At 74.9% G+C, this 54,492-nt stretch carries 55 protein-coding genes and 2 tRNA genes (1 of these 57 only partly in view); 30 read left to right on the top strand and 27 right to left on the bottom strand.

Annotated features, from left to right (window positions below; all coding sequences use genetic code 11):
* Positions 1-14: 14 nt before the first annotated feature.
* On the bottom strand, positions 15-1,067 hold the full coding sequence (locus tag LPU61_RS08390; protein ID WP_043965848.1) for a ThiF family adenylyltransferase: 1,053 nt from the start codon (positions 1,065-1,067) through the stop codon (positions 15-17).
* A gap of 205 nt (positions 1,068-1,272) precedes the next feature.
* On the bottom strand, positions 1,273-1,440 hold the full coding sequence (locus tag LPU61_RS08385) for a DUF5679 domain-containing protein (RefSeq protein WP_007464795.1): 168 nt from the start codon (positions 1,438-1,440) through the stop codon (positions 1,273-1,275).
* A 514-nt stretch (positions 1,441-1,954) separates the two neighbouring features.
* On the opposite strand from LPU61_RS08385, the gene LPU61_RS08380 reads away from it, so the two are divergent.
* Together LPU61_RS08380 and LPU61_RS08375 are read left to right on the top strand one after the other, a co-directional pair.
* Positions 1,955-2,485 (top strand): M48 family metallopeptidase, encoded by a 531-nt coding sequence (locus tag LPU61_RS08380; protein WP_043965850.1) that lies wholly within the window; start codon positions 1,955-1,957, stop codon positions 2,483-2,485.
* Between the two features lie 207 nt (positions 2,486-2,692).
* The gene (locus LPU61_RS08375) at positions 2,693-3,301 is read left to right on the top strand and encodes a hypothetical protein (protein WP_229404646.1); all 609 of its coding nucleotides are present in this window, start codon (positions 2,693-2,695) and stop codon (positions 3,299-3,301) included.
* A 188-nt stretch (positions 3,302-3,489) separates the two neighbouring features.
* Here the strand turns inward: LPU61_RS08375 and LPU61_RS08370 are convergent, their stop codons facing one another.
* A complete protein-coding gene (locus tag LPU61_RS08370; RefSeq protein WP_052503872.1) occupies positions 3,490-4,725 on the bottom strand; it encodes a zinc-dependent metalloprotease in 1,236 nt (411 codons plus the stop codon).
* A 181-nt stretch (positions 4,726-4,906) separates the two neighbouring features.
* Here LPU61_RS08370 and LPU61_RS08365 point away from each other — a divergent pair, with 181 nt between their 5' ends.
* The 5 genes from LPU61_RS08365 to LPU61_RS08345 all read left to right on the top strand — a co-directional run bounded on the left by LPU61_RS08365 (position 4,907) and on the right by LPU61_RS08345 (position 9,941).
* On the top strand, positions 4,907-5,920 hold the full coding sequence (locus tag LPU61_RS08365) for a PDZ domain-containing protein (RefSeq protein ID WP_229404645.1): 1,014 nt from the start codon (positions 4,907-4,909) through the stop codon (positions 5,918-5,920).
* Between the two features lie 122 nt (positions 5,921-6,042).
* Positions 6,043-9,033, top strand: a complete 2,991-nt coding sequence (locus LPU61_RS08360) for a UPF0182 family protein (RefSeq protein ID WP_229404644.1) — start codon at positions 6,043-6,045, stop codon at positions 9,031-9,033.
* Between the two features lie 72 nt (positions 9,034-9,105).
* Positions 9,106-9,179 (top strand) — tRNA-Met (locus LPU61_RS08355).
* 215 nt (positions 9,180-9,394) lie between these two features.
* Positions 9,395-9,468: transfer RNA gene (locus LPU61_RS08350), tRNA-Met, on the top strand.
* Between the two features lie 221 nt (positions 9,469-9,689).
* Positions 9,690-9,941 (top strand): hypothetical protein, encoded by a 252-nt coding sequence (locus tag LPU61_RS08345; protein WP_043965858.1) that lies wholly within the window; start codon positions 9,690-9,692, stop codon positions 9,939-9,941.
* Positions 9,942-10,215: 274 nt separating this feature from the next.
* On the opposite strand, the gene LPU61_RS08340 is transcribed toward LPU61_RS08345, so the two are convergent.
* On the bottom strand, positions 10,216-11,547 hold the full coding sequence (locus LPU61_RS08340; protein ID WP_043965860.1) for an ABC transporter substrate-binding protein: 1,332 nt from the start codon (positions 11,545-11,547) through the stop codon (positions 10,216-10,218).
* A gap of 129 nt (positions 11,548-11,676) precedes the next feature.
* On the opposite strand from LPU61_RS08340, the gene LPU61_RS08335 reads away from it, so the two are divergent.
* Positions 11,677-12,510 (top strand): phosphoribosylaminoimidazolesuccinocarboxamide synthase, encoded by an 834-nt coding sequence (locus tag LPU61_RS08335; protein ID WP_043965862.1) that lies wholly within the window; start codon positions 11,677-11,679, stop codon positions 12,508-12,510.
* Between the two features lie 37 nt (positions 12,511-12,547).
* On the opposite strand, the gene glpK is transcribed toward LPU61_RS08335, so the two are convergent.
* Positions 12,548-14,035 carry a glycerol kinase GlpK gene (gene glpK, locus LPU61_RS08330; protein ID WP_229404643.1) on the bottom strand — a complete coding sequence of 496 codons (1,488 nt, stop codon included), beginning with the start codon at positions 14,033-14,035 and terminating at the stop codon, positions 12,548-12,550.
* 64 nt (positions 14,036-14,099) lie between these two features.
* Complete coding sequence (locus LPU61_RS08325) at positions 14,100-14,558, bottom strand: ATP-binding protein (RefSeq protein ID WP_043965866.1); 459 nt, start codon at positions 14,556-14,558, stop codon at positions 14,100-14,102.
* Positions 14,559-14,637: 79 nt separating this feature from the next.
* Between LPU61_RS08325 and macS the strand changes: the two genes are divergently transcribed.
* Positions 14,638-15,789 carry a MacS family sensor histidine kinase gene (gene macS / locus LPU61_RS08320; RefSeq protein ID WP_374199630.1) on the top strand — a complete coding sequence of 384 codons (1,152 nt, stop codon included), beginning with the start codon at positions 14,638-14,640 and terminating at the stop codon, positions 15,787-15,789.
* Positions 15,790-15,884: 95 nt separating this feature from the next.
* Positions 15,885-16,550, top strand: a complete 666-nt coding sequence (locus LPU61_RS08315) for a response regulator transcription factor (protein ID WP_043966561.1) — start codon at positions 15,885-15,887, stop codon at positions 16,548-16,550.
* Between the two features lie 48 nt (positions 16,551-16,598).
* Here LPU61_RS08315 and LPU61_RS08310 read toward each other — a convergent pair whose 3' ends face one another.
* The 3 genes from LPU61_RS08310 to LPU61_RS08300 form a co-directional block, all read right to left on the bottom strand.
* Complete coding sequence (locus tag LPU61_RS08310; protein WP_229404641.1) at positions 16,599-17,171, bottom strand: DUF5709 domain-containing protein; 573 nt, start codon at positions 17,169-17,171, stop codon at positions 16,599-16,601.
* Positions 17,172-17,266: 95 nt separating this feature from the next.
* Positions 17,267-18,046 carry an ATP-binding protein gene (locus LPU61_RS08305; RefSeq protein ID WP_229404640.1) on the bottom strand — a complete coding sequence of 260 codons (780 nt, stop codon included), beginning with the start codon at positions 18,044-18,046 and terminating at the stop codon, positions 17,267-17,269.
* Entirely contained in the window at positions 18,043-19,044 is a 1,002-nt protein-coding gene (locus LPU61_RS08300) for an SDR family oxidoreductase (protein WP_229404639.1), read from the bottom strand. The genes LPU61_RS08305 and LPU61_RS08300 overlap by 4 nt, the downstream gene beginning before the upstream one ends.
* A 173-nt stretch (positions 19,045-19,217) precedes the next feature.
* Between LPU61_RS08300 and LPU61_RS08295 the strand changes: the two genes are divergently transcribed.
* Positions 19,218-20,420, top strand: a complete 1,203-nt coding sequence (locus LPU61_RS08295; protein WP_229404638.1) for a glycosyltransferase — start codon at positions 19,218-19,220, stop codon at positions 20,418-20,420.
* A gap of 58 nt (positions 20,421-20,478) precedes the next feature.
* Here the strand turns inward: LPU61_RS08295 and LPU61_RS08290 are convergent, their stop codons facing one another.
* The 4 genes from LPU61_RS08290 to aroA form a co-directional block, all read right to left on the bottom strand.
* On the bottom strand, positions 20,479-21,348 hold the full coding sequence (locus tag LPU61_RS08290) for a hypothetical protein (protein WP_229404905.1): 870 nt from the start codon (positions 21,346-21,348) through the stop codon (positions 20,479-20,481).
* 59 nt (positions 21,349-21,407) lie between these two features.
* Complete coding sequence (gene hisN, locus LPU61_RS08285; protein ID WP_043965876.1) at positions 21,408-22,226, bottom strand: histidinol-phosphatase; 819 nt, start codon at positions 22,224-22,226, stop codon at positions 21,408-21,410.
* A gap of 51 nt (positions 22,227-22,277) precedes the next feature.
* The gene (gene rsgA / locus LPU61_RS08280) at positions 22,278-23,216 is read right to left on the bottom strand and encodes a ribosome small subunit-dependent GTPase A (RefSeq protein WP_043966562.1); all 939 of its coding nucleotides are present in this window, start codon (positions 23,214-23,216) and stop codon (positions 22,278-22,280) included.
* A 163-nt stretch (positions 23,217-23,379) separates the two neighbouring features.
* Positions 23,380-24,681, bottom strand: a complete 1,302-nt coding sequence (gene aroA, locus LPU61_RS08275) for a 3-phosphoshikimate 1-carboxyvinyltransferase (RefSeq protein WP_043966563.1) — start codon at positions 24,679-24,681, stop codon at positions 23,380-23,382.
* A gap of 148 nt (positions 24,682-24,829) precedes the next feature.
* On the opposite strand from aroA, the gene LPU61_RS08270 reads away from it, so the two are divergent.
* The 5 genes from LPU61_RS08270 (at position 24,830) to rsrA (ending at position 28,239) form a co-directional block, all read left to right on the top strand.
* The gene (locus LPU61_RS08270; RefSeq protein ID WP_043965877.1) at positions 24,830-25,537 is read left to right on the top strand and encodes an SOS response-associated peptidase; all 708 of its coding nucleotides are present in this window, start codon (positions 24,830-24,832) and stop codon (positions 25,535-25,537) included.
* A gap of 199 nt (positions 25,538-25,736) precedes the next feature.
* Positions 25,737-26,129 (top strand): WhiB family transcriptional regulator, encoded by a 393-nt coding sequence (locus LPU61_RS08265; RefSeq protein ID WP_043965878.1) that lies wholly within the window; start codon positions 25,737-25,739, stop codon positions 26,127-26,129.
* A 141-nt stretch (positions 26,130-26,270) separates the two neighbouring features.
* Complete coding sequence (locus LPU61_RS08260; protein WP_229404637.1) at positions 26,271-26,888, top strand: alpha/beta family hydrolase; 618 nt, start codon at positions 26,271-26,273, stop codon at positions 26,886-26,888.
* A 228-nt stretch (positions 26,889-27,116) separates the two neighbouring features.
* A complete protein-coding gene (locus LPU61_RS08255) occupies positions 27,117-27,950 on the top strand; it encodes a sigma-70 family RNA polymerase sigma factor (RefSeq protein WP_043965881.1) in 834 nt (277 codons plus the stop codon).
* Between the two features lies 1 nt (position 27,951).
* On the top strand, positions 27,952-28,239 hold the full coding sequence (gene rsrA, locus LPU61_RS08250) for a mycothiol system anti-sigma-R factor (protein ID WP_043965884.1): 288 nt from the start codon (positions 27,952-27,954) through the stop codon (positions 28,237-28,239).
* A 116-nt stretch (positions 28,240-28,355) separates the two neighbouring features.
* Here rsrA and LPU61_RS31830 read toward each other — a convergent pair whose 3' ends face one another.
* Positions 28,356-28,430: a 50S ribosomal protein bL37 gene (locus tag LPU61_RS31830; protein ID WP_369752275.1), complete on the bottom strand. Its 75-nt coding sequence runs from the start codon at positions 28,428-28,430 to the stop codon at positions 28,356-28,358.
* A gap of 284 nt (positions 28,431-28,714) precedes the next feature.
* Here LPU61_RS31830 and LPU61_RS08245 point away from each other — a divergent pair, with 284 nt between their 5' ends.
* Positions 28,715-28,930: a biotin/lipoyl-binding carrier protein gene (locus tag LPU61_RS08245; RefSeq protein WP_077938454.1), complete on the top strand. Its 216-nt coding sequence runs from the start codon at positions 28,715-28,717 to the stop codon at positions 28,928-28,930.
* Positions 28,927-29,439, top strand: coding sequence for a GNAT family N-acetyltransferase (locus LPU61_RS08240; RefSeq protein ID WP_043965889.1), 513 nt, complete (start codon positions 28,927-28,929; stop codon positions 29,437-29,439). Before LPU61_RS08245 ends, LPU61_RS08240 begins: the two co-directional genes overlap by 4 nt.
* 126 nt (positions 29,440-29,565) lie before the next feature.
* Here LPU61_RS08240 and LPU61_RS08235 read toward each other — a convergent pair whose 3' ends face one another.
* Complete coding sequence (locus LPU61_RS08235; RefSeq protein WP_043965891.1) at positions 29,566-30,129, bottom strand: TetR/AcrR family transcriptional regulator; 564 nt, start codon at positions 30,127-30,129, stop codon at positions 29,566-29,568.
* A 112-nt stretch (positions 30,130-30,241) separates the two neighbouring features.
* Between LPU61_RS08235 and LPU61_RS08230 the strand changes: the two genes are divergently transcribed.
* On the top strand, positions 30,242-31,831 hold the full coding sequence (locus tag LPU61_RS08230) for an MDR family MFS transporter (protein WP_043965893.1): 1,590 nt from the start codon (positions 30,242-30,244) through the stop codon (positions 31,829-31,831).
* 69 nt (positions 31,832-31,900) lie between these two features.
* Here LPU61_RS08230 and LPU61_RS08225 read toward each other — a convergent pair whose 3' ends face one another.
* A complete protein-coding gene (locus tag LPU61_RS08225; protein WP_229404636.1) occupies positions 31,901-33,730 on the bottom strand; it encodes a tetratricopeptide repeat protein in 1,830 nt (609 codons plus the stop codon).
* A gap of 225 nt (positions 33,731-33,955) precedes the next feature.
* Between LPU61_RS08225 and LPU61_RS08220 the strand changes: the two genes are divergently transcribed.
* The gene (locus LPU61_RS08220; RefSeq protein WP_043965897.1) at positions 33,956-34,987 is read left to right on the top strand and encodes an SIS domain-containing protein; all 1,032 of its coding nucleotides are present in this window, start codon (positions 33,956-33,958) and stop codon (positions 34,985-34,987) included.
* Positions 34,988-35,119: 132 nt separating this feature from the next.
* Positions 35,120-36,970 carry a histidine kinase N-terminal domain-containing protein gene (locus LPU61_RS08215; RefSeq protein WP_229404635.1) on the top strand — a complete coding sequence of 617 codons (1,851 nt, stop codon included), beginning with the start codon at positions 35,120-35,122 and terminating at the stop codon, positions 36,968-36,970.
* 151 nt (positions 36,971-37,121) lie between these two features.
* Here LPU61_RS08215 and LPU61_RS08210 read toward each other — a convergent pair whose 3' ends face one another.
* The gene (locus LPU61_RS08210; RefSeq protein WP_043965899.1) at positions 37,122-38,702 is read right to left on the bottom strand and encodes a glycosyltransferase family 39 protein; all 1,581 of its coding nucleotides are present in this window, start codon (positions 38,700-38,702) and stop codon (positions 37,122-37,124) included.
* Between the two features lie 454 nt (positions 38,703-39,156).
* Here LPU61_RS08210 and LPU61_RS08205 point away from each other — a divergent pair, with 454 nt between their 5' ends.
* The 4 genes from LPU61_RS08205 to LPU61_RS08190 are packed head-to-tail and all read left to right on the top strand — an operon-like array spanning position 39,157 to position 42,549.
* Positions 39,157-40,869 carry a nitrite/sulfite reductase gene (locus LPU61_RS08205; protein WP_043965902.1) on the top strand — a complete coding sequence of 571 codons (1,713 nt, stop codon included), beginning with the start codon at positions 39,157-39,159 and terminating at the stop codon, positions 40,867-40,869.
* Positions 40,866-41,024 (top strand): hypothetical protein, encoded by a 159-nt coding sequence (locus LPU61_RS08200; RefSeq protein ID WP_176734126.1) that lies wholly within the window; start codon positions 40,866-40,868, stop codon positions 41,022-41,024. The genes LPU61_RS08205 and LPU61_RS08200 overlap by 4 nt, the downstream gene beginning before the upstream one ends.
* Positions 41,021-41,785: a phosphoadenylyl-sulfate reductase gene (locus LPU61_RS08195; RefSeq protein WP_043965904.1), complete on the top strand. Its 765-nt coding sequence runs from the start codon at positions 41,021-41,023 to the stop codon at positions 41,783-41,785. Before LPU61_RS08200 ends, LPU61_RS08195 begins: the two co-directional genes overlap by 4 nt.
* A gap of 2 nt (positions 41,786-41,787) precedes the next feature.
* The gene (locus LPU61_RS08190) at positions 41,788-42,549 is read left to right on the top strand and encodes a sirohydrochlorin chelatase (protein WP_043965906.1); all 762 of its coding nucleotides are present in this window, start codon (positions 41,788-41,790) and stop codon (positions 42,547-42,549) included.
* A 163-nt stretch (positions 42,550-42,712) separates the two neighbouring features.
* Here LPU61_RS08190 and LPU61_RS08185 read toward each other — a convergent pair whose 3' ends face one another.
* Positions 42,713-42,970 (bottom strand): WhiB family transcriptional regulator, encoded by a 258-nt coding sequence (locus tag LPU61_RS08185; protein WP_007072794.1) that lies wholly within the window; start codon positions 42,968-42,970, stop codon positions 42,713-42,715.
* A 449-nt stretch (positions 42,971-43,419) separates the two neighbouring features.
* Positions 43,420-44,370, bottom strand: a complete 951-nt coding sequence (locus LPU61_RS08180; RefSeq protein ID WP_229404634.1) for a diacylglycerol kinase family protein — start codon at positions 44,368-44,370, stop codon at positions 43,420-43,422.
* On the opposite strand from LPU61_RS08180, the gene LPU61_RS08175 reads away from it, so the two are divergent.
* Positions 44,369-44,803, top strand: coding sequence for a hypothetical protein (locus tag LPU61_RS08175; RefSeq protein WP_374199629.1), 435 nt, complete (start codon positions 44,369-44,371; stop codon positions 44,801-44,803). The two genes, LPU61_RS08180 and LPU61_RS08175, sit on opposite strands and share 2 nt — an antisense overlap.
* 63 nt (positions 44,804-44,866) lie before the next feature.
* Here the strand turns inward: LPU61_RS08175 and LPU61_RS08170 are convergent, their stop codons facing one another.
* From LPU61_RS08170 to sodN, 3 genes are read right to left on the bottom strand one after another with little or no spacing between them, the layout of a single operon-like run.
* Positions 44,867-45,271, bottom strand: coding sequence for an ATP-binding protein (locus LPU61_RS08170; protein ID WP_043965908.1), 405 nt, complete (start codon positions 45,269-45,271; stop codon positions 44,867-44,869).
* A gap of 32 nt (positions 45,272-45,303) precedes the next feature.
* A complete protein-coding gene (locus LPU61_RS08165; RefSeq protein ID WP_043965910.1) occupies positions 45,304-45,837 on the bottom strand; it encodes a GNAT family N-acetyltransferase in 534 nt (177 codons plus the stop codon).
* Positions 45,834-46,238, bottom strand: coding sequence for a superoxide dismutase, Ni (gene sodN, locus LPU61_RS08160; protein ID WP_043965912.1), 405 nt, complete (start codon positions 46,236-46,238; stop codon positions 45,834-45,836). Before sodN ends, LPU61_RS08165 begins: the two co-directional genes overlap by 4 nt.
* Positions 46,239-46,291: 53 nt before the next feature.
* Between sodN and LPU61_RS08155 the strand changes: the two genes are divergently transcribed.
* The 3 genes from LPU61_RS08155 (at position 46,292) to LPU61_RS08145 (ending at position 49,040) form a co-directional block, all read left to right on the top strand.
* A complete protein-coding gene (locus LPU61_RS08155) occupies positions 46,292-46,681 on the top strand; it encodes a S24/S26 family peptidase (protein WP_144420337.1) in 390 nt (129 codons plus the stop codon).
* Positions 46,682-46,823: 142 nt separating this feature from the next.
* Positions 46,824-48,002, top strand: a complete 1,179-nt coding sequence (locus LPU61_RS08150; RefSeq protein ID WP_043965914.1) for an NADP-dependent malic enzyme — start codon at positions 46,824-46,826, stop codon at positions 48,000-48,002.
* A 75-nt stretch (positions 48,003-48,077) separates the two neighbouring features.
* A complete protein-coding gene (locus LPU61_RS08145; RefSeq protein ID WP_199486102.1) occupies positions 48,078-49,040 on the top strand; it encodes a zinc-binding dehydrogenase in 963 nt (320 codons plus the stop codon).
* A gap of 12 nt (positions 49,041-49,052) precedes the next feature.
* Here the strand turns inward: LPU61_RS08145 and LPU61_RS08140 are convergent, their stop codons facing one another.
* The 3 genes from LPU61_RS08140 to LPU61_RS08130 form a co-directional block, all read right to left on the bottom strand.
* Positions 49,053-50,024 carry a chlorophyllase gene (locus LPU61_RS08140; protein WP_229404633.1) on the bottom strand — a complete coding sequence of 324 codons (972 nt, stop codon included), beginning with the start codon at positions 50,022-50,024 and terminating at the stop codon, positions 49,053-49,055.
* Positions 50,025-50,089: 65 nt separating this feature from the next.
* On the bottom strand, positions 50,090-50,653 hold the full coding sequence (locus LPU61_RS08135) for a nucleotidyltransferase domain-containing protein (RefSeq protein WP_229404632.1): 564 nt from the start codon (positions 50,651-50,653) through the stop codon (positions 50,090-50,092).
* A gap of 40 nt (positions 50,654-50,693) precedes the next feature.
* A complete protein-coding gene (locus tag LPU61_RS08130) occupies positions 50,694-51,587 on the bottom strand; it encodes an alpha/beta hydrolase family protein (RefSeq protein WP_374199643.1) in 894 nt (297 codons plus the stop codon).
* 187 nt (positions 51,588-51,774) lie between these two features.
* Here LPU61_RS08130 and LPU61_RS08125 point away from each other — a divergent pair, with 187 nt between their 5' ends.
* Complete coding sequence (locus LPU61_RS08125) at positions 51,775-51,948, top strand: hypothetical protein (protein ID WP_199486103.1); 174 nt, start codon at positions 51,775-51,777, stop codon at positions 51,946-51,948.
* A 58-nt stretch (positions 51,949-52,006) separates the two neighbouring features.
* Here the strand turns inward: LPU61_RS08125 and LPU61_RS08120 are convergent, their stop codons facing one another.
* Both LPU61_RS08120 and pta read right to left on the bottom strand, forming a co-directional pair.
* A complete protein-coding gene (locus LPU61_RS08120) occupies positions 52,007-53,134 on the bottom strand; it encodes an acetate/propionate family kinase (RefSeq protein ID WP_229404630.1) in 1,128 nt (375 codons plus the stop codon).
* Positions 53,131-54,492, bottom strand: partial view of a phosphate acetyltransferase gene (pta, locus tag LPU61_RS08115; protein ID WP_229404629.1) — the 3' portion only. Its footprint extends 708 nt past the window's final position; 1,362 of the gene's 2,070 nt are visible here — the last part of the coding sequence; its start codon lies off the right edge, out of view; its stop codon occupies positions 53,131-53,133. The genes LPU61_RS08120 and pta overlap by 4 nt, the downstream gene beginning before the upstream one ends.

The raw sequence follows: 54,492 nt of genomic DNA, 5'->3' as shown, positions 1-54,492 counted from the left end.
GGGGGGGGCGGGAGTCAGCGGCTCGGCCCGGCGCAGCGGCAGGACGGGTGGGGCGGCCAGGTCCGCCGGCGTAGCCGGCCCGGTCCGGCGACCTGCACGGCGCAGCCGAGGGTCTCCGGGGTGCCGCCGTCGAGGTGGGCCAGCGCCTCGGCGGCGGCGTACCCGGCTGCGGCGAGCAGGGTCGCCGCGCCGCAGGCCTGGTCCGGGGCGTCGGTGGCGAGCTGGGCGGCGAGCGTCGGCCAGCCCGGGTCCCGGTCCGTCCGGTGCAGGTCGACGCAGCGCAGGCAGGGCCCGATCGGCGGACGGACCAGCGGCCCGACCGTGGGCACCCCCTCGCGGAGGCCGAGCAGCAGGTGCGGCTGACGACGCTGGGCGAAACCGGCCGCGACGAGGGCCGCCGGCCGGTCGACGCCGAGCTGGAGCACGAGATCGGGTCGACCGCCGCGCAGCGGGCGGGTGGCGGTTCCGGGGGCGACCCGGTCCACCGCGTCGCGTACGGCGGCGGCGAGCGGCCGGCCCAGGTCGGCGGCGGCGAGACCCGTGCCCACCAGGTCGGCCGGGCACACCGGCCCGGCAAGGTCCGGGCGTACGTGCCCGACCCCGGCCTGGGCGAGCGCGACGGCGACCGGTGCGCCGAGCCGTCCGGCGCCGGTGACCAGCACCCGCGCGGCGCGGCGCCGCCGCAGCACCTGGGCCGGTGTGCCGGGCAGCGCGGGCGCGGCGAACGCCAGCGCCCCGGCCTCCGCGCTGAGCCGCCGCCGCGCCGGGCCCGCGAGGTCGCGGGGCAGCAACGTGTGCGCGGGTACGACCAGCCCGGCGGCGCACAGCGCGTCGACGAGCCCGCGCGCCTCGTCCCGTGGCACGTCGGCCCCGGCGGCGTGGGCGAGGACGAGGCGCTCGCTGCGGGTGCCGTCGAGCAGGTCGAGCACCCGGACGGCGCGGGGGTTGGCCACCTCGACGAGGACGGCCCGGCCCGGCTCCAGCCCGAGCTGGAGGGTGTGCCGGTCCCGCCAGAGGCGGGTCAGGCCGGGCAGCAGGGTGGGGCGGGGCAGCGGTTCGCGGTCCATGACGACGAATCGTGACCGAGTCCCTGCTTTCCGTCGATCGTTGTCCACAGGTGCGCACCCGCCTACGCAGGGTTATCCACAGCGAACGGCGGGTTATCCACAACCGGCCGGTAGCTGTGTCGGGTGACCGACACGGGCGCGCGCCGGGAACGTGACGGGGGAGGGCGACCGGTGGCCGCCCTCCCCCGTGCTGGACCCGAACGGGTCAGACCTTCGCCTTGCCCAGGATGCGGTTCACTGTTGTGCCGCACACCGGACACTTGCCCTTGGCCATGTTCATCCCGGTCTTCGAGACCTCGACGTGCCCCTCGAAGTCCCGCTTCTCCTTGCACTTGACGCAGTAACCGTTGTAGGTCTGGGCCTGGTCGGCCACGGTTGTCCTCCTCGTCTCGTCCGCCGGTCAATCCGGTTCCGGCGGGTTGCCCGGCGGCGGGCCACGGGGGGCGCCGACGCTGGGACTTCTCCGCGGCCACGCTCGTGACCGCTGGTCCGCGGACCCTACCCAGGTGCGGGTGGTTCCATGTCAGCTGTGCTTCGACACTGTGAGCAAGTCGACGTCGAGAGTGTGCATGCCGAATTACGTCGGATAAGTCAGTTTCGCGGGGACACGCCGGGTGAACCCCCTCAGATCGCCCGAGAGGCGGCCCCCGGCGGGCGGCCGGCGGCGTGATCACATACCGTGGGGCGGAGGCGCGCGGCTTCCCGACGCGGCGACCACGAACCGTGACGGAGCCCCTCCGTGACGGTCCGCAAGGATTTTTTTCGGGACTCCTGGTCACCAACCATGACTTTCCGGGCGCGTGTCGTGGTGTTGACTCTTGCGGACCCCTGGTCAGTACCCATTAGCTTTCCTTCGTGACAGCAATCCAAGGCTGCGCGGCCCGCTGATGGCAGGGGCGCGGAAGCCGGTCGTCGAAGTACGGCGCAGCCAGCGCCGGCGACGCACGGTGTCCGCCTACCGCGACGGCGAACGGGTCGTGGTGCTGATCCCCGACCAGTTCTCCCGGGCCGAGGAGACCGAGTGGGTCGACCGGATGCTGGCCCGGCTGGCGGCCCGCGAGGGGCGCCTGGTCCGCACCGACGACGAGCTGTTCGGCCGCGCCACCCGGCTGCGCGGCCTCTACCTCGCCGAGTACGGCGACCAGGCCGTCCCGGTGAGCGTCCGCTGGGTGACCAACCAGAACGGCCGGTGGGGCTCCTGCACCCCCGCCGACCGCACCATCCGCATCTCGCACCGCATCCAGGACATGCCCGACTGGGTGATCGACTACGTCCTGCTGCACGAGCTGGCCCACCTCATCGTGCCCAGCCACAACGCCCGGTTCTGGGCGCTGGTCGGGCGTTACCCCAAGGCCGAGCGCGCCCGCGGTTACCTGGAGGGCGTGGCCGCCGCCTCCGGCACCCCCCTGACCGACTGACCCACCCACCCACCTGCGCCACCCGCCCGCAGCCCGCGCCACCCGCCCGCAGCCCGCGCTCCCTGCCCGCGCCGATCTTGCAGTTGGGGCCCGGGCAGAAGGTGTGAAACGGGCTTTCGAGGGGCCGAAAGTGCAAGATCGGCGAGTTTGACGGGGCTGGTGGGGCGGGGAGGCGGGTCTCCGGTGGGGCTCGTCTAGGGTCGGGGCGTGGCCCGACGTGTGGTGGTGGCGTTGCTCGGACCGGTGGCGTGGACGCCCCCGGGGATCGACCCGGCGGCCTGGCGGGCCGCGCTCGCCGAGGACGTGGTGGACCTGCTCGCCACCCTCCAGGAGGTCGAGACCGCGATCGCGGCCGTCCCGGCCGACCGTGCCCTGGCCGAGTCCGTCACCTGGCCCGGCATGGCCGTGTACGAGGTGCCCGCCGCCACCGGCACCGCCGTCCTCGCCGCGCTGGCCGGGGCCGGGTACGACGAGGCTGCCGTCGTCGCCGCCGACGCCCCGGACCTGCCCGGCCTGACCGTCGGCAAGCTGCTCCGCCCGCTGACCACGCGGCCGGTGGCCCTCGCCCCGGTCGAGGGCTCCGGCACCGGCCTGCTCGGCGTCGCGTCCCGGCTGCCCGTGCCTGCGTGGCTGCCCGAAGTCGACCTGGACGTCGCCCACCCCGCCGAGGTGCGCCGGGCCGCCCCGAGCCCCGGGGACGTGGCCGTCACTGCCGCCTGGCGGCGGATGCGCGGCCCAGCCGACCTGGCCGCCCTGAATCCCGCCGTGGAGGGCTGGGAAACCACCCGCGCCCTCCTCTCATCACCCCACCCCTGACGCCCCACCCCTGACGCCCCACCCACCCAACACCCGGCCCGCCCGCCCCACCCACCCAGCCCGCCCAGCCCGCGGTGATCAAGAGGTTTGCGTCACCGTGAAGATCGACTTTGACGCTTTTCTCTTGATCACCGGGCCGAGGTGGGGCGGGGCCGAGGTGGGGTGGGGCCGAGGTGGGGTGGGGTGGGTTAGGGGCGGGGTGGGGAGTCGGGGGAGTCCGGGGGTTCCGGGGTGCCGGGGGTGGGCGGGGGTTGCTCCTGGGGGCCGCCCGGGGCGGTGAAGTCGAAGGTGGCCAGCTCGTCGTCGAGGTCGAGCCGGGCCGTGGCGAACGCCACCGGGTCGGTGAAGTCGTCGTCGGAGGGGAGCAGGTCGGGGTGGCCCCAGACGGCGTCCCGGCCGGCGATGCCCCGGTGCTCGGTCAGCGCCGCCCACAGGGTCGCCGCCTCGCGCAGCCGGCGCGGGCGCAGCTCCAACCCGACCAGCGCCGCGAACGTCTGCTCGGCCGGCCCGCCGGCCGCCCGTCGACGGCGGAACGCCTCGCCGAGGCGTACGACGTTGGGCAGGCGCTCACCGGCGGCGTCGTCCACCACGTGGCAGACCCAGCCCTCCACCAGGGCGAGCGCGGTCTCCAGCCGGGCCAGCGACGCCTTCTGCGCCGGCGTGTCCTCCGGGGTGAAGATGCCCTCCAGGGCGATCGCCTGCATCGACTCCGGGTCGGTCGGGTCGACCCGGCCCATCGCCTCCTCGATCGCCTCCCGGTTGACCCGGATCCCCGAGGCGTACGTCTCGACGGCGGTGAGCACGTGCCCGCGCAGCCACGGCACGTGCTCGAAGAGCCGCTGGTGGGCCGCCTCGCGCAGGGCCACGTACAGCCGGACCTCGTCCTCGGGCAGCTCCAGGCCCTGGCCGTACACCCGGATGTTGGCCGGGATCAGCGCGGCCGTGCCGGCCGGGCCGAGCGGCAGGCCGATGTCGCCGGCGGAGAGCACCTCGGCGGCGAGCGAGCCGAGGGCCTGGCCGAGCTGCCCGCCGAAGAGCGCGCCGCCCAGCGTCGCCACCATCGACTGCATCGGGCCGAGCTGGGCGCGGGCCTCCGGCGGCACCAGGTCGCCCATCGCGCCGACCATCCGGCTGGCCACCGGGTCGCACAGCTTGCGCCAGACGTCGAGCGTCTTGTAGATCCACTCGTTGCGGTTCCAGGCCAGCGAGGTGCGGATGCCCGTCGGCCAGGCGGTGGCCGGCTCCAGCCAGAGGTCGGCCAGGCGCAGCGCCTCCTCGACGGCGTGACGCTCGTAGGGTGAGGCCGCCGGGTCCCCGGTGGCGGCGAGCTGACTGGCGGCCACCTGCCGGGCCAGGTCCCAGTTGACCGGTCCGCCGCCCTGCGCCGAGAGCAGGTGCTGCAACTGCGACATGAACTGCTGCATCGCCGCGGGATCGTTGGGGTCTGGTGGTTGCCCACCCGGGAGCGCGAAACCGAACGGAATATCAGGCACGACCTCTACGGTACGCGGGCTGCGCCCCAGGCAGCGGCCACCGGCGTTGCGCTGAGGGCGAAGTCCCCGTCACCCTCGGGCATCCCGCCGCGACCTCGGTACGCTCACCGCCATGAGACGTCGCGGCGTGACCGTCCTCCTGGGTGCCCTGCTGACCGCCCTGCTCAGCTTCGGCGTGCTCAACGCGCCCATCCCGTACGTGGTGCTCGGCCCCGGCCCGACGGTCAACACGCTCGGCACCGTGGACGGCAAGGAGGTCATCCAGGTGACCGGGCGGGCGACGTCCACCTCCGCCGGACAGCTGCGGCTGACCACGGTCGGCGTGCAGCCCACGGTGCGGCTGCGGTCCGCGCTGGCCGGCTGGTTCTCCGCCGACGAGGCGGTGGTGCCCCGCGAGCTGGTCTACCCGCCGGGGGAGACCCAGCAGGAGGTCGAGCAGCGCAACGAGGAGGACTTCCGCAACTCCCAGACCAGCGCCGAGACCGCCGCGCTGCGGGAGCTGGGGTTCGGTGTCCAGGTGCTGGTCAAGACCGTGACGGCGGGCGGCCCGTCGGAGGGGGTGCTCAAGCCGGGCGACGTCGTCACCTCGGTCGACGGCACGCCGGTCACCAGCGCGGGCAAGCTCACCGAGCTGATCCGCGCCAAGCCGGCCGGCACCGGCCTGACCGTCGGCTACACCCGCGCCGGTGCCGCCGCCACGGCCCGGATCACCAGCCGGGAGTCCGACGGCCGGCCGCGCATCGGGGTCGAGATCGACCAGCAGCAGCCGCACCCGTTCACCCTCTCCATCGACCTCGGCGACATCGGCGGGCCGAGCGCCGGCCTGATGTTCGCCCTCGGGATCGTGGACAAGCTGGAACCGGCCGACCTCACCGGCGGGATGATCATCGCGGGCACCGGCACCATCGACGACGAGGGCCGGGTGGGCCCGATCGGCGGGATCGCCCAGAAGCTGGTCGGCGCGAAGGACTCCGGGGCGAAGGTCTTCCTGGTGCCGGAGGCGAACTGCGCGGAGGCGGTGCGTAACCCGCAGCCCGACCTGCCGTTGCTCAGGGTGGGGTCGCTGGCCGACGCGCTCACCGCCCTGGAGACCCTCCGCGCCGGGGGCCAGCCCACCCGCTGCTGACCGATGCGCCCGCCCGACCCGCCGCCCGGCGTGACCGTGGGCCGACACTCTCAGGAACACCCCGTACTCTGGGTGCCTGGTCGGAGCCGATCACATCGAGCGTGCGGAGCCAAACAGTGGTCATGCGTAGCAGCCCCCTGCCGAGGATGAGCCGGCGCGGACGCGTCACCATCGGCGTTCTGGTCGGGGTGTTCGTCCTCTTCACCCTCCTCGGTTGGGGGGTGCAGGCGTGGACGGACTGGCTGTGGTTCGACGAGGTGCGATACACACAGGTCTTCACCGGCGTGCTGGCCACCCGGCTGCTGCTCTTCCTCGTCGTCGGCCTCGCGATGGCGCTGGTCGTCGGCGGCAACCTCTGGCTGGCGCACCGGCTGCGCCCCAAGCTGCGGCCCCACTCGCTGGAGCAGGCCACCCTGGAACGCTACCGGATGGTGCTCGGCCCCCGGCTCGGCCTCTGGATCAGCCTGGTCGCCCTGGTGGTCGGCCTCTTCGCCGGGTTGTCGGCGCAGAGCCGGTGGAACCAGTGGCTGCTGTTCCGCAACGGCGGCGACTTCGGCGTCAAGGACCCGGAGTTCGGCGTCGACGTCGGCTTCTACGTCTTCCAGCTGCCGTTCTGGCGCTACGTGCTGGGCGTCGGCTTCACGGCGGTGGTGCTGGCCCTGCTCGGCGCGCTGGCCGTGCACTACATCTTCGGCGGCGTGCGCCTGCAGGGCGTCGGGGACCGGATGACCAACGCCGCGCGGGCCCACCTGAGCACGCTCGTCGCGGTCTTCGTCCTGCTCAAGGCCGTGGCGTACGTGTTGGACCGGCGCAGCATGCTGCTGGAGTACAACGAGGGCGCGAAGCTCTACGGCGCCGGGTACGCCGACATCAACGCGCTGCTGCCGGCCAAGGAGATCCTCGCCTACATCTCGGTCGTGGTCGCCATCGCGATCATCGTGTTCTCCAACGCGGTGATGCGGAACCTGGTGTGGCCGGGCATCTCGCTGGCCCTGCTCGGCGTCTCCGCCGTCGCCATCGGCGGCATCTACCCGTGGGCCGTGCAGACCTTCGAGGTCAAGCCGAGCGCCAAGGACAAGGAAGCGCCGTACATCGAGCGGAGCATCGACGCCACCCGGGCCGCGTTCGGGCTGGCCGACACGAAGATCCAGCCGTACGCGGCGAGCAACCTGGTGCCACCGGCGAGCCTGGGCACCGACGCCTCCGTGGTGCCGAACGTCCGGCTGCTCGACCCGCAGCTCGTCTCCGAGACGTACACCCAGCTCCAGCAGGTCCGGGGCTTCTACGACTTCGGCCCGAAGCTGGACATCGACCGGTACGCGGTGGGCGGCAAGACCTCCGACTACGTGGTCGGCGTCCGGGAGGTCAACTACGGCGAGTTGACCGACCAGCAGAACACCTGGATCAACCGGCACACCGTCTACACCCACGGCTACGGGCTGGTGGCAGCGCCGGCCAACCAGGTGGTGTGCGGCGGCCAGCCGTACTTCGTCTCGGGCTTCCTCGGCGAGAAGACCCAGGAGGCGTGCTCCGCGCAGACCGAGCAGATCCCGGCCACCCAGCCGCGCATCTACTACGGCGAGCGGATGGAGCCCGAGGACTACGCGATCGTCGGGCAGGCCAACCCGGAGCGCAACGCCGAGTTCGACCGGCCGACCCAGACCGGCGGCGAGCAGTACTACACGTACACGGGCGAGGGCGGCGTCGAGATCGGCTCGTTCAGCCGCCGGCTGCTCTACGCCATCAAGGAGCAGGAGTCCAACTTCCTGCTCTCCGAGGCCGTCAACGAGAACTCGAAGCTGCTGTACGTGCGTAACCCCCGGGACCGGGTGGAGAAGGTCGCGCCGTTCCTCACCCTCGACGGTGACCCGTACCCGGCGGTGGTCGGCGGCCGGGTGCAGTGGATCGTCGACGGCTACACCACGGCCGCGACCTACCCGTACGCCGAGCGGGTCAACCTCCAGTCGGAGACCACCGACGAGCTGACCGGCCGGGGCACGTTCCAGCTCGCCCGGGAGAACGTCAACTACATCCGCAACTCGGTCAAGGCCACGGTCGACGCGTACGACGGCACGGTCCGGCTGTACGAGTTCGACCAGACCGACCCGGTGCTCAAGGCGTGGAACAAGGCGTTCGGCGGGGACCTGGTGCTGCCGAACGACAAGATCCCGGCCGAGCTGCGGGAGCACTTCCGGTACCCGGCCGACCTGTTCAAGGTGCAGCGCAACCTGCTGACCAAGTTCCACGTCACCGACCCGGGCGACTTCTACTCGGCGCAGGACTTCTGGCAGGTGCCGAACGTGCCGGACAACCCCGACGGTGGGCAGAAGCAGCCGCCGTACTACCTGTGGACGCAGTTCCCGGGGCAGACCGCGCCGCGCTTCCAGCTCACCTCCGCCGTCACCCCGAACGGCCGGCAGAACCTCGCCGCGTTGATCTCCGGTTCGTACGTCGACGGCAAACCGCAGCTGGAGGTGCTGGAGCTGCCCGACCAGACCCGGATCTCCGGGCCGGTGCAGGTGCACCAGCAGATGACCAACAACGCCAACATCCGGCAGCAGCTGAACCTGCTCTCCTCCAACCAGGCCCAGGTGCAGTACGGCAACCTGCTGTCGCTGCCGTTCGGCGACGGGATGCTGTACGTCGAGCCGGTCTACGTCAAGAGCAACCAGCAGGACGCGTACCCGCTGCTGCAGAAGGTGCTGCTCTCCTACGGCGACGGCGGCTCGTACGTGGTGCTGGCCAACAACCTGACCGACGGCATCAAGCAGCTCGTCGAGCAGGGCAAGCAGGCCGCCCAGGGCGGGACCCCGCCACCGACGGGCGGCACCCCGCCCCCGGGCGACGGCAGCAACGCCCCGCCGCTGACCGGCGAGCTGGCCGAGGCGGCGGCCAAGGTGCAGTCGGCCATCGCCGAGGTCAAGGCCGCGCAGACCTCCGGTGACTTCGAGCGGTACGGCCGGGCGCTCAAGGCCCTGGACGAGGCGATGACGGCGTTCCAGCAGGCCCAGCAGGCGGCCAGCCCGGCCGCCCCGGCCGCGCCCTCGGCGTCGCCGTCCGCCTCGCCCAGCGGTGGCTCCGCCCCGTCGCCGTCGGCGCCGGCAGGGGGATGACCAGCGGTTACGCCCCGCCCCGTGGGCCGTTTTGCGGCCCGCGGGGGCGGTGGGTTAGGGTTAACGAGCCGACGCGGGGTGGAGCAGCTCGGTAGCTCGCTGGGCTCATAACCCAGAGGTCGCAGGTTCAAATCCTGTCCCCGCTACTCGTTCGGAAAGGCCCCGGAGTTCGCTCCGGGGCCTTTCGCGTGACAGCCTTCCACGTGAGAGCCTTTTGCGTGCTGGCCCTTCGCACGCTGGTCCTCGCGTGCTGGCGTTTCGCGTGCTGGCTTCTCGGATGCTGGCTTCTCGGATGGGGCGGGCGGCTTTCGGGGGGCCCGCTGATCTCCGCCGCGGGGATGGGCTAAGCTATGAAAGCCGACGCGGGGTGGAGCAGCTCGGTAGCTCGCTGGGCTCATAACCCAGAGGTCGCAGGTTCAAATCCTGTCCCCGCTACTCGTTCGCAAGGGCCCCGGAGTTCGCTCCGGGGCCCTTCGCCTTTTCCTGCGCGCGAAAAGCTCCGTGTCGCCTCCTCGCGCGAGGTCCTGTCCAGCTCTCGGCCGCGAAGCTGGGGCGCGCTGTCCGTCGCGCCGTCGGGCGATGCCGTCCTCGCGCCGTCGGGCGCATCCCCGGCCGTCCCGCGTGCCCCACTTGCGTTCCTCGGCGAGGATGGGGGCATGTCTTCGTGGAACAAGTGGTGGGGCCGGCTCAGCACGGTCCTCGGTGCGGTCGTGCTGTCGGTCTTCGTCCCGGTCGCGGCCTGGGCGTCCACCGGCACGGGAGAGCTTGTGGTGGAGGCCGCCAAGCGGCGGTCCCGGGGCGGCGGCGTCGGCTTCCTCGGGCTGCTGTGCTGCCTGGTCGTCGTCGGCGGGATCGTGCTGCTGGTGCTGCTGCTCATGCGCAACCGGCGAAACCGCCCGCCGCGCTGACCCGGCGGCCCACGCCCCGCCCCGCCCCTGCCCGGGCCCGCGTCCGCGTGCCCAACATCGCGCTCGAACCGGTAAGGAGTGGCCTCCGGCCGCTCGGAGGCCACTCGATCCGCGATTGAGCACGATCTTGCCGGCGGTCACCCAGGGGCCGGCGGTCACCCGGGGGCCGGCGGGCACCTGCGGGCGGGCGCCCGAGGGCGCGCACCGAAAGCGGGCACCCGAGAACGGGTACCCGCGGGCGGGTCCGGACGGGTGGCGGGTCCCGGACGGGTGGTCAGGACGCCAGGGCGGCCTCGGCCTGGGCGACGAACCGGGTGGTGGCCGCGCGGATCCCGGCCCGGCCGGAGCGGACGCCCTCCGCCGTCTCGACGAGCAGGGTCCGGACCCGGGCGTGCCCCTTCGGCGGCGGGCCGGGGGCCGGGCCGAGCTGGGCGGCCACGGCCTCCGCGAGGGCGGCGGCGGCCTGCTGCCCCGGGTCGGTCAGGCTCTCCCGCACGTACCGGCGGATGGCGAGGTTGGGGCTCACCCCGCGTTCGTGGCCGAGGGCCAGGCCGGCCTCCATGTTGTTGGTGAGGAACTGGATGACGTCGGCCACCAGTGCGGGGTGCCGGGTGCCCCGGAAGCCCGCCCAGTACATCGAGGCGCGCGGCCACTGCGCCGCCGGTGGCCCGGGGAACGCGGCCAGGGCCAGCTCGTCCCGGGTCTGCCGCCGGAACTCGGGGAACTGGTGGGCCCAGGCGAACGACGCGGCAGTATGGCCGGTCACCACCAGTTGCCGGGTCGGCTCGCCGCCGTCGGCCTGGTCCACGAGGGCGGCGCTCGGGGTGGCGCGCCGGGCCCGCGCGTTCTGCCACAGCTCGAACCAGTCGACCAGCTCGTTCGCGCCGAAGCCGAGCTGCCGGCCCTGGTACAACTCGGCGCCCCGGGACCGCAGCCACAGCCACAGCGCCCGGTGGTCCCCGGACGGGTCCATCGTGCCGGCCACCCGGCCGTCGGCGGCCCGGGTGACCCGCGCGGCCCAGTCGACGTACGCGGGCCAGGACATGCCGGTGCGGGGCTCGGCGACGCCGAGCCGGCGCAGCAGGCTGCGGTTGTAGACGAGGGCGGCGGTCGTCTGGGCGGCGGCGACCGCCACGGTGCGGCCGTCCACCTCGCCGTAGCGCGCCAGGTCCGGCGGGAGCCCGCGCAGGTCGAGCCGGTGGTCGGCGACGTATCCGCCGAGGTCGAGCAGGATCTCCCGCCGGGCGTACTCGGCGAGGACGGTGTCGTCGAGCTGGATCAGGTCGGGCACGTTGCCGCCGGCGGCCTGGGTGGCCAGCCGGTCGTAGTAGCCGGGCAGGCCCTGCCAGGTGACCCGGAAGCTGACCAGGTTGTTGCGGGAGGAGTAGAGCCGCAGCGCCTTCTCGGTCAGCTCGGCCCGGGCGGCCGTGCCGTACCAGAAGACCGACAGCTCGACCGGCCCGTCCTCGACCGGCCGGTCCTCCTCCCGGCTGCCGCAGCCCGCGAGGCCGGTCGCCGCGAACGGCGCCCCGAGCAGCGCACCGAGCAGCCGCCGCCGGCCCGGGTCCGGGCCGGTGCGGGTCGGTGGGGTACGGGCGTCGGGCACGGGCGCTCCTGATCTTTCCAACGTGGGGTCGGACCATTTACACAGCCGGCGCGGGCGGGTGTCAACGGCCGTGCGGCCCGACGGGTGGCCGTCCCGGGGCGTCTGCCGGCCCGTGGTGTACTAGGGCGCGTGGAACTTCTGCACTCGGGCAAGGTCCGGGACGTCTACGCCGACGGCGACGACCTGATCCTGGTCGCCTCCGACCGGATCTCGATCTACGACGTGGTGCTGCCGACCCCGGTGCCGGACAAGGGTCGCCTGCTCACCGCGCTGTCCCTGTGGTGGTTCGAGCAGCTCGCCGACCTGGTGCCGAACCACGTCGTCTCCGCCACGGACGTGCCGGCGGAGTTCGCCGGCCGGGCGATCCGCTGCCGGCGGCTGGAGATGGTCCCGGTCGAGTGCGTCGCGCGGGGCTACCTCACCGGCGGCGGCCTCGCCGAGTACGAGCGCACCGGCGCGGTCTCCGGCGTGCGGCTGCCCCGGGGCCTGGTCGAGGCGTCGATCCTGCCCGAGCCGATCTTCACCCCGTCGACGAAGGCCCCCAAGGGCGAGCACGACGAGCCGATCTCCTACGAGCAGGTGGTGGACAAGGTCGGCGCGGAGACCGCCGCGCGGCTGCGGCAGATCACCCTCGACATCTACTGCCGGGGCGCGGAGCTGGCCGCCGACCGGGGCATCCTGGTCGCCGACACCAAGATCGAGCTGGGCTGGGCGGCGGACGGCACCCTCGTCCTCGGCGACGAGGTGCTCACCTCCGACTCGTCGCGGTTCTGGCCGGCCGAGTCGTACCAGCCGGGCCGGGCCCAGTTCTCCTACGACAAGCAGTACGTCCGCGACTGGGCGACCGGCGGCGGCTGGGACAAGCGGCCCCCGGCCCCCGAGGTGCCCGCCGAGGTGATCGAGGCGACCCGGGCCCGCTACGTCGAGGTCTACGAGAAGCTCACCGGCCGCACCTGGTCCTGACGCCCGCCGGCCCGGTGCCGGGCCGACCGGTGCCGGGTCAGTCCACCCAGTCGAGGGTGCGCTGCACGGCCTTGCGCCACTGGCGCAGCTCCCGGTCCCGCTCGTCCGGGTCCATCGCGGCGGTCCACTGCGCGTCGGAGCGCCACTGGGCGCGCAGGGTGGCCAGGTCCGGCCAGAAGCCCACGGCGAGGCCCGCCGCGTACGCCGCGCCGAGGCAGGTCGTCTCCGTGATCCGGGAGCGGACCACCGGCACGTCCAGCACGTCGGCGAGGAACTGCATGAGCAGGCCGTTGGCGGTCATCCCGCCGTCGACCCGCAGCCGGCGCAGCGCCACGTCGGAGTCGGCGTTCATCGCGTCGACCACCTCGCGGGTCTGCCAGGCCGACGCCTCCAGCGCCGCCCGGGCCAGGTGCCCCTTGGTGATGTAGCCGGTGAGCCCGGCGATCACCCCGCGCGCGTCGCTGCGCCAGTGCGGGGCGAACAGCCCGGAGAACGCCGGCACCACGTAGCAGCCGCCGTTGTCGTCGACCGTGCGGGCCAGCTCCTCCACCTCGGCGGCGGTGGAGATCAGGCCGAGGTTGTCCCGCAGCCACTGCACCAGCGACCCGGTGACCGCGATCGCGCCCTCCAGCGCGTACACGGCGGGCTGCCCCTCGATCCGGTACGCGAGGGTGGTCAGCAGCCCGTGCGAGGAGATCACCGGGCTCGCGCCGGTGTTGAGCAGCAGGAAGCTGCCGGTGCCGTACGTGCACTTGGCCTCGCCCGGCTGGAAGCAGGTCTGCCCGAACAGGGCGGCCTGCTGGTCGCCGAGGGCGCTGGCCACCGGCACCCCGGCGAGCGGCCCGTCGGTGGCGGTGCCGTAGACCTCGGCCGAGCTGCGGATCTCGGGGAGCATCGCGGCCGGCACGCCGAGCGCGTCGAGCAGCTCCGGATCCCAGTCGAGGGTGTCCAGGCCCATCAGCATGGTGCGGCTCGCGTTCGTCACGTCGGTGACGTGTCGACCGGTCAGCTTCCAGATCAGCCAGCTGTCCATGGTGCCGAACAGCACCTCGCCCCGCTCGGCCCGGCCGCGCAGCCCGTCGACGTTGTCGAGCAGCCAGCGCAGCTTCGGGCCCGCGAAGTAGGTGGCCAGCCGCAGCCCGGTGCGCTCGCACACCCGCTGCTCGCCGTACGCCTCGTCGAGCGCGCGCAGCTGCGGCCCGGTGCGGGTGTCCTGCCAGACGATGGCGTTGGCGACCGGGCGGCCCGTGGCGCGGTCCCAGACGACGGTGGTCTCCCGCTGGTTGGTGATGCCGACGGCGGCGAGCCCCTCCGCGCCGGTGCCGGCCGCGTCGAGCGCCTCGCGGACGACGAGCCGCACGTTGTCCCAGATCTCCTCGGCGTCGTGCTCGACCCAGCCCGGCCGGGGGAAGATCTGCCGGTGCTCGCGCTGGGCCACGGAGACGATCTCCCCGGCCCGGTCGAAGACGAGGCACCGGGACGAGGTGGTGCCCTGGTCGATGGCGGCGACGTACTCTCCGGTCACCGCAGCACCGTACCCGCCCCGCCGCCGGTCCGCCGCCCACCGCCGCCCGGCCGGGCCCGGCGGGTCAGTCCGGGGCGCGTTCGCCGGCGTCGAGGGCCGGGGCGAGGGGCATGCCGATGCGGACCGTGGTGCCGGCCGGGCCGGTCTCGACGTCCATCGCGTCGCTCAGCTCCCGGGCCAGCCAGAGGCCCCAGCCGCCCGCGGTGTCGGGCGCGGGGCGGCTCCGGTCGTCGAGCCGCCGGGAGCTGATCCCCCGGCCGTGGTCGGCGACCTCGCAGACCAGCCGCCCCGGCTGGCGCCACAGCCGCAGCCACCCCCGCCCGCCGCCGTGCCGCACCGCGTTGGTGAGCAGCTCGTTGACGGCCAGCACGAAGTCGTCCAGCCGTTGCCCGCGCAGCCCGACGGCGTGCGCGCAGGAGGTGACCGAGTGCCGGAGCTCGGTCACCTGGGCCTGGTCGAAGGCTTCGGCGATCAGGAGGGTGGTGTCGATGGGCACAACCGTACGCCGTGTCGGTCGGGGCAGCCATGATCGTCCGCCGTTCCCGGGGCAGGTGGCGGCGGGTCGCCTCCCGTCCGACGGACGACATGGCTGGGGAGGGGGCGTGTGGCATCGTGTCGGGGTGCCGTCGACGCCCGGTGGATTCGAGGTCCCGCTCTGGCGGGCCGTCGCGGTGTTCCGGTTCGCCGCCCTGGCGTACGTCGGCCTGATCGTCGCGCGCGACGCCCGCGGGTACGCCCACCCCGTGGTCGCCGGCGCCGTCCTGCTGGTGATGCTCGGCTGGACGGTGACCACGGCCCTCGGCTACGCCCGCCCCGCCCGACGGGGCTGGCCGCTGCTGGTCGCCGACCTCGCCGTCGTGGTCGGGGTGCTGCAGGTCAGCCCCTGGGCGGTCGGCCGGGCGGCCCTCGCGGCCGGCGCGCCCAGCCTCGCCGTGGTGTGGCTGGCCGGGCCGGTGCTCGCCTGGGCCGTCTCCGGCGGCCGGCGGCGCGGCACCGTGGCCGCGCTGGCGGTGTGCGCGGCCGACCTGGCGGCCCGGGAGCGGATCGGCCAGTCCGCCCTCACCGGCTGGATCCTGCTGCTGATGGCGGGGGCGGTGGTCGGCCACGTCGCCCGGCTGGCGGTGACCGCCGAGCAGCGGCTGCACCGGGCGGTGGAGCTGGAGGCGGCGACCCGGGAGCGGGAGCGGCTGGCCCGGGACATCCACGACTCGGTGCTCCAGGTGCTCGCGCTGGTGCAGCGGCGCGGCGCCCACCTGGACGGGGAGGCCGGCGAGCTGGCCCGGCTGGCGGGGGAGCAGGAGGCCGCCCTGCGCGCCCTGATCGCCGGGGCGGCACCCCCCGGCGACGCCGACCCGGCGGGGCAGGACACCCTCGACCTGCGTGCCCTGCTCGGCCGGTACGCCTCGGCTACGGTCTCGCTGTCGGCGCCGGCCACCGGCGTCCCGCTGCCCGCGCCGGTGGCCCGGGAACTGGCCGACGCGACCAGGGCGACGCTGGACAACGTGCGCCGGCACGCGGGTGGCCGGGCCTGGGTGCTCATCGAGGACGAGGGGGAGACGGTGACGGTCTCGGTACGCGACGAGGGCCCGGGCATCCCGGCGGGCCGGCTCGACGAGGCCGCCCGGCAGGGCCGGCTCGGGGTGGCGCAGTCGATCCGGGGCCGCGTCGCCGACCTGGGCGGCACGGTCACCATCACCTCCACGCCCGGCGCCGGCACCGAGGTCGAGCTGACCGTGCCGAGGACGCCCCGGTGAGCGCCGCCGACGCCCCGCCCCCGCCGACCGGCCCACGGTCGCCGGCCACCGGCCCGGACGCGCCCGCCGCGAACGCCCCGGCCGGCGTGCGGGTGATGGTGGTGGACGACCACCCGATGTGGCGGGAGGGGGTGGCCCGCGACCTCACCGAGGCCGGGCACCTCGTGGTCGCCACCAGCGGGGAGGGCCGCCAGGCCGTGCGGGTCGCCCCCGCCGCCCGGCCCGACCTGGTGGTGCTCGACCTGCAACTGCCGGACATCTCCGGGGTGGAGGTCATCCGGGGGCTGCGCGCGGCGCTGCCCGAGGTGCGGGTGCTGATGCTCTCGGCCAGCGGCGAACAGCAGAGCGTCCTGGACGCGGTGAAGGCCGGCGCGACCGGCTACCTGGTGAAGTCGGCGGCCCCGGCCGAGTTCCTGGACGCGGTGCGCCGCACCGCCGCCGGCGAGCCGGTCTTCACCCCCGGCCTGGCCGGCCTCGTGCTCGGGGAGTTCCGCCGGCTCGCGGCGGGCGCGGGCGGTCCCGCCGCGAGCCGGGGCACCGCCGCGGTGGGCCGCCCCGCAGACGCGCCCCGGCTCACCGACCGCGAGACCGAGGTGCTGCGCCTGGTCGCCAAGGGGATGTCGTACAAGCAGATCGCCGAGCGGCTCGGGCTGTCCCACCGGACGGTGCAGAACCACGTGCAGAACACGCTCGGCAAGCTCCAGCTGCACAACCGGGTCGAGCTGACCCGCTACGCGATCGAGCGGGGCCTCGACGACTGACCCGCCCGGCCGGGCGCGCTGACCGCCGGGCCGGGCGCGGCGGGCCGGTCAGTGCGCGCCGGGCGGCCGGGTCTCGTGGATCGCCAGCTCCTCGGCGCTCGCCCCGCCGCCGGCGGACCCCGCGTCGTACGTGACGTTGTCGGTCTCCAGGTCGCTGTGCGCCCCCTCGTCCGGTTCCACCAGCCGGCCCACCTCGGCGTCGGCGACGCTGCCGAGCTGGCCGTGGTCGTAGATGGAGACGGGGGAGTGCGGGTCGGAGGTGGGGCCCGGGTCGATCACGTCGGCGTCGAGCTGTGCCTGGGCGGCGGCCTCCTCGCTGTCCGCCTCGGCCGCGATGTCCGGGTCGACCGGTCCGGCCAGCGGGTCGTCGGCGGGGCGCTCGAAGCTCTCCCGCTGGAGCTTGTAGTCCAGCGACTCGCCGTCGAGCTGCTCCTCGGCGGTGGTGCCGTACCGGTCCACCGCCACGGGCGTGCGGTCGCCGGGCAGCTGGGCCGGCGCCGGGCCGTCCGCCTCGCGACCGGTCTCGACGTCGTCGTTGGCCGTCGAGTCGTCGTCGGCGGTGTCGGGCAGGCCGTCGGCCTCCGGGTCGGAGACGGGGGTCGGGTACTCGTCGTCGCGCATGGCTGATCACTACCCACTGCCCACCGCCCGTAACCGATCCGCCCGCCGGTGTCCGGGCCGGCACGTGGGGACCGCTGGGGCGGCGGTGACAGGAGTCAGCCCGGGGTGCGCGCGAGGTCCAACACGGCCCAGACGAGCTTGCCGTCGGGCAGGAGGGTGCTGCCCCAGCGGCGGGCCACCGTGTCGATCAGCAGCAGTCCCCGACCGCCGGCCAGGTGCGGTGGGGTGACCCCGGTGTAGCGCGGCTGCCGCCGCGACTGGTCGCGTACGCCGAGGTGCAGCGTGCCGTCGCCGGGGGCCATCCGCAGGGTCATCGGGGTGCGCGCGTGCGCCACCACGTTGTTGACCATCTCGGTCACCGCGATGCAGCCCGCCTCGGCCAGAGCGCCGATCCCCCACCGGGCGCAGCCGTCGGTGACCAGCGCCCGGGCCTGCCGGGCCGCGCCGACGACCGGCGGCAGCGCGGTGGTGGTCGCCGCGGCCATCGGGGCGCGGGTCAGCGCCGCCTCCGCCTCCGCCAGGTTCGCGCAGACCGGCAGCCCCGGGCCGGCTGCCGCCCCGGTCGGGTCGACGACCAGCAGCCCCGCCGCCGGCCAGTCGGCGATCTCGCGGCGCACCTCGGCGAACAGCCCCCGGGCGGGGTCCGTCAGCCGCAGCCGGGTCAGGTCGACCACCACCGGGCCGGGGCGGTCGCAGAGCCGCACGAGCAGCGCGTCCCGGACGGCGGCGGTGCCGGCGGCGTCGAGCACCCCCGTCAGCCGGAGCACTCCGGACGACTCGTCCGTCTCCACCACGCAGCGCAGGTCGGTCGGCATGATCGTCCCATTGTGCGCCGTGGCGACGAACCGCGCATCCTGCCGGTCGGGGGAGTTCATCGGCGTTCCGTCCGGGATCGCCTGGCCCGGGCCGCCAGCGTGCCGACCGCCGTGCCGGCCGCGGCGAGCCCGAAGGCCGTGGTCATCCGGACCAGTTGCCGCCGCCGGCCGTGCCACCCGCCGTCCCGCCGGGCGGCCGCGTCGGCGGCGAAGACGTTCCCGGCGCTGTCCGGCCGACCGGCGGGCCCGAACTGGGTGCGGTGGACATACCAGCCGAGGGCCCGTTCGGCCAGCGCGGGGGCCAGCCGCCACTGCGCGCCGAGCAGCCGGGCGGCGCCGCCGGCGTACGCCTCGCGGCGCGGCCGGCGCAGCACCCGGACGATGGTCTCGGCCACCAGCTCCGGCGGGTACACCGGCGGGGGCGGCACCAGCTCCCGCCCGGTGTGGTTGGCGGCGTGCCGGAAGAACGGGGTGTCGATGCTGGCCGGCAGCACCGTGCACACGGAGACGTTCCCCCGCCCGGTGAGCCGCAGCTCCTGCCGCACCGTGTCGGCCAGCCCCCGGATGCCGTGCTTGGTGGCGTTGTAGGCCGACTGGTAGGGCATCGCCACCTCGGCCAGCACGGAGGCGTTGTTGACCAGGACCCCGCCGCCGGCCGCCGCGAGGTACGGCAGGGCGGCCCGCATGCCGTGCACGGTGCCGAGCAGGTTCACCTCCAGCACCCGGCGGAACTCCCGCACCGGTATCTCGTCGAACAGCCCGACCGCGCTCACCGCCGCGTTGTTGATCCAGGCGTCGATCCGGCCGAACTCCTCCGCCGCGCGGGCGGCGAGGATCTCCACGGCGACCGGGTCCGTGACGTCCGTGGGCACGACGAGCGCCTGGCCGCCCAGCTCCCGGCACCGCGCCGCCACCCGCTCCAGGGCGTCCTCGCTGCGGGCCGCCAGCGCCACGGCCGCGCCCCGCCGGGCGAGGGCGTACGCGGTGGCGGTGCCGATGCCGCTGGAGGCGCCGGTGAGCACGACGACGGCGTCGTCGAGGGTGCGGGTCAGAGCCATTCCACGCCCGTACCCCCGTGGGCCCCGCTCATGCCGGCGGCCCGGACCGGATCGGCGGCCGGCGGCCCCGGCCCCGGCGGGGACTTGCCAGGTTTCGGCTCCGAGCAGCGCGGTTAATGGGACCCTCTGACCGGGAGGACCCACCAGCTCAACCAACCGCATGGAGGTGACCCATGCGCGTCGGCCTAGTGTGCGCGCACTCCGGCCCGTCGCGGCCCGCCGACGGCCCGGTGGTCGGCACGCGCGAGCACATCGCGCGGGTCGCCGCCGAGCTGGCCGGGCGCGGCCACGACGTGCACGTCTACGAGCGCCGGGACGATCCCGCGCTGGCCGCCACGGCGGAGGTCGACGGCTACCGGGTGGAGCGGGTGCCGGTCGGCCCGGCCGCGCCGATGCCCACCGCCGAGCTGGTCGGGCACGTGTCGGAGTTCGGCCGGTGGCTGGCCGACCGGTGGGCCGGCGGGTGGTCCCCGGAGGTGGTGCACGGGCACTACTGGGTCGGCGGCCTGGCCGCCGCGCACGCGGTGCGCGAAACCGACATCCCCGTCGTGCAGACCTTCCACTCGCTCGGCGTGGAGCAGCTGCGCCACCTCGGCCCCGGCTACGACGGCCCCGGCACCCGCATCCCGCTGGAGCGGGCCCTGACCCGGGCGGTGGACATCGCGGTCGCCCAGTGCAACGACGAGGTCGACGAGCTGACCCGGATGGGGCTGCAACGCAGCTCGGTGGCGATGGTCCCCACCGGGGTGGACACCGACCAGTTCCACCCGGACGGCGAGGCGGCCCCGCGCGACCAGCGCTCGCGCATCCTCTCCGTGGGGGGCCTGACGCCCGGGCACGGCCACGACGACCTGATCCGGGCGATGCGGCTGGTCGGCGACGCCGAGCTGGTGATCGCCGGCGGCCCGCCGGCCGACCAGCTCGCCGGCCACGCCGAGGCGCGCCGCCTGCGCGAGCTGGCCGAGCGCACGGGGGTGGCCGAGCAGGTGACGCTGGTCGGCGCGGTGCCGCACGACCAGATGGCCACCTGGTACCGCTCGGCCGACGTGGTGGCCTGCACCCCGCACTACTCCTCCGCAGGCCGGGTCTCGCTGGAGGCGATGGCCTGCGGCGTGCCGGTCGTCGGGTACGCGATGGGCGGCATCGCCGACGCCGTCGTCGACGAGGTCACCGGGAAGCTGGTGCCGCCGGGCGACGTGCGGGCCCTCGGGATGACCCTGCGCCGGCTGCTCGCCGACAACGCGGGCCGGTTCGCGTACGGGCACGCCGCCGTGGACCGGGTCCGGTGCAGCTACACGTGGGAACGCACGGCCGCCGCGCTGGAGCGGCTCTACGAGCGGGTGGTGCTGCGGCGCAGGCCGGTCGAGGCGGCGTAGCCCGAACCGCCCGGCGTGCCCGAACCGGCCCGGCGTGGAGGCTGCCGGGACGGGCCGGTCAGCGGCGGGGGCGGGCCGGTGCGCCGGCGGGGAGCATCCCCCGGGCGTGTTCCCGGGCCGCCACCTCGTGGTGGTGCTGCGGCTCGGCGTAGCGCGTCAGCCCGATCACCGCGGCCAGCGTGGCCAGGAAGCCGAGGGCGGCCAGCCACTCCCGGCCCGGCCAGATCTTGTCGTTGAGCAGGAGCAGCCCGACGATCGCGGCGGGCACCGCCCCGGCCGCGTCCATCGCGGCCACCGCCGCGGTGGTCGAGCCGCGCTGCATGGCCAGGCCGAGCAGGAGCTGACCGACCAGCGAGTGGGCCACCAGCAGGTAGAGCAGCGGGTCCCGGACGAACCCCTCCACGCTCGTCACGGCGGCCAGCGGGCGGGCGGCCACCGCCGCGGCGGAGAAGGCCAGCCCGGCCAGCGAGCCGAGCGCCACCGACCCGGGCGCGCCGTGCAGCCGTACCGCGAAGAAGCCGACCACGGCGATCACCGCGAGCGCCGCCGCCAGCGCGACCAGGCCGGCGGGCCCCAGCGGCCGGGACTGCGCCGGCTGCGCCGACAGCACCAGGCCGGTGACCCCGACGACGAGCAGCACCAGCAGCGCGACCTCGGCGGTGGGCAGCCGCCACTTGAGCACCAGCACGCCGAGGATCGCGGTCACCCCCAGGCCCGCCGCGACGCTGGCCTGGACCAGGAACAGCGGCAGGTCGCGGCGGGCCAGGAAGGCCAGCACGAAGCCGCCGACCTGGCAGGCGAGGCCCACGAGGTACGTGCGGTGGCCGGCCAGCCGCAGCAGCAGCCCCGGGTCGAAGGTGTGGTGCACGGTGGTCCGCGCCGCGGCGACGGACTGGAGCAGGTTGGCGAAGCCGTACGCGACGATCATCGCCGCCAGGAAGCACCAACCGGAGGACACCACCTGGCGAGGATAGAGGCTGGCGGCGCTCAGCGCTCGGCCGGCCGACCCAGCCTCGCCAGGATGTCGGCGTGCAGCGGCCCGTTGCTGGCCACGGCGCTGTTCTCCACCGAGGCGTCGCCCCCCGGGGCAGGCCGCCCGGCCAGGTCGGTGAACGTCCCGCCCGCCTCGGTCACGATCGGCACCAGCGCGGCGACGTCCCACAGGGACAGTTCCGGCTCGACCATCACGTCCAGGGCCCCCTCGGCGAGCAGCATGTAGCCGTAGAAGTCGCCGTAGGCCCGGCTGCGCCAGGTGTCCCGCATGAGCTGGAGCACCGGCTCCAGCAGTCCGGCTGACTCCCACCCCGACAGTGACGAGTAGCAGAAGCTGGCGTCGGCGAGGCGGCCCACCGCCGACACCCGGATCGGCGTGCCGTGCGCGGCGTCCGGGCCGGCGTACGCCCCCGCGCCGAGCGCGCCCCACCAGCGGCGGCCCAGCGCCGGCGCGGAGACCAGCCCGAGCACCGGCCGGTCGCCCTCCAGCAAGGCGATCAGGGTGGCCCAGACGGGCACCCCCCGGACGAAGTTCTTGGTGCCGTCGATCGGGTCGACCACCCAGCGCCGCCCGCCCGGGGTGGCCGAGGGCTGCCCGCCGTACTCCTCGCCGAGCAGGCCGTCGCCGGGGCGGTGCGCCGCCAGCAGCGCCCGGATCTCCCGCTCCACGGCCGTGTCGGCGTCGGAGACCGGGGTCAGGTCCGGCTTCGCCTCCACCCGCAGGTCGAGGGCCCGGAACCGGGCCGTGGAGATGGCGTCCGCGGCGTCGGCGAGCAGGTGGGCGAGGGCGAGGTCGTCGGCGTACCCGGTCATGCCGCAAACGGTAGCGGCGGCCCGGTCACGCTCCTGTCGGCGGGTCGCCGGTCACGACCCTTCCAGCGGGTCGCCCGGGTTGCGCTGGTCGGGCTCGCGGCTGTCGCCCTCCCCGGACCGGGAGGCCAGCAGCCGGCGGTACGAGGCGAGCCGGCGCTCGTCGGCCTTGCCGGCGGCCACCCAGGCGTCCAGCGCGCAGTCGGCCTCCTCGGCGGTGTGCTGGCAGTTCGCCGGGCAGTCGACCGTGCCCTCCACCAGGTCGGGGAAGCCGTGCAGCAGGCTGTCGGCCGAGACGTGCGCCAGCCCGAAGCTGCGCACCCCCGGGGTGTCGACGATCCAGCCCGGGTCGGCGACGATGCCGGGGCGGGGCGGCAGCCGCAGCGCCACCGCGCTGGTCGAGGTGTGCCGGCCCCGGCCGATCGCGCTGACCACCCCGACCGCCCGGTCGGCGTCCGGGACGAGGCGGTTGACCAGCGTCGACTTGCCCACCCCGGAGTGGCCCACCAGGACCGACACCCGGCCGGCGAGCAGGTCGCGCAGCGCGTCGAGGTCGGCGTCGGGCCGCAGTAGCACGTACGGCAGCTCCAGCTCGGCGTAGTAGCCGAGCACCTGCTCCGGGCCGGCCAGGTCGGCCTTGGTGAGGCAGAGCAGCGGCTCGATGTCGGCGTCGTACGCGGCGACCAGGCAGCGGTCGATGAACCCGGTGCGCGGCGGCGGGTCGGCCAGCGCGCTGACGATGACGAGCTGGTCGGCGTTGGCCACCACGACCCGCTCCAGCCGCCCCTCGGCGGTGGTCTCGTCGTCGTCGGCGGTGCGCCGCAGCACCGAGGTGCGCTCGGCGATCCGGACGATGCGGGCCAGCGCGCCGGCCGCCCCGGAGGTGTCCCCGACCAGGCCCACCCGGTCGCCCACCACCACCGACTTGCGGCCCAGCTCCCGGGCCCGCATGGCGGTCACCAGCGGGGCGTCGGGGCCGGCGTCGGGCAGCACGCACGTGTAGCGGCCCCGGTCCACGGCGATGACGAAGCCGTCGACGGCGTCGGCGTGCCGGGGTCTCGTGCGGGTACGCGGGCGCGACGACCTCCCGGGCCGGACCCGTACGTCGTCCTCGTCGTACTCCCGCCGCTTCGTCGCCAGGACGCCCTCCGCCGTGTCAGCTCTCTCCGGTCACCATCGCCGACCATAGCCCGGGGAACTCCGGCATGGTCTTCGAGGTGCACGACACGTCGTCGAGCTCGATGCCGGGGACCGCCAGGCCGGTCACCGCGGCGGCGTGCGCCATCCGGTGGTCGTGGTACGTCCGGAACTGCCCGCCGTGCAGCGGCCGGGGCCGGATCTCCAGCCCGTCGGCCGACTCGGTGAGGTCGGCGCCGAGGCCGGTGAACTCGCGGGCGAGCGCGGCGATCCGGTCGGTCTCGTGCCCCCGGATGTGTGCCACGCCGGTGAACCGGGACGGCGAGTCGGCGAGCACGGCGAGCGCGGTCAGCGCCGGGGTCAGCTCGCTGACGTCGGAGAGGTCGGCCTCGATGCCGTGCACCACGCCGGTGCCGCGCACGGTCAGCCCGTCGGTGGTGAGGACCACCTCGCCGCCCATCCGGTGCAGCAGCGTGCGGAGCTGCTCGACGGGCTGGGCGCTGCTGCGCGGCCAGCCCCGCAACGTCACCTCGCCGCCGGTGACCAGCGCCGCGGCGAAGAACGGCACCGCGCCCGACAGGTCGGGCTCGATCTCCCAGCCCCGCCCGGTCAGCGGCCCCGGCTCGACGACCCAGACGTCGGGGGTGCCGTCGTCGACGGCCGCCCCGGCGGCCCGCAGCATCTGCACGGTCATCCGCAGGTGCGGCGCGGACGGCACCGGCGGGCCGACGTGCCGGACCACCACGCCCCGGTCGAAGCGCGGCGCGGCCAGCAGCAGGCCGGAGACGAGCTGGCTGGAGGCGGAGGCGTCGATGACCACCTCGCCGCCGGCCACGCTCCCGGTGCCGAACACGGTCAGCGGGAGGCTGCCGGTGGCCGGGGACTCGACCCGCACCCCGAGGGAGCGCAGCGCGTCGATCAGCGGGCCCAGCGGGCGGGTGCGGGCCTGCGGGTCGCCGTCGAAGGTGATCCGCCCCTCGGCGAGCCCGGCGACCGGGGGCACGAACCGCATGATGGTGCCGGCGAGGCCGACGTCGACGTGCGCCGGGCCGGCCAGCGGGTGGGGCCGGACCAGCCAGCGATCGTCGTCGGTGATCGACATGTGCGCGCCGAGGGCCCGCAGGCCGCCGGCCATCAGCTCGGTGTCGCGGGCGCGCAGCGGCCCGGCGATGGTGGAGGGGCCGCCGGCCAGGGCGCTGAGCACCAGCGCGCGGGCGGTCATCGACTTGGAGCCGGGCAGCCGCAGCGTGGCAACCACCGGGTCGGACGCGGTCGGAGCGGTCCACGGCCGCAGCGGCCGGGTCGCGGTCGTGTTCCCCACGGTCACATTCTGCCGTGCCCCGGCCGCCGCCCGACGGCCGCCGGGCGCGCTCCCGGTGGGCGGGACGGCCGTCCCGGGGCCGGGCCCGCGACCGGGGCGGCCTCCGGCGGGACAGCCGAACGCGGCCCGGGGCGTTAGCGTGTGCCCCATGTGCGGGAGGTACGCCACGACCCGGAGCGCGGTCGACCTGAGTGCCGTGTTCGAGTCGTCCGACGAGACGCAGGGCCGGGCCCGGTCGAGCCACAACGTCGCCCCCACGACGACCGTGCCGTTGGTGCGGCTCACGCCGGAGGGGCACCGCGCCCTGTCCGCCGGCCGCTGGGGCTTCCTGCCGCCCTGGTCGAAGTCGCCCGCCGCCGGGGCCCGCATGATCAACGCGCGGGCGGAGACGGTGGCCACCAGCCGGGCGTACGCGCCCGCGTTCGCCCGTCGGCGCTGCCTCGTCCCCGCCGACGGCTGGTACGAGTGGGTCCGGCTGCCCGAGGGCGGCCGGCAGCCCTACTTCATGACCCCGGCCGACTCGTCGGTGCTCGCCCTGGCGGGCATCTGGTCGGTCTGGGAGGGGCCCGCCGGGCCCGTGCTCACCTTCAGCGTGCTGACCACCGCCGCGGTGGGCGAGCTGGCCCGGGTGCACGAGCGGATGCCCCTGCTGCTGCCCCGGGACCGGTGGGCGTCCTGGCTGGGCCCGACCGACGAGCCGGCGGACCTGCTGACCCCGCCCGATCCCGGGTGGCTGGCGGGGCTGGAGATCCGGCCGGTCGGTTCGGCGGTCGGCAACGTCCGCAACGACGGGCCGGAGTTGATCACGCGGGTGCCCGCCCCGGCCGCCCCGGCCGACGAGGTGACGCTTTTCTGACAGTTGCCGGGGGCATTGTCGCGTGCTGATTTGCCAGAGTTGCGGGCGAATCGTCGGCCAAGCTTTTAGTCATCTTTACGGAAGACTCTTGTCCCGGTGTCTGAAAGTGCGATACAACACAGCGCCGGTAGTGGGTGACGATTCGTACGGTGCGAACGGCACTCATCGATCTTTCCGGTCCCACGGGGGAGGTGGGTGGATGACACGGGCGCGTATGCCCCGCCCGCACGAGGTGGCTGCCGCACGACGAGATCCGCGACTGTTGCGGGCGTTGCGTGAACGGCGGCAGGACGAAGCCTGGCGCACCAGAGGCACCTGCCAGAGCGTGGATCCGGAAACGTTCTTTCCGGCGCCCAACGAGCCGGCCGACGCGGCCGTCGCGCTCTGCCGCAGCTGTGACGTGCAGGGCTCGTGCCTGGCCTGGGCGCTGGAGGTCGGTGACTGCCACGGCGTGTGGGGCGGCACCACACCGCGCGAGCGCCGGGCCATGCTGGTCGCCTGGCGCAGCGAGGTCGACCCGAACCCGGACGCGGCCGACGAGGCCGGCCCGCCGGTGCGGGACCGGCTGCTCACCCTGGTCCCGCTGAGCTGACCGCCCCGGCCGTCCCGCCCCCCGGCAAGGGCGGGACGGCCGGCGGCGGTCCGACCAGGGCGGGGCGGCCGTGGTGCCCGCCTCCGGGCGGCGTCGGTGCGGTGCGCCGTCGGCTCGTGGCGTGACCCGCAGAATGGGCCCGTGCGAGACGCGGACGAGATCGTCACCCCGCGCGGACCGGCCCGGGTCGACACCGACCTGCCCGCCGGCCCGCCACAGGCGCTGCTGGTGCTCGGGCACGGCGCGGGCGGTGACGTCGACGCGCCGGACCTGGGCGCGCTGCGGGACGCGGCGGCCCCCGCCGGGCTCGTCGTGTGCCGGGTGACCCAGCCTTACCGGGTCGCCGGCCGGCGCGCGCCGGCCCCCGCCGGGCACCTCGACGAGGCGTGGACGGCGGTCCTGGCCGAGCTGCGCCGACGGCACCCCGCCGTGCCCGCGCTCGTGGTCGGTGGCCGGTCCAGCGGCGCCCGGGTGGCCTGCCGCACCGCGACCGCCGTCGGCGCGGACGCGGTGGTGGCCCTGGCGTTCCCGCTGCATCCGCCGGGTCGGCCGGAGCGCTCCCGGGCGGCGGAACTGGCCACCGGGCTGCCGACGCTGGTGGTCAACGGCGACCGGGACCCCTTCGGCGTGCCCGAGCCCGGCCCGGGGGTGCGGGTGGTGGTCCGGCCCGGCGAGCGGCACGACCTGGCCGGCGATCCGGCCGGGACGGCCGCGGTGGTCGTCGACTGGTTGCGCGCGCGGGGCTGGGCGTCGCCCTGACGGCCCCGGGCCGTGACCCGGGGCCGAACGCCTCGTTGTCCCCGATGGTGTCGGAGGCCCGGTCCGGGCGGCCGGCGCCGTCCCTCCCAGGCCCTTCCTGGTCCCAGCGCCGACACCCGCCGGAGTCGGGGCCGGGACCAGGAACGGGGCCGGCGGGCCGGAATGCCGGGGCCCGCGCCCCGCGTTACCTCCCACGGAAGAGACTTCTGCTTCAGGGGGGTGTGACCGGTGCCGACCGAGACGCGGAGCCGGGAACGGGACGAACGGGAGGCGCAGCAGCTCAGGAAGCTGCTGGGCGGACCGGAATGGCCCGTGGTGGCGGGGCCGGTCGGGCCACGGTGGCCCGCAGTGGTGAGGACCAGCACACCGGCCGAAAGTGAATCTGCGGGCAGTGCCCGGCGCGTATCCTCGGCGGGAAAGCATCCGACGCGAGGGGATGTGCGGTTGACCACCGAGAAGACGGACGAGCGCAGGGCCCGCTTCGAGCGGGACGCGATGCCATTCGTCGACCAGCTCTACGCTGCCGGGCTGCGGATGACCCGCAACCCGGCGGATGCCGAGGACCTGGTCCAGGAGACGTACCTGAAGGCGTACGCGGCCTTCCACCAGTTCGAGCAGGGCACGAACCTGAAGGCCTGGCTGTACCGGATCCTGACCAACACCTACATCAACTCCTACCGCAAACGGCAGCGCCAGCCCATCCAGGCGCCGACCGAGGAGATCACCGACTGGCAGCTCGCCGAGGCCGAGTCGCACACCTCCAGCGGGCTGCGTTCGGCCGAGACCGAGGCGCTGGACCGGCTGCCGGACAGCGACGTCAAGGAGGCCCTCCAGCAGCTGCCGGAGGAGTTCCGCCTGGCGGTCTACCTCACCGACGTCGAGGGCTTCTCCTACAAGGAGGTGGCCGACATCATGGGCACGCCCATCGGCACGGTGATGTCGCGGTTGCACCGGGGTCGTCGTAATCTGCGCAAGCTGCTCGAGGGCTACGCCGCCGAGCGCGGTTTCAGCGCTGCGCGGTCCCCGAAGGGCTCGACCGCCGCCGCCGGCCGGGAGGTGTGACGTGAGCTGTGGGAAGCCGCACGAGACGGACTGCCGTGAGGTGCTCGCCGAGGTCTACCTCTACCTCGACCTGGAATGCGCCGAGGAGCGCCGCACGCTGATCCGGCGGCACCTCGACGAGTGCGGGCCGTGCCTGCGCGAGTACGGCCTGGAGCAGGAGGTGAAGGCGCTGGTGGCCCGCTGCTGCGGCAACGAGACCGCGCCCGAGCAGCTGCGCGAGCGGCTGCGGGTCCGCCTCACCGAGCTGGTGGTCTTCGAGACGAGCGAGTCCCGCGAGCTGGCCGACTGACGGCCGATGCACCTGGACGTGCCGGTGGCCCGGGTCGAGTCCGACCCGGGCCACCGGCGTCTCCGGCCATGGCCGGCGAAGAGCACTGAGCGGTCGGCGGTCGCCCGCCGCGCGACTCAGGAGTTGGGGCGCTTGCCGTGGTTCGCGCTGCTCTTCTTCCGGGCCTTCTTCTTGCGGGCCTTCTTCGCCATGCTGACCTCCTCGGGTGCTGGTCGGTGTCCGCCGGCGGCGAGCGCGGCGGTGGTCGCGTACCGGTCGCCCGGTCACCCGGGGCCGACCCGCTGATGCTAGTGCGGCCTGCGGTGGCCGTGGTCCGCCGGGGCACCGTGGCGGGCCCGGTTCTCCGCCGACCGGCCCGGTTGCGGTGGCCCTCGCGACGGGTACCGCATGTCGAGGGCCGCCGACGCGCCCGCGACGGTCCGGCACGTGATTGGATACCGATCGCAGACACTGGCGGAAGAGGGAGGACCCGGAGATGGCCGACGAGATCCGCGCCGAGATGGTGGCGAACGTGTGGAAGGTCGTCGCGTCGGCCGGGGACACCGTGTCCGAGGGGGACACGCTGGTGATCCTGGAGTCGATGAAGATGGAGATCCCCGTCGTCGCCGAGTCCGACGGCGTCGTCCAGCAGCTCGCCGTCAACGAGGGTGACGTGGTGCAGGACGGTGACCTGATCGCGGTGATCGGTTGACCGGCCTGCGGGTCAGGCGGGCCACCCCGGCCGACTTCTCGGCGGTGGCCCGGCTGACCGTGGCCGCGTACGAGGCGGACGGTCAGCTCAAGGGCGAGCACGGCTACGGTGTGGTGCTCGCCGACGTGGCGACCCGGGCGGAGAGCGGCGAGGTGCTGGTCGCCGTCGACGGGGCCACCGGCGGGGTGCTCGGTTCGGTCACGTTCGTGCTGCCCGGCACCCCGTACGCCGAGCTCTCCGGCCCCGGCGAGGCCGAGTTCCGGATGCTGGCCGTGGACCCGGCGGCGCAGGGTCGGGGGGTCGGTGCGGCGCTGGTCGAGGCGTGCCTGTCCCGCGCCGCCGCGCGGGGCTGCTCGGCGGTGGTGATCTGCGTGCGCGGCGGGCTCGCCGAGGCCGCCCACCGGCTCTACGAGCGGCTGGGCTTCGTCCGCACGCCGGAGCGGGACTGGTCTCCGCTGCCCGGGGTGGACCTGCTCGGCCTGCGGCGGGAGCTGCCCGGCCCGAGCTGACCCGGCGGGCGGTCGGCCCGCCGCACCGGCCCTACGGACTTCGCCGCACCGGCCCTACGGACTGCGCCGCACCGGCCCTACGGACTGCGCCGACGAGAGCGCGGGGCCCGGCCGGGCGGTGCCGGCTCAGCCGTCGGCGATGCGGGCGAGCAACTCGTCGGCCACGTCCAGGGCGATCTTCCGCCGCTCCTCGTCGGTGACGCGCGGGGCGCGGATGGCGAACCAGCTGCTGTGTACGGCGAACAGCGACAGGGCGGCGCGCAGCTGGGCGGCGGGCGACTCGTCGCCCCGGGCCAGCGCGTCGGCCAGCCGGAACATCCGGTCGCGCATCTGCTGGCCGGCGGCGAGGCTCTTGAGCGCGGTCTGGTTCTGCTCGAAGAAACGCATCACCGAGGGCTGCTCGGTGGCGAACATGCTGTCGGCGTAGCGGGCGATCAGCTCGCGCCGCGTCGCCAGCGTGGAGGGCTGCTCGTCGGCCCAGGCGATCAGCGCGTCCATCCGGTCCAGCCGGTCCTCGACGAAGCTGCTGACGATCTCGTCCTTGCTCTTGAAGTGGTAGTAGAGGGCGGCCTTCGTCACGTTCAGCCGCTCGGCGATCTCGCGCAGCGACGTCTTCTCGTAGCCCTGCTCGGTGAAGAGTTCGAGGGCCACGGCCTTGATGCGCTCCCGCGTGCCTGTGCTCTCTCTCACCCGAACCACCCAACTCGCTTGACGACCAGTTGCCAACCAACTTACCGTGCGGCTAGTAAGGTAACTAGCCGGCCGGCAAGTAAGTCGGTCACATCCCCGGGGGAGCTTACCGATGAGTCAGGAAGTCGAGGGCGCGGAGCGACGACCCAACATCCGGGTCGTCCTCTTCGGCCTCATGATCGCGATGATGCTCGCGATGCTCGACAACATGATCGTCAGCACCGCGCTGCCGCGCATCGTCGGCGAGTTCGGCGGGGTGGACCACTTCACCTGGGTCGTCACCGCGTACGTGCTGGGCACCACCGTCTCCACCCCGATCTGGGGCAAGCTCGGCGACCTCTACGGCCGCAAGGCAGTCTTCCTGACCTCCGTCGGCATCTTCCTGGTCGGCTCCGCGCTGTGCGGGATGGCCGGCTCCGGCGTGTTCGGCGGCGCCGACAGCGGCATGATCGAGCTGATCGCCTTCCGGGCCGTCCAGGGCCTCGGCGCGGGCGGCCTGATGGTCGGCGTGATGGCGATCATCGGCGACCTGGTCCCGCCCCGGGAGCGGGGCCGCTACCAGGGCATGATGGCCGGCATCATGGCCATCGCCATGGTCGCCGGGCCGCTGGTCGGCGGCTTCATCACCGACAACCTCTCGTGGCGCTGGGCGTTCTACGTCAACCTGCCGCTCGGCGGCGTCGCGCTGCTGGTGCTCGCCACCACCATGCACCTGCCGAAGTACCGCACCGAGCACCGGATCGACTGGCTCGGCGCGGGGCTGCTCTCGGTCGGCATCACCGCGATCGTGCTGATCACCACCTGGGGCGGCAGCTCCTACGACTGGGCCTCGCCGCAGATCCTCGGCCTGTCCGCCCTGGCCCTGGTGAGCCTGGTCGTGTTCGGCTTCGTGGAGCGGCGCGCGGCGGAACCGATCCTGCCGCTGGGGCTGTTCGCCAACCGCAACTTCGCGCTGATCTCGATGATCGGCTTCCTGCTCGGCTTCGCCATGTTCGGGGCGATGAACTTCCTGCCGCTCTACCAGCAGACCGTGCAGGGGGCGTCGGCCACCAACAGCGGCCTGCTGCTGCTCCCGCTGATGTTCGGCATGCTGGTGGTCTCGCTGGTGGTCGGCCGGGCGATCACGAAGACCGGCCGCTACCGGATGTTCCCGATCGTCGGCGGCGTGGTGATGACCGTCGGCCTGGCCCTGCTGACCCGGCTCGACGTTGGCACCGGCAAGGCGGAGTCCTCGCTCTACATGATCGTCCTCGGCGTCGGCATGGGCTTCCTCATGCAGACCTCGATGCTGATCGCGCAGAACAGCGTCGAGCAGAAGGACCTGGGCGCGGCCAGCGGCGCGGCCACGTTCTTCCGCTCCATCGGCGGCTCGTTCGGCATCTCGCTGTTCGGCGCGATCTTCGCCAACCGGCTCGCCGACTCGCCCGCCGGGTCCGCGTTCAGCGGCGGGGGCGGCGAGGGCGGCCAGATCGACCTCGACAAGCTCAAGGAGCTGCCGGCGCAGGCCCGCGAGCTGGTGCTCGGCGGTCTCGCCGACGCCGTCTCGCACGTCTTCTGGTGGGCCGTGCTGTTCACCGTGCTGGTGCCGGTGCTGGCCTGGTTCATCCGGGAGATCCCGCTGCGCTCGACGAACGACGCCCCGCCGGCCGCCACGCCGGAGGAGCAGGCCGAGGCGGCCCTGGGCAAGGCCGCGGCGGTCTGACCCGGCGACGACCGCCCGCCCCGACCCCGGGGCGGGCGGCCCGGGTCCGCAGTGCCGCCGGGGCCGGCCTCAGCCCCGGCGGCGGGTGAGGCGGTCCCAGAGGCGGCGCAGCCGGCCCGGTCGGGACCGGCCCGCCGCCGGGCCGGAGATCAGCTCGCCGGCCAGCGCGGCCGTCGCCGGGTCGAGGGCCGGGGTGGCCAGCGCCAGGTACGCCAGCGAGACCGCGATCGGCACGCTCCGGTCCCGGGCCACCGCCGCCGCGTCGGCGAGCCGATCGGCCACCACGCCGGCCACGTCCTCGCGGACCGAGGGGTCCACCCAGGCGGCGGTGACCAGGGCGAACAGGGCCGCCTCGGTGATCCAGTCCTCCACCCCCCAGACCAGCTCGACCAGCGTCCGGCGGCGGGTGGAGGACGGCCACGGCTCGTCCGTGCGGTGGTGCAGCAGGCCCAGGCACGCCCACACCTGCACGCAGCGCACCCAGAGCGACGGGTCCTGCCCCGCCAGCACCCGGCCCAGCCCGGTCGGTGGGGCCGCGGGCGGGTGCACCAGCAGCCCGAGCAGGTCGGGCAGCCCCAGCGTGGCCAGGCCGACCGCCGCGTCGTACGCCGCCGGGGGGTGCGGCCACGCCGGGTGGGCGAGCTGCCGGATGCGGTCCGCCGCCTCGGCCGAGGGTGCCGGCACCGCCGGGGCGGCGACGGTGCCGTCCCAGCGCCACAGCGGCCGGTCGGTGGCCCGGCGGGGCTCGCGCGGATCCGGCTCGGCCACCTCCGCCACCTCGACCCGCAGGCCGGGCGCGGCCGCCGCCACGGTACGCAGGGCGCTCGGCGGCTCCAGCGTCTCCAGCCGTACGGTCGCGCCGAGGGCGTCCTGCTCGGCGGCCAGGGCGTGGCGCAGCACGGCGACCGCCGCCCCGGCGGCCGGGGTGACCTGACCCAGCCACGGCCGGCTGCGGCAGCACTCGGCGAGGTCGCCGTGCTCGTGCGAGTCGTCGGGATGGTCGCGGACGAAGTCGGCCAGCGCCACCAGGTGCGCCACGTCGCCGTCGCGCTGGAAGCGCAGCCGGTGCGCGGTGTGCACGGCGCAGTCGAAGGCAGGGTTCCGGGCGAGGGCGCGGTCGGTCCACTCCAGGGCCTCGTCGAGCCGGCCGGTGTCGGCCAGCGTGCCGGCGATGTCGGCGTAGACGGCGAGGTCGTCCGGGTCGTGGTCGACGGCCCGGCCGAGCGCGGCGAGGGCCTCGCGGGTGCGGCCGGCGCTGCGGTACGCGTACCCGAGCCAGACCTCGCCGAGCTTCGACGGGCGCACCCGTACGCCCCGGCTCGCCCAGCGGACCGCCAGGGTGACCTCGCCGAGGCGCCGGGCCAGCGCGGACGCCGCGCCCAGCAGCAGGGCGTGCTCGGGATGGACGGTGACCGCGTTGCGGGCCAGGGTGAGGTACGGCGTCAGGGGCGCCCGGTCGGCGCGCGGCACCGGGTCGGGCGTGGCGGCGCACACCTGCATCAGCACCTGGGCGATGCCCTCCGGGTCGAGCCGCTCGGGCAGCTCCGGGGCCGTCACCCAGGGCACCCCGGCCCAGTCGGCGGTGCGGTCGTGCCCAGTGGCGGCGGCCAGCAGCTCCAGCCCCTCGGCGGGCCGCCCCGCCGCGGCGAGCAGGTGCGCCCGGGCCACCACCGTGCCGACGAAGGCGCGCTGGTGCAGGGGGAACAGGTCGACGCCGCCGCCGCTGACGGCGGCCAGCCGGGCCAGCGTCTCGTGCGCCTCGGGCAGGGTGGGCGACCGGGTCAGCGCGCCGGCGACGTGCCCGGCGGCGTGCGCCAGGTCACCCTCGTCCAGCGCGAGCCGGGCCAGGGCCAGCTCCTCCTCCGCCGACAGCGGGGGATCGTCCCTTCCCTCGGACACGTGGGCCTCTCGGTGGTAGGTGCGGGTGGCCGGGCGGCGGATGCGTCCCCCGTCGCAGTGTCGCCGGGCCGGGCAAGCGTAGGTGATGTTGGCTCGGCTTGGTGATCCACTGCGCAATGCTGCTCGCAAGATTGTTCACGTACGCCGAAACATGCAAGACTGAGCAGGAAACGCGCGGCAATCGCGCAGGGAAAGGGGCACTCCGTGACGCGTGCAGGGGCCGGCATGGCCGCCGACATCTCCGAGCAGCCGGCCGGCTACGAGCGGCTGCTCTCCGCCGAGCACGCCGGGGCGATCGCCGAGGTGGCCGCCGTCGTCGCGCAGCGCCGCCCCCGGCACGTGGTCTTCACCGCCCGGGGCACCTCCGACCACGCCGCCCTCTACGGGGCGTACCTGACCGAGATCCGGCTCGGCCTGCCCGCCGGGCTCGCCTCGCCCAGCGCGGTCACCCTCTTCGGCGCTCGCCCCGACCTGTCCGACGCGCTGGTCGTCGGCGTCAGCCAGAGCGGCGGCTCACCCGACCTGGCCGAGGTGCTGCGCACCGCCCGCGCGTCCGGCGCGCTCACCCTCGCCGTGACCAACAACCCCGACTCGCCGCTGGCCGGGATCGCCGAGCTGAGCGTCGACATCGCCGCCGGACACGAGCGGGCCGTGGCGGCCACCAAGACGTACACGGCGGAACTGCTCGCCCTGCTGCTGCTCGTGGAGGGCGTCCGGGCCGGCGACGGGGCGCTGCCCGCCGCCGAGCGCGCCGCCCTGGCGGCCCTGCCCGAGCTGGCCGCCCGCACCCTCGACGACCCCACCCCGGCCCAGCTCGCGCCCCGCTACCGGTTCGCCGCCCAGCTCGTCACCACCGGCCGGGGATACGCGTACCCGACCGCCCGGGAGGCGGCGCTCAAGCTGATGGAGACCTCGTACCTGCCGGCGCTCGCCTTCTCCGGCGCGGACCTGCTGCACGGCCCGCTCGCGATGACCGACCCGGACGTACCGGTGCTGGCCGTGGTCGGCTCCGGCCCCGGCGGCCGGTCCATGGGCGAGGTGCTGCCCCGCCTCGGCGAGCGCCGCGCCGACGTGGTCGTGGTCGGCTCGGCCGACGTCGAGGGGGCCACCCGGATGGCCGTCCCCGAGGTCGACGAGCGGTACGCCCCGCTGCTGGACATCCTGCCGTTGCAGCGCCTCGCCCTGGCCCTGGCCCTGGCCCGCGGCGAGGACCCCGACGCGCCCCGCGGCCTGAAGAAGGTCACCGCGACGATGTGAGCGCCCCGGGCCGGCCGGCGGACGTGGGCGGGCCCGCGGAGGTGAGCCGGGCGAGCCTGCGCACGGGTCGACCGGTGTGAGCCCGGCCGGCCAGCGGGACGGGGCCCGGGTGGGCGTGGCACGCTGTGCATCGTGTCCACGTTGCGCGACCTCGCCGAGGAGCACACCCAGCTCCGTCCCGCCGACATCGACCACCTGCACCGGATCGCCGGAGACTGGCAGCTGCTGTCCGACCTGTCCTTCGCCGACCTGCTGCTGTGGGTGCCGGTGGACCGCGACGGCACCTTCCTCTGCGTGGCCCAGGTCCGCCCGACGACCGCGCCCACCGCGTACCAGGACGACCAGGTGGGGCGGATCGTCGGCGGGCCCGAGGTGGCCCACCTGGAGGTCGCGTACGGCCAGGGCCGGATCTGGCGGGAGGGCGACCCGGTCTGGTACGGCGACGTGCCCGCCCGGCACGAGGCGATCCCGGTCCGGCTGCGCACCGCCGACGGGGAGGCCGGCGAGGTGATCGCGGTCGTCGGCCGGGACACCAACCTCTCCACCGCCCGCACGCCCAGCCAACTCGAACTGAACTACCTGACCACCGCCGACGACCTCGCCCAGATGATCGCCGACGGCACGTTCCCGCCGCCCCGGCACCCCGGGGAGACGACGTCCGCGCCCCGGGTCGGCGACGGCCTCGTCCGGCTCGACGCCGGCGGCAAGGTCACCTACGCCAGCCCCAACGCGCAGTCCGCGTACCGGCGGCTCGGCTTCGCCGCCCACCTGGTCGGGGAGGACCTGGCCAAGCTGCACCGCCGGCTGGCCGGCGACCCCCTGGAGGGCACCGAGGCGGCCAACGGCATCCTCGCCGCGCTGCGCGGCGAGGGTCCGCCCCGGCGGGAGATCGACGCCCGGGGCGCGACCATGCTCACCCGGGCCCTGCCGCTGATGCCCGCCGGGGTGCCGATCGGCGCGCTGGTCCTGGTCCGCGACATCACCGAGGTACGTCGCCGCGACCGCGCCCTGATCACCAAGGACGCCACCATCCGGGAGATCCACCACCGGGTGAAGAACAACCTGCAGACCGTCGCCGCGCTGTTGCGCCTCCAGGCCCGCCGGGTGGCCATGCCGGAGGCCCGGGTCGCCCTGGAGGAGTCCGTACGCCGCGTCGCCTCCATCGCCCTGGTGCACGAGACGCTCTCCATGTCCAGCGACGAGGCGGTCGAGTTCGATGGCATCGTCGACCGGGTGGCCAGCGCGGCGACCGAGGTCGCCGCGACCGAGCAGACCGTCGGCATGCGCCGCCGGGGCAGCTTCGGCGTGCTGCCGGCCGAGATCGCCACCTCGCTGGTCATGGTCCTCAACGAGTTGCTGCTCAACGCCGTCGAGCACGGCTTCCCGCCGGCCGCCGAGTCCCCGACCGGACCTCCGGCTGTGCCCACGGCCGAATCCTCGCCCGGGCCTCCGGCTGTGCCCTCGACCGAATCCTCGGCCGGGACCTCGGCCGGGGCGGAGGCCAGCGGCGGTGCCGGGGCCGCCGGGGTGGGTGTCGGGTCCGGGTCCGCCGGGCTTGCCGGCGCTTCCGGGTCGGCCGGCGGCGCGGCGGTGGCCGGCGGAAGCGGTTCCGGGGCGGCCGGCGCTTCCGGGGCGGGCGAGGGCTCCGGGTCGGCTGGCGGTTCCGGGTCGGGCGGGGGTTCCGGGTTGGCCGAGGGGTCCGGGTCGGGCGGGGTCCTTCCGCAGGTCGCCGCCGGGGCCGAGTCGACGGTGCCACCCGAGGTCGTCGTGTCGGCACACCGGTTCCGCAAGCAGCTGCACGTCACCGTCGCCGACAACGGGCGTGGCCTGCCGGCCGGGTTCGACGCCGAGCGCGGCAGCCGGCTCGGGCTCCAGATCGTCCGGGCGCTGGTGACCGGCGAGCTGCGCGGCACCATCGAGCTGCGCAACGGCGCGGAGGGCGGCACCGAGGCGGTACTGGTGGTCCCTCTCGTCCGCTCCTGACGCCCGTCCTGCCCTGCGCGCCGCTTGATCGACTCCATGTCGGCGACATGGCGGCATCCCACCGCCCCGGATACCGCCATGTCGCCGACATGACGCGGGCGATCCCGGGGCGGCCGGACGGCCGGGCGGCCGGGCAGCCGGGCAGGCCGGCTCAGCGGGTGAGTAGTGCCACGGTCAGGCCGGGGCGCTGCCAGACCCGCTCGACGGCGAAGCCGTCGTCCCGTAGCGCCGCCCCCTTCGCGCCGGGTACCGCGGCGACCGGGTCCGGTCGCCGGCCGGCGACCACCAGCCAGACCCGCCGCGCCCCGGCCAGGCAGGCGGCCGGGTCCGGGCACTCGTCGGCCCAGTAGTCGCCGCGCGCGTCGCGGCCCCGCACGGCCAGCGCGTCCCGGGGCTGCCGGTCGCCCAGGTGGTAGCCGATGCCGAGGTCGGTGAAGAGCCAGCCGTCCCGGGGCGAGAAGACGATCACGTCACCGGGCCGGCGGCCCGCGTCGACCACCCGGGCCGCCCCCCGGTAGTCGACCAGCGCGCCCCGTGGCCACTCGTGGCTGTGCCGCAGCGCCGCCTGGTCGGGCAGGCCGAGCAGGCCGGCGAGGAGCACCACGGCCAGCGCCGCCGGTAGCACCGCCGTGGCCAGCGCCGCCCCGGCCAGCAGGCAGGCGAACGGCACGACGAAGAACAGGTAGCGCGGCACCCACAGCGGCACGGCCAGCCCGGCCAGGAAGACCAGGGCCACCGGCAGGACGAGGCAGGCGGCGGGGAGCAGCCCGCCCCGGCCCGACCGGGCGGCACCGAGGGCGGCCAGGCCCAGCAGCAGGCCGCCCACCGCGCCGCTCTGGGCCAGCGCGCCGGGCAGGGCGACAAGGTCGGCGGCGCGGGCCTGGTCCACCCAGTCGAGCTGCCGCCCCCGTTGCCCTGCGGCCAGTAGCACCAGGGGGGTCAGCACGACCGCCGCCGGCAGGAGCGCGAGCAGCCAGCCCCACACCGGTCGACGCGACCGGCGGCCGGCGGCCGGGCGGAGGCCGGATCGGTCGCCGGCACCGTGGGCTGCCCGGTCGGCGGTGCCCGGAGCGGCCCGGTCGGCGGCACCGTGGGTGGCCCGGTCGGCGGTGCCCGGGGCGGCGCCAGAAGGGGTGCGGCGGCCGGCGGCCAGCACGGCTGCCGCGTGGGCGGCGAGCAGGGTGAGGGCGACGAGGTGGGCCAGGCCGAGGGCGGCCACGGCCGCGGCGTACCCGGCCCAGCGCCGCCAGCCGGGTCGCTCCAGCGCCCGGACCAGCAGCAGCGTCGCCAGCACCGCGAAGAGGGCGACGAAGGCGTACGGGCGGGCCTCCTGGGCGTACCGGGAGGTGCCGGGCAGGGCCGCGAACAGCAGGCCACCGGTCAGGCCGGCGTGCCGCCCGAGCAGCCGTGCGCCGAGCGCGGCGGCGAGCCCGGCCGTGCCCGCCATGGCCAGCGCCGACGGCAGCCGCAGCGCGGCGGGGGAGTCCCCGCAGAGCATCACCCAGCCGTGCATGAACAGGTAGTACGGCCAGGTGGCCGCGTCGATGGTGCCGGCCATCCGGGCCAGGTCGCCCAGCGGCCGGGTGGCGGCGCTCCAGGTGGCCAACTCGTCGCGCCACGGCTGGGCCGAGCCGATCCCCGCGCCGGTGACCGCCAGCGTCGCCAGGGTCGGCCACAGCCAGACCGCGCCGAGCCATCCCGGCAAAAGCCGCCTTACAGGCAATCCGCCCACGATGTCGAGCCTTCCACACCCGAACGGCCCACGCCCCCACCCTGGCCCCCAACCCGGTGATCAAGAGGAAAGCGTCACCGTCGAGATCGACTCTGACGCTTTCCTCTTGATCACCCGGGCGAGGGGCGCTTGGCCTGTTCGGGGGCGGTGTCGGCGCGGTGGCGCATCGGTGGCCCGTGATGTGGGATCACACTCACGGTCGGTGGTAGGTCCACCGCCGGTGTGCGAGCATGGTCGCATGCTTGCCGCTGTCGTCCGTCGCTTCGTGGCCCGTCGCCACGTCGACTACGGCCGCGTGCGCAGCGCCATCTGTCCGGCCCACTGACGACGCCCGACCCATCCGTCTCGGGCGCGTAGTCGCGCCGGCCGTCCGACACCGCTGTCCACGGCCCCGTCCCACGGGCCGGCCGCGCGCCCGCGTCCAGAGGCACAGCAGACAACGGAGGACGCCGCGATGGCGGTCAGCAGCACCCCCGCCCGACCCGAGGCACCCACGGCACCCGTCGCGCGGGCGCCCCGCCGCCCCCGTGGGGAGGGCCAGTGGGCGCTCGGCCACCGCGAGCCGCTCAACGCCAACGAGCGGATCAAGAAGGACGACGATCCGCTGAACGTCCGGGCCCGGATCGAGAACATCTACGCCCACGGGGGCTTCGCCTCGATCGACCCGCAGGACCTGCGCGGCCGGTTCCGCTGGTGGGGCCTCTACACCCAGCGCAAGGCCGGCATCGACGGCGGGCGCACCGCCGTGCTGGAGCCGCACGAGCTGGAGGACGAGTTCTTCATGCTCCGCGTCCGGGTCGACGGCGGCCAGCTCACCCTGGACCAGCTCCGGGTGGTCGCGGACATCTCCCGGGAGTTCGCCCGGGACACCGCCGACATCACCGACCGGCAGAACATCCAGTACCACTGGATCCGGGTCGAGGACATGCCGGAGATCTGGCGTCGGCTGGAGTCGGTGGGCCTGCAGACCACCGAGGCGTGCGGCGACTGCCCGCGCATCGTGCTCGGCAGCCCGGTCGCCGGGGTGGCCGAGGCCGAGCTGCTCGACCCGACCCCGGCGCTGGAGGAGATCGTCCGGCGGTACGTCGGCGACAAGCGCTTCTCCAACCTGCCCCGCAAGTTCAAGACGTCGATCTCCTGGCTGGTGGACACCCCGTACGAGGCGAACGACATCGCCTTCCTCGGCGTCGACCACCCGGAGCACGGCCCCGGCTTCGACGTCTGGGTCGGCGGCGGCCTGTCCACCAACCCGATGCTGGCCAAGCGGCTCGGCGTCTGGGTGCCGCTGACCGAGGTGCCGGACGTCTGGGCCGGCGTGGTCGGCATCTTCCGCGACTATGGCTACCGCCGGCTGCGCAACCGGGCCCGGCTGAAGTTCCTCGTCGCCGACTGGGGCGTGGAGAAGTTCCGCGAGGTGCTGGAGAAGGAATACCTGGGCCGCACGCTGCTCGACGGGCCCGCCCCGGAACTGCCCGCCAAGCCGGTCGACCACATCGGGGTGCACCGCCAGCGCGACGGGCGCGCCTACGTCGGGGCAGCCCCGGTGGTGGGCCGGGTCTCCGGCACGCAGCTCGCCCGGCTCGCCGACGTGGTCGAGGCGCACGGCAGCGGCCGGGTGCGGCTCACCCCGTACCAGAAGCTCCTGGTCCTGGACGTGCCCCCGGAGCGGACCGGATCGCTGGTGGCCGAGCTGAGCACGATCGGCCTTGAGGCCCGGCCGTCGGCCTGGCGGCGCGGCACGATGGCCTGCACCGGCATCGAGTTCTGCAAGCTGGCCATCGTCGAGACGAAGGCGCGCGGCGAGGAGCTGGTGGCCCGGCTGGAGGAGCGCCTGCGCGACTTCGACGCGGACATCTCCATCCACCTCAACGGCTGCCCGAACGCCTGCGCCCGCACCCAGGTCGCCGACATCGGCCTCAAGGGCCAGCTCGTGGTCGGCCCCGACGGCCGCCAGGTCGAGGGCTTCCAGGTGCACCTGGGCGGCGGCCTGGGCATGGCGCAGGGCCAGACCGCCGGGTTCGGCCGCAAGCTGCGCGGCCTGAAGACCACCGCCGACGAGCTTCCGGAGTACGTGGAACGGCTGGCCCGCCGCTACCTGGCGAGCCGGACCGAGGGCGAGTCCTTCGCCAACTGGGTGATCAGGGTAGACGAGGAGGAACTCCGATGAGTGAGACTCGTTCCGCGCCGCTGTACTGCCCCTACTGCGGCGAGGAGGACCTGCGGCCGAGCGAGGCCGGGCACGGCGCGTGGGAGTGCCACGCCTGCGCCCGCGTGTTCACGGTGAAGTTCACCGGCCTGCTGACCGAGGCGGTGACCCGGTGACCGCCCTGGTGTCGGCCGCGACCCTGGGGCTGGTCGGCCCCGGCGGCCCGACTCCCGCCGATCCCGCCCGGCGCAGCCCGCAGGAGCTGCGGGAGCTGGCCGAGCGGGCCGGCCGGGAGCTGGAGGGCGCTCCGGCGCTGGAGATCGCCCGCTGGGCGGCCGAGACGTTCGGCGACCGGTTCTGCGTGACCAGCTCGATGGCGGACGCCGTGCTGGCCCACCTGGTCTCCCGGGTCGCGCCCGGGGTCGACGTGGTCTTCCTCGACACCGGCCTGCACTTCCCGGAGACGCTGCGGGTGCGCGACGAGGTGGCCCGCCGGCTGCCCGTCAACGTCCGGTCGATCCGGCCCCGGCTCACCGTCGGCCAGCAGGACGGCGAGTACGGCCCCCGGCTGTTCAACCGGTCGCCGGACGACTGCTGCCAGCTGCGCAAGGTCGAGCCGCTGGAGCGGGCGCTGGCCGGGTACGACGCCTGGGCCGCCGGGCTGCGCCGCGACGAGTCGCCGACCCGGGCCAACACGCCGGTGGTGACGTTCGACGCCCGCCGGGGCAGGGTGAAGGTGAACCCGATCGCCGCCTGGAAGCAGGCCGACGTGGACGCCTACATCGCCCGGCACGACATCCCGGTCAACGAGCTGTTCAAGCGCGGCTACGGCTCGATCGGCTGCTGGCCCTGCACCCGCCGCACGAAGGCGGGGGAGGACCCCCGGGCCGGTCGTTGGGCGATGTTCGAGAAGACCGAGTGCGGGCTGCACCTCTGACCGTGTCCGGGCCCCGGGTGCCGTCGGTCGCGGCCGGCGACCCGGTGGTCCTGGTGGCGCACGGCAGCCGGGACCCTCGGGCGGCCGAGGCGACCCGGGCGCTGGCCCGGGCGGTCGCGGCCGTCCGCCCCGGCGTGGCCGTGTCGGCGAGTTGGCTGGACCACACGGACCCGGGGCCGACGGAGGTGCTGCGGTCGCTGGCGGCGGCCGGGCATCCCCGGGCGGTGCTGGTGCCGCTGCTGCTCACCGCCGCGTACCACCGGCGGGTGGACGTCCCGGCGGCCGTCGCGGCGGCCCGCGAGTCGGGCCCGCCGATCGACGTGCGCGTCTCCGACGTGCTCGGCCCGGCCGACGGCGTGGTCGACGGGGCGCTGCTGGCCGGGCTGCGGCGGCGGCTGGCGGAGGCGGAACCCGGCCGGTTCGACGCGCTGGTGCTCGCTGCCGCGGGCACCCGGGATCCCCGGGCGCGGGGCTCGGTGGGCCGGGTCGCGGCGGCGCTCGGCGCGGAACTCGGGGTGCCCTGCCGGGTGTCGTACGCCTCGGCGGCCCCGCCGGACGCGGGCGCGGCGGTGTCCCGGCTGCGCGCGGCGGGCGCCCGGCGGGTGGCCGTGTCGGCGTACTTCCTGGCCCCGGGGCTCTTCCACGACGCGGTGCTGGCGGGGGCGCGGGCGGCCGGCGCGGTGACCGTCTCCGGGCCGCTCACCGACGCCCCGGAGCTGGCCGATCTGGTGCTGCGTCGGGCGGACGCCGCGCCGCCGGAGTGAATCCGGGCGGGCGGCGGAATCGGGCGGGCGGCGCGCCGGTCGGGTGATCGGGGCGGTCCCGGCCCCGGCGCGGGGGCGCAGCGGGGCGCGAGGACGCCGCACAGCAGAACGCCCCGACAGGGGTTGCCCTGTCGGGGCGTGGAGCTGTGGTGCGTGCAGTAGGTCAGGCGGAGTGAGCGCGCAGCACCCGGAGGCCACCGCGGCGCTTGACGGCGCGCCGCTCCTCCTCGCTCATCCCGCCCCAGACGCCGGCGTCCTGACCGGACTCAAGTGCCCACTGGAGGCACTGGTCGGTCACGGAGCAGCGCCGGCAGACGGCCTTGGCCTGCTCGACCTGCAGGAGAGCCGGACCGGACGTCCCGATCGGGAAGAACAGCTCCGGGTCCTCGTCGCGGCAGACAGCATGGTGACGCCAGTCCATGGCGGCAACACTCCTCATTCTGGATGGGTGGCAGATATTGCGTTGGTGCTTTTCCTTTATGCATCCGCACGCCGATGGTCACGGTTCGCATCCATCAATTCGGCGCTGCGTGAGCAGGCTCTGGTAGCCACTGGGACCTGCTCGAACAGCTCAACACAATGAGCATGTCCAAGCAATGTCCCGGTAACTCAAGTTCGCTTGTGAATACTTTCACGAACTCACGCGATGTCAAGGGTGACGCTCGGAAAAACTCCGAGCGGTGAGCAAGCTCACGACCCCTTTGTCCGGTTTGCAGGGAGTCCTGGTTACCCGGCGTACCACAGTCGAGGATCAATATAGTACAGTCTGCGTGACATTGCTGACATTTCCGGCACCTCGCCCTCGGTGTGGCGGCCACCGCATCGACAGCGGTGGGGGGACCGCGCTCGACCAAGGGCTGTACCCGAGACCTAGCAGATTACTCTCAGTGCGGCCGGAACGGATGCGAATCTGACTTTTTTCCGCTCGCCGAGATAGTCCCCGTCGAGCTGGAAAGCCTGAGGACGGCTCGCGACCAGGGTGAACTCGGCCAGGTCGTGCAGCTGCAGCACCTGACGCCCTCGCGGATTGGGCGTGTGGGAGAAGAACTGGGTCACTGTGCGTGCTGTGCTCGCCACGCGGAGCTGCCGCATGGCCAGCACGTCGAGCCCGAGGTCGAAGGACGCCGCGGGATTCGGGTTGATCTCCCGCTCGCCCAGGTACGTCCAGGGCGCGGTGTTCTGGATGATGACCGTGGCCAGCTCACCCTCCGTAACCTCGCCGGGTCGCTCCAGTGAGATCGTCGGATGGCGGCGGTCCGAGCCGAGGAAGTACTGGTTGACCGTCGAGCGCAGATAGAGCGCGGGCGTGGAGACCCGGCCGCGCCGGCGGGCCTGCTCCACCCGGTGGATCACCGCCGCGTCGAGGCCGAAGCCGGCGCAGAAGGTGAAGTAGCGGTCGTCGGCCCGGCCCAGCCCGATCGTGCGGGACCGCCCGAGCCGCAGCCCCTCCAGGATCATGCTGGTGCCCTCCGGCCACTCCCGGGGCAGGCCGAGCGCGCGGGCGAACACGTTCGTGGAGCCCCCGGGGACGGTGGCCAGCGCCGGCAGCCGCTCGGCGGGGCTGCCCCCGGTGCGGATCGTCGGCGGCTCGGCCGCCATCAGGCCGTTGACCACCTCGTTGACCGTGCCGTCGCCGCCGAGCGTCACCACCAGGTCGACGCCCTCCTCGGCCGCCTCCCGGGCGAGATCCATGGCGTGACCCCGCCGGCGGGTGTACCGCACCGACAGGTCGACTTCGCTGCGCAGCGCCCGGACCAGGACGTCGCGGCTGCGTTCGCTGGTGGTGGTGGCCTTCGGATTGACCACCAGGACGGCCCGCATGGGCGGCACTGTACCGCGCCCCACCACCGGTATCGTGGCGCGCGTGACCATCGACTCGGACCAGGACCCGACCACGCTGCGCTGGGCGGTCCGGCTGCTCCGGGCGGAGGCGGTCGCCCTCGGCCTGGTCGCCGCCTGGCTCGTCTGGGCCGACCTCACCGCCACCACCACCGACCTGCCGTCGGCGCTGCTGGTGACCGCGTTCGCCCTCGGCGGCGCGGCCGCCCTCTGGGCGCTCGGCGGCGCGCTCGGCCGCCGCCGCGCCGGGGCCCGAGCCCCGGCGATCGTCCTGCAACTCATGCTGCTGCCGGTCGGCTGGTACATGATCCAGGGCGGGCTCGGCTGGCTCGGCGTGCCGCTGATGGCGCTCGGCCTCGGCGTCAGCGCGCTGCTCGTCAGCCCGCCGACCACCCGGGCCCTCGGCCTCGCCTGAGCCGGGCGGGCGCGGGCCCGCTGGGTGGCCCGTGGCGGGCGAGAAGAGCCGGCGCGGCGGGGGTCAGTAGCCGGCGCGGCGGGTCAGCAGGGAGATGGTGGCCCGGCCGTTGGCCGCGCTCGCCGAGGCGGCCGTGGTGAGGGCCGTCAGCACCTTCCAGGCGAACGACGACTCGGAGGGCAGCGTCGCCCCGCGCACGGTCGGCACGGTCACCTCGACGGTCAGGGCGTCCTCGGTCACCTGGAACCGGCACTCCAGCTCGGCGTCGCGGGTGGCGATCGCGAGGAGCATGGCGCACGCCTCGTCCACGGCGATCCGCAGGTCCTCGATCTCGTCCAGGGCGAACTGGAGACGGGCGGCGAGGCCGGCCGTGGCGGTGCGGAGCACGCCGAGGTAACCGCCGTCGGCGGGCACCGTGAGGTGCACGATGTCGTCGTCGGTGGCTGGCTGGCCGGTCAGTTGAGTCACGCCTCATCCCCCCGGTGGGGGACTCTACCCCGTCAGGCCGACGGACGCGTGGGCGCGGCGCTCGTCGGCGGCGTCGCGCCGGCCGCGAGCGCGGTCAGGGCCGCCCCCGTCAGGCGGTACGGCACCCACTCCTCCATGGGGGACGCGCCGATCGAGGCGTAGAACCGGGCCGCCGGGTTCCAGTCGATCATCGACCAGTCGAGCCTTCGGTAGCCCCGCTCGACGCAGATCGCGGCCAGGGTGGCCAGCAGCCGCCGGCCCGCACCGGTGCCCCGCGCCTCGGGGCGGACGTAGAGGTCCTCCAGGTAGATGCCGTGCACGCCGGCCCAGGTGGAGAAGTTGAGGAACCACAACGCGAAGCCGAGCGGCCGGTCGGCCCCGTCGACGGCCACGTGCCCGAAGAGCGCGGGCGTCGGGCCGAACAGGGCCTCGGTGAGCTGCCCGGCGGTCAGGTGGCACTCGTCGGCGGCCCGCTCGTACGCGGCCAGCTCGTGCACCATGGCGACGACGGCCGGCACGTCCTCGGGACGCGCCGGCCGTACCGTCGGTGTGGACCCGGGGGTCACGCCTGCTTGGTCTCCCAGAAGATCTTCGAGATCTCCTCGATCTTCGCCAGCAGCTCCTCGGCCTTGGCCGGGTCGGCGCTGCCCTTGGCGCCGCTGGCGCCCGCGAGCTTGGTGGCCTCGTTGAACAGGGTGTGCAGGTTGGGGTACTTCTCGAAGTGCGCCGGCTTGAAGTAGTCCGTCCACAGCACCCACAGGTGGTGCTTGACCAGCTCGGCGCGCTGTTCCTTGATGATCAGCGCCCGGGTGCGGAACTCGGGGTCGGTGTTCGCCTGGTACTTCTCGGCGATCGCCTTGATCGACTCGGCCTCGATCCGGGCCTGGGCCGGGTCGTAGACGCCGCACGGCAGGTCGCAGTGGGCGCTGACGGTGACGCTCGGCATGAGGATGCGCGGAAGTCGCATCGGGATCCTCCATGGGAAGTTTGCGATGATCCAGGACGACATTACTCCTGGAGATGCTCCCCAGCGGGACGGAGGTGAAACAGGTGCCCGCCGACACTCCCGCCGCCGACCGGCTGCGGGGGCCGCTCACGGCCGTACTGGTGACCGGCCCGTCGATGGCACCCACCCTGCGCCACGGCGACGCCGTCCTGGTGCGGCGCGGGGGCCGCCCGATCCGCCCGGGCGACGTCGTGGTCGCGGTCTTCCGCACCCGCCCGGAGCTGCTCGTGGTCAAGCGCGCGGTCCGCCCCGCCGACGGCGGCTGGTGGGTACGCGGCGACAACGACCTCGTCACCGACGACTCCCGGGCGTACGGCGTGGCCGACGTGCACGGCCGCGTCGTGGCCCGCTACTGGCCCCGGCCTGGCCGGCTGCCCCGCCCCGCCGGCTACCGGCGAGTATGACCCTACTCACATCCGACTTGTGCTCCCGACACTATGCTCGGCAGGTATCCGGGTGACCCCCGCACCGTGCCACCGCCGCTGGCCGCCTCACCTCGCGCTGGCGCCGGTCGCCTCGTCTACCCGACAGATTCCTGGAGTCACCATGTCTTCGTCCACCGTGGACCCCGCTGATCCCGTCTTCCAACTGCACGTCGGCGGCAAGCTGGCCGTCGCCTCCACCGTCCCGCTGAGCAGCCGCGAGGACCTCTCCCTCGCGTACACACCGGGGGTGGCCCGGGTGTGCGAGGCGATCGCCGCCGACCCGGCGCTGGCCGACGACTACACCTGGGCGGGGCACACCGTCGCCGTCGTCACCGACGGCTCGGCCGTGCTCGGGCTGGGCAACATCGGCCCGCGCGCGGCGCTGCCGGTGATGGAGGGCAAGGCGGTGCTGTTCAAGCAGTTCGCCGACGTCGACGCGGTACCGGTCTGCCTCGACACCCAGGACGTGGACGAGATCGTCGCCGTGGTGAAGGCCCTCGCCCCCTCGTTCGGCGGGATCAACCTGGAGGACATCAGCGCCCCGCGCTGCTTCGAGGTGGAGCGCCGGCTCGACGAGGCGCTGGACATCCCCGTCTTCCACGACGACCAGCACGGCACGGCGATCGTCGTGCTCGCCGCGCTGCGCAACGCGGCCGCCCTGCTCAACCGGAAGCTCGGCGACCTGCGGGTGGCGGTCAGCGGCGCGGGCGCGGCCGGGGTGGCGGTCACCCGGATGCTCATCGCCGGCGGCGTCGACCCGGCCCGGGTCGTCGTCTGCGACTCGAAGGGCATCATCGGCCGGCACCGCACCGACCTCACCGGCACCAAGGCGGACCTCGCGGCCGACACCAACGCCGAGGGGCGGTCGGGCGACATCGCCGAGGCGCTGCGCGGCGCCGACGTGCTGGTCGGCGTCTCCGGCGGCGAGATCTGCGAGGCGGCGGTGGCCGGGATGGCCCCCGGCGGGATCGTCTTCGCCCTGGCCAACCCGACGCCCGAGGTGCACCCCGAGGTGGCCGCCCGGCACGTCGCCGTCGTGGCCACCGGCCGCAGCGACTACCCCAACCAGATCAACAACGTGCTGGCCTTCCCCGGGGTGTTCCGGGGCGCGCTGGACGCCCGGGCGACCCGGATCACCGACGGGATGAAGGTGGCCGCCGCCGACGCGATCGCCGGGGTGGTGGCCGACACGCTCACCGCCGACGCGATCGTGCCGTCCCCGCTGGACCCGCGGGTCGCCCCCGCGGTGGCCGAGGCCGTCGCCGAGGCCGCCCGTCGCGACGGCGTCGCCCGCGCCTGACGTGCAAGGAGGGGCACCCTGTCAACGCCTCGGGATGGCAGGGGCCCCTTCTTAACACCCCCACTCCTTGTTACGGTGCGGATCATGCGTGCCGCCTTCGCCTCGAGCTTCGACGCCGACAACCCGCTCGCCGCGCTGACCGTCGGCGAGCAGCCCGAGCCGACCCACCCCGAGGACGACTGGGTGACCGTGCAGGTGCGGGCCAGCTCGATCAACCACCACGACCTGTGGTCGCTGCGCGGCGTCGGGCTCGGTGCCGACCGGCTGCCGATGATCCTCGGCTGCGACGCCGTCGGCACGGCCCCGGACGGCACCGACGTGGTGGTCTTCCCGCTGGTCGTCGACCCGGGCGACCCGCGCGGCATGTCCATCCTCTCCGAGCACTTCCCCGGCACCTTCGCCGAGCGGGTGGCCGTACCCCGGATGAACCTGCTGCCCCTGCCGGCGGGCCTCTCGGCGACGGACGCCGCCTGCCTGCCCACGGCCTGGCTCACCGCGTGGCGGATGCTGACCACCAAGGGCCGGGTCGACGAGGCCGACGCCGTGCTGGTCCAGGGCGCGGGCGGCGGCGTCGCGACGGCCGCCGTCGCGCTCGCCGTCGCGCTCGGCAAGCGGGTGTACGCGACCAGCCGCGACGCCGGCAAGCGGCAACGGATCGCGGAGCTGGGGGCGACCGCGCTGGAGCCCGGCGCGCGGCTGCCCGAGCGGGTCGACGTGGTGATCGAGACGGTCGGCGAGGCTACGTTCGACCACTCCCTGAAGTCGGCCGCGCCGATGGCCCGGATCGTGGTCTCCGGTGCGACCGCCGGGCACGAGCCGAAGGTCAACCTGCGGCGGGTCTTCGCCATGCAGCTGGAGATCCTCGGCACCTCGATGGGCACGCCGGGGGAGCTGACCGAGCTGCTGACGTTCTGCGCCGAGCACGAGGTGCGCCCGGTGGTGGACAGCGTGGTGCCGTTCAGCCGGATCGAGGAGGCGTTCGCCCGGCTGCACTCGGGCGAGGCGTTCGGCAAGATCGTCATCGACCACACGGCGTGAGGCCGGCCGCCGTCACAGGCGGTCGTCGAGGGTGGCCACGCCGCCGCGGGTGGCCTCGTCCGGCAGCCGGCGCTTCGCCGCCGCGTCCCCGTACAGGGTCCAGCGCAGGAACTCGACGCAGGTGTCCGAGACCACCCGCAGGGCCGCGCCGTCGGTGAGCAGGGCCCGCCCGTGGTCGCCCTTCGGCAGGCTGAGCATCGCCTTCGGCCAGGGCACCTTGTCGTACGCGGCCTTGCCCGACGCGTAGTCGACCACCTCGTCGGCTTTCCCGTGCACGAACAACTGCGGGGCGGCGGCCCCCGCGAAGGCGGTGCCCACGCCCAAGCCGGTGCCGGCGAAGACCACCCCCGCGTCCAGCCGGTCGTCCCGGCCGGCGGTGAACAGGCCGATCGTGGTCACCCCGCCCGCCGAGTGCCCCGCCGCCGCCACCCGGTCCGTGGCGAGCCGGCCACGCAGCGGGTCGCCGGCCTTCGCGTCCAGGGCGAGCACCCGGGTCAGCGCGTACGACACGTCGGCCGGCTGGTTCAGCACGTCCAGCACGTTGGTGTCGGTGCCCCGCGCGGTGTGCGGGAAGGCCGGCGCGGCCACCACGAACCCGGCCGCCGCCCAGCGGGTGAGCAGCAGTTCGTAGTCCTCGGGCCGCCCGTTGAGACCGTGGCTGAACATCACCACGGGGAAGCGGCCCGTCGCGGCCGTCGCGGACCGCTGCGGCGTCCCGCCCGCCGCGCCCCGGGCCGGGTACCAGATCGTCACCGGCAGCGGGCGGTCGCCGTCGCGGTTGAGCTTGAGCTGACGTACGCCGACGGCGAAGCTCTCGCTCGGCGCGCTGCCGGCGGGCACGCGCGGGGCCGGGGTGGTCGCCTTCGGCGCCTGCGTCGGGGCGGCCTCGCGCCAGGCGGGCTCCGCGCCGCCCGAGCAGCCCGCCAGGCCGGCGGCGAGCAGGGCGGTGGCCAGCAGGGCGGCGGTACGACGGCGGCGGCACATGAAACCGATTGTGCCTCGCCGGAGGCGGAGCACCGGCCCGCATCGCACCGCAGGTCAGGGCGCGCTCACCCCGAGCGACGGGGCGGCGGGTGGGCTGCCCGGAGCCGGGTGAGGTCGGCGGCGTCCTTCGGGCGGCGTGGCCGGTCCGGCATCCAGACGGGGAACATCTCCTTGAACTCGATCTGCGCGGCGACGGAGACGACCGGCGCGGTCAGGTCGCCGATGCGGCCGGGCGGCGCGTCGAGCATCCCCGCCGGCAGCGGTGTGCCGGCCCACGGTCCGGCGCCCACCACCACCTGCCCCGCCGCGTCCCGGCTCAGGTAGGCGACGCTCAGCTCCACGTCGCCCCGGACGAGTTCGAGCTGCACGTCGACCGGCAGCCGGGGGTCGACCCGCCAGCCCCGTCCGCCCAGCGCCTCGGCGAGCCGGTCGGCGTCGTCGCGCCAGCAGTACCAGTCGACGTCGACGTGCGGCCGGGTCACCTCGCCGAGGACGAAGTCCATCGCCCACCCGCCCCGTAGCCACAGCGCGACCCCGACCACCCGGGCCACGGTGACCGTCTCCGCGATCGCCGCGAGCTGCCGCGCTGCCAGCCCGTCCCGCCCGCCCCGCTCGCCGTCCCCGCCCACGTTGCGACGGTAGCGCCCGGTGCGTGCCCCCGCGCGAGTGTCAGAAGGGGGCCCTCCCTGTGCAGAAAGCGTTGACAGGGGGCCCTTCCTTGCAACTCCAGTGGGTGGGGAGGGTGGCGTCCGTGGGGAGGCGGCGCAGGGCGGCCCGGTCGCCGTACAGCGCCCAGCGCAGGAAGTCCGTGGTGGTGGCGAGGACCTGGGCGAAGCCGGGGCGGCCCGGGGTCAGGTAGGTGCCGTGGTCGCCCCCGGTGACGGTGAGGAACCCGGCCGGGCCGGGCGTGCGGGCGTACGCGGCCCGGCCGACGGCCACCCCGACGACCGGGTCGGCGTCGCCGTGCACGAACAGCACCGGCGCGGTCGGCCCGGCGAACGCCCCGGCCAGGCCGCCCCCGGCGAGCACGATGCCCGCCCGCAGCCGGGGCGGGTGCCCGGAGGTGAGCATCCCGGCGGTGGTGAAGCCGCCCGCCGAGTGGCCAGCGGCGGCGAACCGGGCGACGTCCAGGTGACCGGCGAGCGGGTCGCCCCGGCGGGTGTCGAGGCGCACCAGGTGCCGGATCAGCCGCCACCCGTCGGCCGGCTGGTGGCGCACGTCGGCGCGGGTGAACCGGGCCGCCCCACGCCGGGTGTGCGGGTACGCGGGCGCGGCGACCACGAAGCCGGCGGCGGCCCACCGGCTGGTCAGCGGGGCGTGCAGGGCGGGCAGGCTGTCCAGCCCGTGACTGAACACGACGACGGGGAACCGGCCGGGGGCCACCCCGCCCCGGGCGGCCGGATACCAGACGGTCACCGGCAGCGGGCGCGCGCCGCCCGGGTCGAGGGTGAAGGTGTGCACCCCGACCGGGTACGCCGTCGCCGGGGCGGGGCCGGCCGACGGGGTGCTGCGGGACCCCGGGGCGGCGGTGGCCGTGCCGCAGCCGGCCAGCAGCGCCGTCATCGTCGCGGCGACCAGCCGGCGTACCCACACGCCCTCACGGTAGGCGGCCGGCGGTGCCCGGCGGCCCCGCCGTCCGGACCGGTGGGCGACGCCACCCGGTCGGGGTGGCTCCGCCGATCCGGCGGTCCTGCGGCGTGCCGCCCGGTCGGGCGGGCGCGGGGTGGACCGTCTTGGCTAGGGTCTGGCCATGTCTGACAAGTACGTGGACCCGAGCGGCAACACAGAGCAGTTCCGGGCGTTCGCCCACGCGCCGGAGGGTGCCGCCCCGGCCGCCCCGGCGTCCCGGGTTCCGCTGGTCGCCGGAATCGCGGTGGCCGTGGTGCTGCTGGTGGCCGTCGTCGCCTGGCTCGCGCTGGGCTGAAGCCCGGCGGAGACGGGCTGGGCTGCAGCCGGGCGGAGGCCGGGCCGGGCTGACCGCCTCAGCCCGTGGCCTCGGCCACGGCGCGGGCCTCGCGGGCGATCTCGCGTTCCTCGTCGGTGCCGACGACGCAGACGGCGACCTCCGCGCCCGCCGGGGAGATCACCCGGTCGCCGCTGCCGTCGTTGCGGGCCGGGTCGACGGCGATGCCGAGCCGCTCCAGGCCGGCCAGCGCGGCGGCCCGCACCGGCGCCGCGTGCTCGCCCACCCCGGCGGTGAAGGTGACCGCGTCCACCCGGCCGAGCAGCGCGTAGTACGCCCCGACGTAGCCGGTGATCCGGCGGGTGTAGACGTCGAAGGCGAGCGCGGCGGCCGGGTCACCGGCGGCACGGCGGGCCAGCACCTCGCGCATGTCGTTGACCCCGGCGAGGCCGAGCAGGCCGCTGCGGTGGTTGAGCAGGTCGTCGATCTCGTCGATGCCCATGCCGGCCTCGCGGCGCAGGTGGAAGACGATCGTCGGGTCGAGGTCGCCGCTGCGGGTGCCCATCACGAGGCCCTCCAGCGGGGACATCCCCATCGAGGTGGCCACGCTGCGCCCGCCGGCCACGGCGCAGGCGCTCGCCCCGTTGCCCAGGTGCAGGGTGATCGTGTTCAGCTCGTCGTACGGCCGGCCCAGCAGTTGGGCGGTGCGCCGGGAGACGTACGCGTGGGAGGTGCCGTGGAAGCCGTACCGGCGGATGTCGTACCTGCGGGCGGTGTCCCGGTCGATCGCGTAGGTGGCGGCGGCCTCGGGCAGGGTGTGGTGGAACGCGGTGTCGAAGACGGCGACCTGCGGCACCCCGGGCAGCGCCTCGCGGGCGACCCGGATGCCGGCCAGGTTGGCGGGGTTGTGCAGCGGGGCGAGCGGCACGAGTTCCTCGATCGCCGCGAACACGGCGTCGTCGACCAGCACCGGTTCGGTGAAGCGCCGCCCGCCGTGCACCACCCGGTGCCCCACGGCAATCAGCCCGGCGAGCCCGTCCGGGCCGAGCCGGTCGAGGATCTCCCGGACGGCCGTCTCGTGGTCGGCCGGCCCGCCGCCGGGCTCGCCGACCCGCTCGACGGTGCCCTTCGCCAGGACCTCGTCGCCGTCGTAGAGGCGGTACTTCACCGACGAGGAGCCGCAGTTGAGGACGAGCACCCGACTCATGAGGACTCCCCGGCGGCGGCCTGGATGGCGGTGATGGCGACGGTGTTGACGATGTCGGGGACGGTCGCGCCCCGCGACAGGTCGTTGACGGGGCGGCGCAGGCCCTGCATGACCGGGCCGACGGCCACCGCCCCGGCGGAGCGCTGCACCGCCTTGTACGTGTTGTTGCCCGTGTTGAGGTCGGGGAAGATGAACACGGTGGCCCGCCCGGCGACGGCGCTGTCGGGCAGCTTGGTGGCCGCGACGTGCGGGTCGATCGCCGCGTCGTACTGGATGGGGCCCTCGACCAGCAGCTCCGGCCGCCGCTCGCGCACGAGGCGGGTGGCGGCGGCGACCTTCTCCACGTCGGCCCCGGCCCCGGAGTCCCCGGTCGAGTAGGACAGCATCGCCACCCGGGGTTCGATGCCGAAACGGGCGGCGGTGTCGGCCGAGGAGATCGCGATGTCGGCGAGCTGGGCGGCGTCCGGGTCGGGGTTGACGGCGCAGTCGCCGTAGACGAGCACCCGGTCGGCGAGCAGCATGAAGAACACGCTGGAGGCCACCGACACCCCGGGCACCGTGCGGATGATCTCGAACGCGGGGCGGATGGTCGCGGCGGTGGTGTGGGTGGCCCCGGAGACCATCCCGTCGGCGTGCCCGGTGTGCACCATCATCGTGCCGAAGTAGTTGGGCTGCGCCACGATGTCGTGGGCCAGCTCGGCGGTCATGCCCCGGTGGGCGCGCAGCTTCGCGTACGCCTCGGCGAACTCGTCGCGCCACGGGCTGGTCGCCGGGTCGACGACGGCCGCCCCGGAGATGTCGACGCCCAGCTCCCGGGTGCGCCGGGCGATGTCGTCGGGGCGGCCGAGCAGGGTCAGGTCGGCCACGCCCCGGCGCAGCAGGATCTCCGCCGCGCGCAGGATCCGCTCCTCCGCCCCCTCGGGCAGGACGAGGCGGCGGCGGTTGGAGCGGGCCCGGTCGATCAGGTCGTACTCGAACATCAGCGGGGTGACCCGCGCGGAGCGGCTGACCCGCAGCCGGCGGGCGAGGTCGACGGTGTCGACGCAGTCCTCGAACGCGCCGAGCGCGGCCTCGACCTTGCGCGGGTGGGCCATGCTGGGCCGCCCCTCGATCCGGCTGGACGCGGCGACCGTGTCGTAGCTGTCGCTGCCCACGGAGAGCACCGCGAGCCCGGTGTTGAGCCCCTCGACGAGGCGCATCGCCCTCGGGTCGGGCCGCTCGCCGAGGGTGAGCACCAGCCCGGCGACGGAGACCTGGCCGGCGACGTGCGCGGCGCTGGCCGCCACCAGCAGGTCCGCCCGGTCGGCCGGGGTGATCACCAGCGCGCCCTCGGTGAGGTGGTCCAGCAGCGTCGGCAC

This window comes from Micromonospora sp. NBRC 110038 (assembly GCF_020884815.1).
In the GTDB taxonomy this organism is placed as follows: Bacteria; Actinomycetota; Actinomycetes; order Mycobacteriales; family Micromonosporaceae; genus Micromonospora; species Micromonospora haikouensis.
The sequence above is the reverse complement of the archived record's forward strand: the minus strand, read 5'-3'. Positions and strand labels throughout refer to the sequence as shown.

What these genes read in the sequence shown, in the direction of transcription:
- LPU61_RS08180 (WP_229404634.1), bottom strand. Translation starts at nt 44,370, where the DNA reads ATGCGGGCCGTCCTGGTGGTCAATCCGAAGGCCACCACCACCAGCGAA.
- LPU61_RS08205 (WP_043965902.1), top strand. Translation starts at nt 39,157, where the DNA reads ATGGCGGTCAGCAGCACCCCCGCCCGACCCGAGGCACCCACGGCACCC.
- LPU61_RS08390 (WP_043965848.1), bottom strand. Translation starts at nt 1,067, where the DNA reads ATGGACCGCGAACCGCTGCCCCGCCCCACCCTGCTGCCCGGCCTGACC.
- LPU61_RS08245 (WP_077938454.1), top strand. Translation starts at nt 28,715, where the DNA reads ATGGCCGACGAGATCCGCGCCGAGATGGTGGCGAACGTGTGGAAGGTC.
- sodN (WP_043965912.1), bottom strand. Translation starts at nt 46,238, where the DNA reads ATGCGACTTCCGCGCATCCTCATGCCGAGCGTCACCGTCAGCGCCCAC.
- LPU61_RS08300 (WP_229404639.1), bottom strand. Translation starts at nt 19,044, where the DNA reads ATGGCTCTGACCCGCACCCTCGACGACGCCGTCGTCGTGCTCACCGGC.
- LPU61_RS08305 (WP_229404640.1), bottom strand. Translation starts at nt 18,046, where the DNA reads ATGAACTCCCCCGACCGGCAGGATGCGCGGTTCGTCGCCACGGCGCAC.
- LPU61_RS08150 (WP_043965914.1), top strand. Translation starts at nt 46,824, where the DNA reads ATGTCTTCGTCCACCGTGGACCCCGCTGATCCCGTCTTCCAACTGCAC.
- LPU61_RS08185 (WP_007072794.1), bottom strand. Translation starts at nt 42,970, where the DNA reads ATGGACTGGCGTCACCATGCTGTCTGCCGCGACGAGGACCCGGAGCTG.
- LPU61_RS08265 (WP_043965878.1), top strand. Translation starts at nt 25,737, where the DNA reads ATGACACGGGCGCGTATGCCCCGCCCGCACGAGGTGGCTGCCGCACGA.
- LPU61_RS08370 (WP_052503872.1), bottom strand. Translation starts at nt 4,725, where the DNA reads ATGCAGCAGTTCATGTCGCAGTTGCAGCACCTGCTCTCGGCGCAGGGC.
- LPU61_RS08360 (WP_229404644.1), top strand. Translation starts at nt 6,043, where the DNA reads ATGCGTAGCAGCCCCCTGCCGAGGATGAGCCGGCGCGGACGCGTCACC.
- LPU61_RS08155 (WP_144420337.1), top strand. Translation starts at nt 46,292, where the DNA reads ATGCTCCCCAGCGGGACGGAGGTGAAACAGGTGCCCGCCGACACTCCC.
- LPU61_RS08220 (WP_043965897.1), top strand. Translation starts at nt 33,956, where the DNA reads ATGGCCGCCGACATCTCCGAGCAGCCGGCCGGCTACGAGCGGCTGCTC.
- LPU61_RS08270 (WP_043965877.1), top strand. Translation starts at nt 24,830, where the DNA reads ATGTGCGGGAGGTACGCCACGACCCGGAGCGCGGTCGACCTGAGTGCC.
- LPU61_RS08130 (WP_374199643.1), bottom strand. Translation starts at nt 51,587, where the DNA reads ATGACGGCGCTGCTGGCCGGCTGCGGCACGGCCACCGCCGCCCCGGGG.
- LPU61_RS08345 (WP_043965858.1), top strand. Translation starts at nt 9,690, where the DNA reads ATGTCTTCGTGGAACAAGTGGTGGGGCCGGCTCAGCACGGTCCTCGGT.
- LPU61_RS08200 (WP_176734126.1), top strand. Translation starts at nt 40,866, where the DNA reads ATGAGTGAGACTCGTTCCGCGCCGCTGTACTGCCCCTACTGCGGCGAG.
- hisN (WP_043965876.1), bottom strand. Translation starts at nt 22,226, where the DNA reads ATGACCGGGTACGCCGACGACCTCGCCCTCGCCCACCTGCTCGCCGAC.
- LPU61_RS08380 (WP_043965850.1), top strand. Translation starts at nt 1,955, where the DNA reads ATGGCAGGGGCGCGGAAGCCGGTCGTCGAAGTACGGCGCAGCCAGCGC.
- LPU61_RS08310 (WP_229404641.1), bottom strand. Translation starts at nt 17,171, where the DNA reads ATGCGCGACGACGAGTACCCGACCCCCGTCTCCGACCCGGAGGCCGAC.
- LPU61_RS08120 (WP_229404630.1), bottom strand. Translation starts at nt 53,134, where the DNA reads ATGAGTCGGGTGCTCGTCCTCAACTGCGGCTCCTCGTCGGTGAAGTAC.
- LPU61_RS08125 (WP_199486103.1), top strand. Translation starts at nt 51,775, where the DNA reads ATGTCTGACAAGTACGTGGACCCGAGCGGCAACACAGAGCAGTTCCGG.
- LPU61_RS08295 (WP_229404638.1), top strand. Translation starts at nt 19,218, where the DNA reads ATGCGCGTCGGCCTAGTGTGCGCGCACTCCGGCCCGTCGCGGCCCGCC.
- LPU61_RS08175 (WP_374199629.1), top strand. Translation starts at nt 44,369, where the DNA reads ATGGGCGGCACTGTACCGCGCCCCACCACCGGTATCGTGGCGCGCGTG.
- LPU61_RS08230 (WP_043965893.1), top strand. Translation starts at nt 30,242, where the DNA reads ATGAGTCAGGAAGTCGAGGGCGCGGAGCGACGACCCAACATCCGGGTC.
- LPU61_RS08140 (WP_229404633.1), bottom strand. Translation starts at nt 50,024, where the DNA reads ATGTGCCGCCGCCGTCGTACCGCCGCCCTGCTGGCCACCGCCCTGCTC.
- LPU61_RS08365 (WP_229404645.1), top strand. Translation starts at nt 4,907, where the DNA reads ATGAGACGTCGCGGCGTGACCGTCCTCCTGGGTGCCCTGCTGACCGCC.
- LPU61_RS08315 (WP_043966561.1), top strand. Translation starts at nt 15,885, where the DNA reads ATGGTGGTGGACGACCACCCGATGTGGCGGGAGGGGGTGGCCCGCGAC.
- LPU61_RS08290 (WP_229404905.1), bottom strand. Translation starts at nt 21,348, where the DNA reads ATGATCGTCGCGTACGGCTTCGCCAACCTGCTCCAGTCCGTCGCCGCG.